The following is a 54762-nucleotide window of genomic DNA, read 5'->3' on the forward strand; positions in this document are numbered from 1 at the left end:
CCTCGTGGGCATCAAGTCCCGCGAGGTGTACGAGGCCCCCGGCGCGATCGCGCTGATCACCGCGCACCAGGAGCTGGAGAACGTCACCGTCGAGCGCGAGCTCGCCCGCTACAAGCGGCAGGTCGAGCAGCGCTGGGGCGAGCTGGTCTACGACGGCCTGTGGTTCTCCCCGCTCAAGCGGGCCCTGGACGGCTTCGTCGACGAGGCGAACCGGCACGTCACCGGCGACATCAGGATGACCCTGCACGGCGGCCGCGCCGTGGTCACCGGCCGCAGGTCGGACGCCTCGCTCTACGACTTCAACCTGGCCACCTACGACTCGGGCGACACCTTCGACCAGTCCAAGGCCCAGGGATTCATCGAGATCTTCGGCCTCTCGTCGAAGATCGCGGCACGCCGCGACCTGGCCTGAGCCCGACTCGTTACGCCAGTACCGAGTCGGCCTCCCCGTACCCTCCGCGACGGGGAGGCCGACGCACATCCACGCACACGTTCTTGAGGAGCAGCAGCTGTGAGCAGCAACAACGGTGGTGACGTCCGGCTCTGGGGCGGCCGGTTCGCCGACGGCCCCGCCGAGGCCCTCGCGAAGCTGTCCGCGTCGGTCCACTTCGACTGGCGCCTCGCGCCGTACGACATCGCCGGATCCCGTGCCCACGCCCGGGTGCTCGCCAAGGCGGGCCTGCTCACGGCGGACGAGCTCGACCGCATGATCGCGGGCCTGGACCGGCTCGAAGCCGATGTCGCCGACGGTTCCTTCACCGGGACCATCGCCGACGAAGACGTGCACACCGCCCTGGAGCGGGGCCTGCTGGAGCGGCTCGGCGCCGACCTCGGCGGCAAACTGCGCGCGGGCCGGTCCCGCAACGACCAGGTGGCCACCCTCTTCCGGATGTACCTGCGCGACCACGCCCGGATCGTCGGCGGCCTGATCGCCGACCTCCAGGACGCGCTCGTCGGCCTCGCCGAGACGCACCACGACGTGGCCATGCCGGGCCGGACCCACCTCCAGCACGCGCAGCCGGTGCTCTTCGCGCACCACGTACTGGCCCACGTGCAGTCGCTGTCCCGGGACGCGGAGCGGCTGCGGCAGTGGGACACCCGGACCGCGGTCTCCCCGTACGGCTCGGGCGCGCTGGCCGGCTCCTCGCTGGGGCTGGACCCGGAGGCGGTCGCCGCCGACCTGGGCTTCGAGCGGGGCTCGGTCGGCAACTCGATCGACGGCACGGCCTCGCGCGACTTCGTCGCCGAGTTCGCCTTCATCACCGCGATGATCGGGATCAACCTGTCCCGGATCGCGGAGGAGATCATCATCTGGAACACGAAGGAGTTCTCCTTCGTGACCTTGCACGACGCCTTCTCCACCGGCTCGTCGATCATGCCGCAGAAGAAGAACCCTGACATCGCGGAGCTGGCGCGCGGCAAGTCGGGCCGGCTCATCGGCAACCTGACGGGCCTGCTCGCCACGCTGAAGGCGCTGCCGCTGGCCTACAACCGCGACCTTCAGGAGGACAAGGAGCCGGTCTTCGACTCCTGCGACACCCTTGAGGTCCTGCTCCCGGCCTTCACCGGGATGATGGCCACCCTCACGGTCAACCGGGAGCGGATGGAGGAGCTGGCACCGGCCGGTTTCTCCCTCGCCACGGACATCGCGGAGTGGCTGGTCAAGCAGGGCGTGCCGTTCCGCGTCGCGCACGAGGTGGCCGGCGAGTGCGTCAAGGAGTGCGAGGCGCTCGGGATCGAGCTGGACGAGCTCACGGACGAGCAGTTCGCGAAGATCTCGGAGCACCTGACCCCGCAGGTGCGCACCGTGCTCAACGTGCCGGGCGCCCTCGCCTCCCGCAACGGCCGCGGCGGCACGGCCCCCTCGGCGGTCGCGAAGCAGCTCGCGGAGCTGAAGGCCGACCTGGTCATCCAGCACGCCTGGGCCACCCACAAGCAGTAGCCACCCACACGCAGTAGCCGCACGGCGCTGCCCCTTCGCCCCGCGGCCCTGCGGCCCGCACGCCCGCCACCCCTCCGGGGGCCCGGGCCCTGCACCCCCGCACGCCGTGGCATGCCCGCAGGGGCGGCCGGAGCCCGTCTCCGGCCGCCCCTGCGGCGTTCACCGCGCCCAGTGCGCCAGCGCGTCGAAGTCCGGCCGGGTCAGACCGATCCGCTCGTCGATCCGCATCAGGAGGGCGCGCGCGGGATGGCGCTGCTCCGCGTACTCCCGGTCCATCTCGGTGATGTCGTCGTCGATCCAGGCGAACTCGCGGGTGCCCGCGTACTCCAGGACGTACTGCGTCTTCCAGAAGGTCCCGCGCGGCGCGCGCCCGTGCATCTGCGGCCAGTCGATGAACGGCAGGCGCGGCAGGCCCAGGTGCGGGCCTATCCAGTCGTTCGCCTCGTCCTTCCACGTGGTGGCCCACACCAGCTCGTAGGCGTCCGCCAGCGCGAGCAGCTCCGCGCCGTGGTCGTGGTTCAGCCAGACCCGCAGCGGCCGCGGGCTCTCGGCCGGCGTCCAGCCGGTCGGACGCATCCGGTGGGTGGTGTAGCCCTCCGGGCGGCGCTCGGCCTGAGCCGCGTACGGGTTCAGCGGGCCGTCCACGTCGATCAGCAGCAGTGGCTTCGTGTGCTTCATGGGGTGAGGATTCCTTTCCGGCTGCCCCGGGGCAGCTCATTTTTGCCTCGTGTGAGACATTCGCGTCTCATTCGGGGTATGCTTGTCTCATGGCCATGGATCGTGACCAGGTGCTCCGCGACGCCGCAGCCCTGCTCTCCCGCAAATCGACCGCCACGATGGACGAGGTCGCCCGCGCCGCAGGCATCGGGCGCGCGACCCTCCACCGGCACTTCGCCGGGCGCGACGCCCTCGTACGGGCCCTCGAAGAACTCGGCATCCGCCAGTTCGAGGCGGCCTTCGACAACGCCCGCCTCGACGAGGGCACCGCGGTCGAGGCCCTGCGCCGCCTCGTCGCCGAGGCCGAGCGCGACGCCCAGCTGCTGGCCTTCCTCGTCACGGAGAACCAGCTCTTCGAGGGCGACCAGGTCAACGAGGGATGGGCCCGGCTCGACGCCCGCGTCAGCGCGCTCTTCCGGCGCGGCCAGGCGGAGGGCGACATCCGCATCGACCTGAGCCCCGCCTGGCTCACCGAGGCCCTCTACGGCCTCATCGGCACCTGCGCCTGGGCCGTCATGGACGGCCGGGTCGCCGCGAAGGACTTCCAGTACATGATCATCGAGCTGCTGCTCGGTGGCGCACGACGGAGCGTGGAGAAATGAGCCGCACGGAACAGCTGACCAAGGGGCAGGGGACGGAGGCGAGCGGGGCCAAGGGGAGCAAGGGGCGCTGGCTGGCGCTCTCCGTGCTCGTCCTGGCGGTCCTGCTGGTCGCGGTGGACGCCACCGTACTCGGCCTCGCCACGCCCTCCCTCAGCGAGGACCTCAAGCCGTCCGGCACCCAGCTGCTGTGGATCGGCGACATCTACTCGTTCGTCATCGCCGGCCTGCTCGTCTCCATGGGCTCCCTCGGCGACCGCATCGGCCGCAAGAAGCTGCTCCTGGCGGGCGCGACCGCCTTCGGCGCCGTCTCCGTCCTCAACGCCTACGCCACCAGCCCCGAGATGATGATCGTGGCCCGGGCCCTGCTCGGCGTGGCCGGCGCGACGCTGATGCCCTCGACCCTCGCGCTGATCCGGAACATCTTCCACGACCCCAAGGAGCGCAGCCTCGCCATCGGCATCTGGGGCGCCACCGCCTCGGCCGGCGCGGCGATAGGCCCGGTCGTCGGCGGAGCCCTGCTCCAGCACTTCTGGTGGGGCTCGGTCTTCCTCATCAACCTGCCCGTGATGGTCGCCCTGGTCCTCGTCGGCATCAAGCTGCTGCCCGAGTCCAAGAACCCGGTCGCCGGCCCCTGGGACCTGCTGAGCGTCGCCCTCTCCCTCGTCGGCGTCATCGGCGTGGTCTACGCCGTCAAGGAAATCGCCACCCACGGCGTGACCTGGGGCGTCGCGGTCTCCGCCGGTCTCGGCGCCGCGTGCCTGTACGCCTTCGTCCGCCGCCAGTTCAGCCTGCCGTCGCCCCTCCTCGACATGCGGCTCTTCAAGCACCGCGGCTTCTCCGGCGCGGTCCTGGCCGACCTGCTGACCGTCTTCGGCCTCTCAGGCCTCGTCTTCTTCCTCTCCCAGTTCCTCCAGCTCGTCCAGGGCCGCGACCCCCTGGAGGCGGGTCTGGCCGAACTGCCCGCCGCCATCGGCGCCGTGGTCACCGGCCTGGTCGCCGGCCGCTACGCCCGCCGGTACTCGGTGCGGTCGATCGTCACCGGCGGCCTCGCGGCCATCGGCCTCGCGCTCGGCGCGCTCACCCTGATCCACAAGGAGAGCGGCTACCCGCTGCTCGGCGCGGCCCTGCTGGTCGTCGGCCTCGGCGCCGGCTTCTCCTTCACCGTCACCGCCGACGTGATCCTCTCCAGCGTCCCCAAGGAGCAGGCGGGCTCGGCCTCGGCCGTCTCCGAGACCGCGTACGAACTCGGCGCCGCCCTCGGCATCGCCCTGCTCGGCTCCGTCGTCACCGGCGTCTACCAGGGCTTCACCGCCCCGGCCTCGGTCCCCGGGCCGGTCGCCGACGCCGCCCACGAATCGCTGGGCGGGGCCGTCGAAGCCGCCAAGGTGCTGGATCCGGCGACCGCGCAGACCATGGTGGGCGCCGCTCAGGACGCCTTCGTGGACGGCCTGCGCTTCGCCTCCGGCGTGGGCGCGGCCGTGCTGCTCGCCACCGCGGTGGCCGCCTGGTTCCTGCTCAGGGGCCAGCGGCTCCAGGACGGCGTCGAGCACTGACGTACCGCCAGCGGGTGCTGACGCGACCGGAGTTGACAGTCGATCACGGTCGCGGCAGCATCCCGGCGGTGGAGATCAACGAGCTGACCCCGGCGGAACGCCGCGTATGGGAGGCCTTCCCGCGCGGCGAGGGCGTCGACTTCCGGGAAGGCCCCGACGAGGACGCCTGCGACGGACGCGACTGGGGGCCCGAGCGCACGGTACGCGCCGAGGTGATCGCCGCCCTCCTGCTCAGCGACCCCGCCCCGTCGGGGCAGGTCCCCGGGATCAACGTGCGCGGCGTCCGGATCATCGGGAAGCTGGATCTCAAGTACGCGGTCATCGAGCATCCGATCCGGCTCCGCGCCTGCTGGTTCGAGCGCAAACCCCAGCTGTACGGGGCCCGGCTGCGGGCCCTGGTCCTGACCGACTCGGCGCTGCCCGGACTGACCGCGTCCACCCTCTGCGTCGACATCACCCTGCGGCTCAACTGCTGTCACGTCACGGGTCCGGTCCGGCTCACGGGGGCCCGGATAGCAGGCGGCCTCTTCCTCCAGGGAGCGGTCATCCGGCCGGGCACCCTCTCCGACGAGCAGGGCGAACCCCCGCTCCAGCTCAACCACGCCGAAATAGGCACCGACATCATCGCCGACGAGCTCACCGTCCACGGCCAGCTCCGGATCAACGGCGCCACCATCGCCGGCCTGATCAGCCTGGACCGGGCCAAGCTCATCAACCCCGGCGGGATCGCCCTCCACGCCGAGACCGTCTCCGTCGGAACCGACCTGCGCGGCCACCGGCTGGAAGCCGAAGGGATGGTGAACCTCACCGGCGCCCGCATCCCCGGCCAGCTGATCCTCACCCGCGCGCGCCTGGCCAACCGGGACGGAGTGGCCCTGCGGGCCAGCAGCTGCGCGATCGGCGAGTTCTGGCTCAGGCTGTGCCCGCCCATCGACGGCATCGTGAACCTGCGCCGGAGCCAGCTGGACATGCTCTACGCCGAACCCGGCGTCTGGCCGCCGGTGATCCGCACGGAAGGGCTCACCTACCGGGTCCTGCACCCCCACCTGCCCGCCGAGGAGCGGCTGCCCGCGCTGGAGCGCGAGGAGTCCGGGTACCTCCCGTACGCGTACGAGCGGCTCGCGGCCGCCTACCGCACGGTCGGGGACGAGGCGGGGGCGCGGACCGTACAGCTGGCCAAGCTGCGCCGGCACCGCCGGACCCTGCCCCGGCACGCCAGGGCCTGGGGGCTGCTCCAGGAGGTCACCGTCGGCTACGGGTTCCGGCCGCTGCGGGCGGCGGGCTGGCTGGCGGCGCTGCTGCTGACGGGCTCGATCGCGTACGGCCTGCACCCGCCGAGGGAGCTCAAGGCAGGGGAGGCGCCGGAGTTCAATCCGGTGTTCTACACGATCGACCTGATGCTGCCGATCGTCGGCTTCGGCCAGGAGGGCGCCTTCGCGCCGAACGGCTGGTACCAGTGGCTCTCGTACGTGCTGATCGTGACCGGCTGGGTCCTCGCCACGACGACCGCGGCGGGCGTCAGCCGGTCACTCCAGCGCCAGTAGGGGCTAGGCCGCCTTCGCCTTGGTGGCGTACATGTCCACGTACTCCTGGCCCGAGAGCCGCATGACCTCGGCCATCACCGAGTCCGTGACGGCGCGCAGCACGTAGCGGTCGCGGTCCATGCCCTCGTAGCGGGAGAACTCCATCGGCTCGCCGAAGCGGATGGTCACCCGGCCCGGGCGCGGCATGCCCTTGCCGCCCGGCTGGAGCTTGTCGGTGCCGATCACCGCGAAGGGGACCACGGGGGCGCCGGTCATCAGGGTCAGGCGGGCGATGCCGGTGCGGCCGCGGTAGAGGCGGCCGTCGGGGGAGCGGGTGCCCTCGGGGTAGATGCCGAAGATCTTGCCCTCTTCGAGGATGCGGCGGCCGGTCATCAGGGCGGCGACGCCGCCGTTGGCGCCGTCACGGTCGACCGGGATCATGCCCGACCCGGTGAAGAACCAGGCCATGGCGCGGCCCTTGACGCCCTTGCCCGTCACGTACTCGTCCTTGCCGATGAAGTGGACCGTACGGTCGCACACCAGCGGAAGGATCATGGAGTCGATGAAGGTGAGGTGGTTGCCCGCCAGGATCACCGGACCGGTGCCCGGGATGTTCTCGATGCCCTCCACACGGGTGCGGAACATCATGCGCATGACCGGTCCGACAGTGGCTTTGATGAGCGATGTACGGAACAACGTGAGCCCTCCGGCATCGAAACGCGATTTTCGCACCACACGGGGGTAGTGCAGGTGAGGACGATACTCGCGGGTCAGCTCCGAGTGCACATCGGGTTCACGAGGTGGATACGCAGTGTTGACGCGCGTTTGCGCCATGTTCCCCGCAGGCCCACCCCCGCGCCACCGGCCGCTGCCTACGATCGGCGTGCCGAACCGGGCCGCCGGGACCCGGAGATCCCGGGTGCCCCCAGGCCCTCTCAGACGACTGGAGTGGCACTCATGACGCAGGGTGGGGCAGCACGGCGCACGGTCCTGGGAGCGGCCGTCCTGGCAGCGGGCGGCGGCATGGCGGGACTCGCGGCGGGATCCGCCTCGGCGACGCCGTCATCAGCCGGGCAGGCAGGGCAGGCAGGGCAGGCCGGGCGGGCCGCGGAGGAGGCCTACGCGGCCGACGTACGGCACGGCGGCGGGTACCGGGACCTCCCCGTCCCGCTGGTCATCGGCCACCGCGGGGCCAGCGGCTACCGGCCCGAGCACACCCTCGGCTCGTACCAGCTCGCCCTCGACCTGGGCGCGGACGTCGTCGAGCAGGACCTGGTGCCCACCAAGGACGGGCACCTGGTGTGCCGCCACGAGAACGAGATCGGCGGCACCACCGACGTCGCCGACCACCCCGAGTTCGCCTCGCGGCGTACGACCAAGTCGGTCGACGGGGTCGCGATCACGGGCTGGTTCACCGAGGACTTCACCCTCGCCGAACTGAAGACCCTGCGGGCGAAGGAGCGCATCCCCGCCGTCCGCCAGCGCAACACCCTCTACGACGGCCGGTGGGACGTGCCCACGTTCGAAGAGGTGCTGCGCTGGGCCGACCGCGAGGGCAGGCGCCGGGGCAGGCGCGTCTGGCTGCACGTCGAGACCAAGCACCCCACGTACTTCCGCTCCCTGGGCCTCGGCCTCGAAGAGCCCCTCGCCGAACTGCTGCGCCGCTACGGCCGCGACGGGCGGGGCGCCCCGCTCTTCCTGCAGTCCTTCGAGCCGTCCAGCATCCAGCGGCTCTCCCGGCTGGTCTCCGCGCCGCGCGTGGTCCTGCTGTCCGCCGCCGGCACCCGGCCCTGGGACTTCGAACAGGCCAAGGACCCGCGTACCGTCTCGGACCTGGTCAAGCCCGAGGGCCTGAAGTGGATCGCCGGATTCGCCCAGGGCATCGGCCCCACCATGGACCTGATCCTCCCGCGTGACGCGTCCGGAAAGCTGTCCGCGCCGACCACGCTGGTCAGGGACGCCCACGCCCGCGGGCTCGTGCTGCACCCCTACACCGCGCGCAACGAGAACACCTTCCTGCCGGCCGAGTACCGCAAGGGCACCGACCCGAACGCGTACGGGGACGCCTTCGGCGCCTTCAAGGCGTACTTCGAGCAGGGCATCGACGGCATCTTCACCGACAACGCGGACACCGGGCTGCTCGCGGCGGAGGCCTTCCGCCCGGGCCGCGGCCGGTAGGCGGGCGGCGACGGCTTTCGGCCGACGCCGACGCCCCGCACCGTCAACAGATAAGCGGAATATCACGTACGGGTGGGCTGTGCCGGGTGGGGAAACCGCCGGGCCCGGCCCGCGCGTCCCGCCCGGCATGGACCTGCTGAAGGACTCCGACCTCCTGAACGAACTGGGCCCGCTGCTCTCCGCCGAGGCGGCGGCGGAGGCCCCGGGCGCGGGAGTGGAAGCCGCCGACCTGGAGCAAGCAGTCTGGGTCAGGCTGCTGGAACACGACCCCGCCCCGGCCGAACCGGCCCGCTGGCTGCGCCGCGCTGTCCGCGCCGAAGCCCGGCTCGCCCGGCGCCGCGCCCGCCGCGAGATCCCGTACGGCGGCCGTCCCGGCAGCGCGGGCGCGGGGCCCGAGGACGCGCTGCTGCACGGGGAGGAGAACCGGGCCCTCCGATCGGCCGTCGCCCGATTGCCCGGACGCTGTCCGGAGCTCATGGGGGCACTTCTTTCGCCCAGAGACCTCACCTACCGTGAAATCGCAGGAGAGTTGGGTATCTCACAAGGAAGTTTGGGACCCGTGCGTTCCCGTTGCCTGGGATGTCTGCGCAGAATGCTCGCGTCAGAGGTTGCGGCTCCTCGCCTTCGGGGAAGGGAGCGGTAGACCAATGGGCTACCAGGTGAGCGGGAGGCATGCGCACATGGGCATGAGCGTGACCATTTCGGCGGCAGCTGCCGAGGACACTGAGCAGATCCTCAAACTGCAGTACCTGGCGTTCCAGCGTGAGGCCGAGCTGTACGGCAACTACCGTATCCAGCCGCTCACCCAGACCCTGGACTCCCTCAAGGCGGAGCTGGAGTCGGACACGGTGCTCGTGGCCCGGCTCGGCGACGAAGTGGTCGGAACCGTGCGCGGCAGCGTCGACGAGGACGGCACCGGCAAGATCGCCAAGCTCTGCGTCCACCCGCGCCTGCAGGGCCACGGGCTCGGTGCCCGGCTGCTGCGCGCCGTCGAGGAGGCCCTCGCGGGCCACGCGGAGACCACGCGCTTCCGCCTGCACACCGGTCACAAGAGCGAGTCCAACCTGCGCCTGTACCGCAACGCCGGCTACGTACAGGTCGGCGGCCGCACGGCCTCCGACGGCGTGCGCCTGGTCATCCTGGAGAAGGAGGCCACCGACGCGGCCGACTTCGCGGTCAGCGCCTGAAGTCCCTGACCGCCCTCAGCGCTTGGCGCGCAGCCAGAGCATCCCGGTGATCGGCAGGATCACCGGGATGAACAGGTAGCCCATCCCGAAGTCCGACCACACGGTCGCGTCCGGGAAGGCCTCGGGCCGCACCAGCGTCCAGGTGCCCACGGCCAGTACGCCGGCCAGCTCGGCGGCGCAGCACAAGAGCGCCGCCCTGCGGGCCGTCTCCCCGCCGCGGACCAGCGAGTACGTGATGAAGGCGTAGACCAGGGCCGCCGCGCCGGACAGCGAGTACGCCAGCGGCGCCCGGCCGAACTCGGTGGAGATCTGGTAGGCCGAGCGCGACAGCGCGCCCACCACCATCACCCCGTACAGCCAGACCAGCAGCAGTCCCGGTCCGGAGACCAGCCGCTTGCGTGCGCCCGCGGGGGCGGTCGTCGTGTCAGGCACCGGGGGTCCCCCAGATGTCGTAGAGGCGTACTTCCAGGACCGCGAGGACGAGTGCGCCCGCGGCCACCGTCACCGAACCCCACTTGGTCCGCTCGCTCAGCGAGAGCAGCCCGGCGGCCGGGACCGCCGCGAAGGCGCCGACCAGGTAGGCCACGAAGATCACCGCGCCCTCGTCGGGCTCGCCGCCCCGGGCCAGCTCGACCACGCCGACCACCAGCTGGGCCAGGGCCAGCAGGGCCACCACGCCCATGCCGATGAAGTGCCAGTCCTTGGTGGGCTGGTCTCGCAGGGCGGCGAATCCGCACCAGGCGGCGAGGGCGAGTGCGGCCGCGCCGAGGGCGACCGTCAGGGCGTCGAGCATGCAGCGAGGGTATTACGGGCCGAAAGACCCGGTGCGCGCACCCCTGGGCGCGGGCTGTGCCGGAGGGCATGAACCTGCACGCCGAAGCGCTGCTGTTCGACGACGACGCAACCTCGTCTCCGCCATGGAGTCCGTCGACCGAGCCGCCGGGATGCGGACCGTGGCCTTGACCACAACGCACCCCGTCGGCGGGCTGGAGGCGGACCTGGTCGAACGGGACCTCTTGGCGGTGTCCGTGCAGGTCAGCGAGGACGGGCTCGGGGGGTCCGCGGAGTGCCCGAGCTGACCGGAGCGTCCGGTATGCGGCCACAATCCGTCCGCTATCCGGACAGCTTTGATCGGTGACGGGATACGTCTGCTTTACTGGGGCCCATGACCACGACGAGCAGCCGCACCCTTGCGACCGAGGCGACGATGACGCCCGGTGCTCGTTGTATGTGTCGAATGTGCGCCTTCTGAGGGTCCCTCTCCCTGCGTCTCGCGCCCCGAAGCGAGACCCGGCCGAGCCCGTCCACGCACCCCGGACCGCTCCTGCCCCGCGCACGCGTCGACGTCGTCCCTTTGTGACGGTTCGACCCGTATCGCGTCCCCAGATGTTTGCCCCGTGCCGGCACCCCGCTGCGCCGCGCACTCGACAGCGACGGAATTCCTGTGATCACCACATCGGGCCTCACGAAGGTCTACCAGTCCCGTGGCCGCGAGGTCACCGCCCTGGACGGCGTCGATCTGCACGTCCGCGAGGGCGAGGTCTACGGAGTCATCGGCCAGAGCGGCGCCGGCAAGTCCTCCCTGATCCGCTGCGTGAACCTGCTGGAGCGCCCCACCACCGGCACCGTGACCGTGGACGGCGTCGACCTCACCGCGCTCGCCGGCCGCGGCCGCCGCGCAGGCAAGGAGCTGCGCGAGGCGCGCAGCCGCATCGGCATGGTCTTCCAGCACTTCAACCTGCTGTCCTCGCGCACCGTCCAGGGCAACATCGAGCTGCCCCTGGAGATCCTCGGGGTCTCCGGCCGCGAGCGCTCCCGCAAGGCACTCGAACTGCTCGACCTCGTCGGCCTCTCCGACAAGGCCAAGGCCTACCCCGGCCAGCTCTCCGGCGGCCAGAAGCAGCGCGTCGGCATCGCCCGCGCCCTGGCCGGCGACCCCAAGGTGCTCCTCTCCGACGAGGCCACCAGCGCCCTGGACCCCGAGACCACCCGCTCGATCCTCCAGCTGCTGCGCGACCTCAACCAGCAGCTCGGCCTGACCGTCCTGCTGATCACCCACGAGATGGACGTCGTCAAGACCGTCTGCGACTCGGCCGCGCTCATGAAGCAGGGCCGGATCATCGAGTCCGGCACCGTCTCCGAACTCCTCGCCACCCCCGGCTCCGAGCTCGCCGGCGAGCTGTTCCCCGTCAGCGGCGCCGCCACCGGTCCCGACCGCACGGTCGTCGACGTCACCTTCCACGGTGAGGCCGCCACCCAGCCGGTCATCTCCCAGCTGTCGCGGACGTACAACATCGACATCTCGATCCTCGGCGCCGCGATGGACACCGTCGCCGGCCGCCAGATCGGCCGCATGCGCATCGAACTGCCCGGCCGCTACGAGGACAACGTCGTGCCCGTCGGCTTCCTGCGCGAACAGGGCCTCCAGGTGGACGTCGTCGAGGAAGAGGACGCCACCGGCGTGCTGGAGAACGAACTGGCCGCACTGGTCGAGGATGGTGCCAAGTGACCTGGTCCGAGATGCAGCCCCTGCTCACCCAGGGCACGTACGACACCCTCTACATGGTGTTGTGGTCCACCCTGGTGACCGTCGCCGGCGGACTGCCCATCGGCATCCTCCTCGTCCTCACCGACAAGGGCGGCCTCCTGCAGAACCGGCCGCTCAACAAGGTCCTCGGCGTGATCGTGAACATAGGCCGCTCGCTGCCGTTCATCATCCTGCTGATCGCCCTGATCCCGGTCACCACCGCCGTCGTCGGCACCTTCATCGGCCCCACCGCCATGATCGTCCCGCTGGCCATCGGCGCCATCCCCTTCTTCGCCCGCCTCGTCGAGACGGCCGTCCGCGAGGTGGACCACGGTCTCGTCGAGGCCGTGGAATCCATGGGCGGCGGAGTCCCCACCCTCGTCGGCAAGGTGCTCCTGCCGCAGGCCCTGCCCTCGCTGGTCGCCGCCGTCACCACCACGCTGATCACCCTGATCGGGTACTCGGCCATGGCCGGCGCGGTCGGCGGCGAAGGCCTGGGCTCCAAGGCCATCACCTACGGCTTCCAGCGGTTCGAGACCGGCTTCATGCTCGCCACCGTCGTGGTCCTGATCGCCATCGTCACGGTGATCCAGCTGATCGGCGACGGCGTGGTACGCCTGCTCGCCCGCCGCGGCCGGACAGCCTGAACCGGGCCCACGCCACCCCTGAACCCCCTTCCCGAAAGCCCGCACTTGTCGTGCTTGGGCCTCCATCCGGAAAAAGCAAGAAAGGCACTCTTCGTGCGTAAGAACATCAAGGTCACCGCCCTCACCGCCGCGTCCGCCGCGCTCGCCCTCGGCCTCACCGCCTGCGGCAGCTCCTCGGACCCGTCCTCCACCAAGGCCGACGGCGGCAAGGTCGACGAGAGCAAGCCGCTCGTCATCGCCGCCTCCCCGAGCCCGCACGCCGACATCCTGAACTTCGTGAAGGACAAGCTGGCGGCCAAGGAGGGCCTCAAGCTGGAGGTCAAGGAGTTCACGGACTACGTGCTCCCCAACACCGCCACCGAGCAGGGCCAGGTCGACGGCAACTACTTCCAGCACAAGCCGTACCTCGACGACTTCAACAAGAAGAACGGCACCCACATCGTGCCCGTCGTGAACGTGCACCTGGAGCCCCTCGGCCTCTACTCCAAGAAGGTCAAGGCCCTCACCGACATCAAGGCCGGCCAGACCGTCGCCGTCCCCAACGACACCACCAACGAGGGCCGCGCGCTCCAGCTGCTCGCCGCCAACAACCTGATCACCCTCAAGGAGGGTGTCGGCACCGCCGCCAAGCTGTCCGACATCACCGACAAGAAGGGCCTGGAGTTCAAGGAGCTGGAGGCCGCCACGGTCCCGCGCGCCCTGAACGACGTGGACGCCGCGGTCATCAACGGCAACTACGCCCTGGAGGCCAAGCTCTCGCCCGCCAAGGACGCGCTGGTCCTGGAGAAGGCGGAGGGCAACCCGTACGCCAACTTCCTCGCGGTGAAGGCCGGCAACGAGAAGGACCCGCGGATCGAGAAGCTCGCCAAGCTCCTGGGCTCCGACGAGGTCAAGAAGTTCATCGAGGACAAGTACCAGGGCTCGGTCGTCCCCGCCTTCGGCACCCCGAAGGCCTGATACCGAACCGCTGATCGGCCCCGTACGCCCCCCGGGCGTGCGGGGCCGAGCGCTGCCCGCTTCCGGGCAACCCGGCCGCCACATCACACCGCCGATGCTGCATGCTGTGCCTACGGCCCGCACAAAGGTCCAGCAACGGCATGGAGCTGCGCATGACTACCACCTTCCCGGACGTCACCATCAGCACGGACCGGCTGGTGCTGCGCCCCTTCGACGGGGAGGACGTCAACGCGCTCGCCGAGATGATGAACGACGAGCACGTCACCGCCTGGACCTCCGCGCCGCACCCCTACACCCGCGCCGACGCCCACGCCTGGGCCACCGCGCACTCCCACGCGGAGCGCACCGAGGGCAGAGGCATCGTTTTTGCCGTCGCCGAATTCCTCACCCAGCGCCTCGTCGGCATCGTGCACCTCAAGAACACCAACTGGCGTACCCGCAGCACCGAGGTGGGCTACGTGACCGCCCCCTGGGCCCGCGGCGAGGGCTACGCCAGCGAGTCCGTACTCGCCGTCGCCCAGTGGCTCTTCCACGACCAGCGCTTCGAACGCCTCGAACTGCGCACCGCCGCCGACAACACCGCCTCCCAGCAGGTCGCCCAGAAGATCGGCTGCATCAGCGAGGGCGTCCTGCGCAACGCGTGGATGGTGCGCACCCAGACGCCCGACGGCTCCTGGACGGAAACCCGTACCGACCTCATCGTCTGGAGCCTGCTCCCCGAGGACATCGAGGACATGGACGAGTCGGACGGCTACAACGGCCACGACGACTACGGATACGGACGCGGCGCCCAGGCGGGCGCCGGCGGCTACGCCGTGGGCGCCGACTGGAGCTGACCGGGCCGACCCGATGACCAGGTAGTCTCACCGTGCCTGGCGCCCCGCCCGCCGGCTCCCGCCGACGAAGCTCCGCCCGCCCCCACCCCAGGAGACTGACGACGATGGCCGACCGGGTCACGGTGATCGGCTGGGACGGCTCGCCCCTGACCGCGGCCGCCCGGTCCGCGCTCTCCGCCGCCACCCTCGTGGCCGGCGCCGCCCACCACCTCGCCCTGCCCGAGGTACCGCCCACCGCCGAACGCATCCGCCTGGGCAGCCTCTCACTCGCCGCCCGCCGCATCGCCGGCCACCGCGGCACCGCCGTCGTCTTCGCCGACGGGGACCCCGGCTTCTTCGGCGCCGTACGCACCCTGCGCGCCCCGGAGCACGGCCTGGAGGTGGAGGTCGTCCCCGCGGTGTCCTCCGTCGCCGCCGCCTTCGCCCGCGCCGGAATGCCCTGGGACGACGCCCAGGTCGTCGTCGCCCACCCCCGTACGCTGCGCCGCGCCGTCAACGTGTGCCGCGCCCACGGCAAGGTCGCCGTCCTCACCTCTCCCGGCGCCGGACCCGCCGAACTGGCCCTGCTGCTCGGCGGGGTCCACCGCACCTTCGTCATCTGCGAGGAGCTCGGCACCTCCAAGGAACAGGTGACCGTCCTGACCTCCGACCGGGTCCCCGACCACAACTGGCGCGACCCCAACGTCGTCATCGTCATCGGCGGACAGGCCGTCGCCGCCCCCGCCGCGCCCTCCGCCACCGCCACCGACCCGGCCTGGCTGCTCGGCCAGGGCGCCGCCCACACCGGCGGACGCGGCTGGGCCCGCGCCGGGGCCGGCGCGGGCGAGGGGGAGTCGGCGCTGCTGCGCGCCGCCCAGCTCGCCCGCCTCGGCCCGCGCACCGGCGACCTCGTCTGGGACATCGGCACCGGTTCCGGCGCCCTCGCCGTGGAGGCCGCCGCGTTCGGCGCCGCCGTCATCGCGGTCGACGCCGATCCGCGCGCCTGCGAACGCGCGGCGGCCGCCGCCCGCGAGCGGGGCGTACAGCTCCAGGTCGTCGCCGGCCGCGCCCCGCACGTACTGGAGGACCTCCCCGAACCCGACGTCGTCCGCATCGGCGGCGGGGGAGCCGCGGTCGCCCGGGCCGTCGCCGACCGCCGCCCCGAACGGATCGTCAGCCACGCCTCCACCCGCGACGAGGCGGAGGCGATCGGCCACGCGCTCACCGAGGGCGGCTACACCGTCGAGTGCGCGCTCCTCCAGTCGGTGGGCCTGGACACCCGTACGTGGAGCGAACAGGACCGTTCCGTCGTCTTCCTGCTGGCAGCCGAACGCCCCGCGAACCGCTGAGCGGTCCCCGGCACCACCCGCCGCGGGCGCCGGGGTAGGCTGGCCGATCGTCGTACCGCCCTGGCATCTCCGGGGGTGACGGCACCGCCGGACGCGCGACGTGGCGCAGTCCACAGCGCACCATGCCGGTTATGGCCGCCATGGTGGCTAACGGGCGCGACAATGCTTACGGGTTGTCGTGCGGGGCTTGCGCGCGACGGACACGTCGTACGTCAACCCCGCTCGGGCGCCGGGCGATCGAAGACGCACAACCGATGGGCGAGGGGTACGCATGACTGACACCGGCCAGGTACCGGGCGAGGGTCTCCCGGACAACGCGGGCATGGTGGATCAGCAGGGCATTCCCGCTCCGGTCCAGCACCCGGCCCCCGCCCCCGCGCCCGTCCAGGGCGGCTACGCCTTCCAGGACCTCGTGGACAACCCGGCCGAGGCGGAGGACGAGGAACTGCTGCTCATGCCGAGCGGCCAGGGCTCGTGGAGCGACCCGCAGGTCGTGCCGCCGGCGCCGGCCTTCCCGGTCGAGACCTCCTACGGCGACGCTCCCTACGCCGAGTACCCCGAGGCGCAGGCCGCTTACGCGGAGCCCGCCTACCCCGCGTTCCCCGATCCCGCCTACGGCGACGCCTCCTACAGCGCCGGTGCGCACGAGGCCGGGGGCCGCGATTCCGGCGCGCTCGACCTCGGCGGCCTCGTGGTCCCGCCGCCGGCGGCCGCCGCGGCGGCTCCGGCCGCGCCCGTGGTCCCGCCGGCCCCTGCCCGCCGGCCGCTGCACATGGGCCCGCCGGTGCCCGAGGCCACCGGCGGAGTCGTACGTTCCCTCGCCGACCGGGGTCCGGCGGCGGCTCCCGTGACGCCCGTCGTGCCCGTGGCGCAGATGGCCGCTCCGGCGGCGCCCGCGCCCGTCGCCGCTCCGGTGGCGCCGATCCCGGTCCAGGTGGCCGGGCCGCCGACGGTGGGCCCCGAGTACCTGGACGTCACGGGCCCCGAGGCCGCCGCCGTCCCGGCCGCGCCGCAGCCGGGGGAGATCCCGCCGCAGGCGGGAGCCCCGTGGACGGCGGAGCCGGTGGCCGTGGCGGAGCACGCCGCCGAGCCGGCCGCCGCCGAGCCCATCGCCCCCGAGCCCGTGGTGGCGCCCGAGGCCGGGGTGGCCCCCGAGGCACCGGTGGCCGCCGAGGCGCCCGCCGAAGCCCCCGCAGCCGCGGAGGCCGCCGAGCCGGAGCCGGCCGCGGCGCCGGAGCCCGAGCCGGTCGCCGTCGCCGTACCCGTCGTGGAACCGGCGCCGGAGCCCCTCGCCGAGGCGCCCGTCGCCGAGCCGGTCGCCGCCGGGCCCGTCGAGGTCCCGGTGGCGCCCGCTGCCGGGCCGGAGCCGGTCATGGCCGAGGCCGCGCCGGTGGAGGTCGCGGTGGCCGACGTACCCGCGGCGGACGCACCCGTGGTCGAGGCGCCGGCCGCCGGGCCCGAGGCCCCGTCCGCGCAGGCGCCGGCGCAGGCCCCCCAGGCCCCGGAAGCCCCGCAGGTCCCCGAAGCCCCCCGGCCCGCCGAGGCCGTCGAGGCCGTCGAGGCCGTCGAGCCGGTCGCCACCGAGGCCCCGATCGCCCCCGTCGCCGTGGAGCCCGTACCGGAGACGGCCCCGCAGCCCGTCGCCGTGGAGCCCGACGCCGCTGCCGAACCCGCGCCGGAGCCGCTCGCCGCGCCCGAGCCCGCGCCCGAGCCGGTCGTCGTACCGGCCGCCGATCCGGCGGCCGAGGCCGCCGCGGAGGCCGCGCCCGAGCAGTTCGTCGCCCTCGCACCCGTCGTGGAGCCCTCCGCGGGCGAGGCGGCCCCCGCCTACGCGGACGCCGAGCGCGAGGCCGTCCTGCGCGTCATGCGCGAGCGCCGCGACATCCGCAACGGCTTCCGCACCGACCCGATCCCGCACGAGGTGCTCCTGCGCGTCCTGGAGGCCGCGCACCACGCGCCCAGCGTGGGTCACTCCCAGCCCTGGGACTTCGTCGTCATCCGTTCGGCCGAGACCCGCCGGACCATGCACGAGCTCGCCCAGCGCCAGCGCGAGGCCTACGCCAAGTCGCTGCCCAAGGGCCGGGCGAAGCAGTTCAAGGAACTCAAGATCGAGGCCATCCTCGACACCCCGGTGAACATCGTCGTCACCGCCGACCCCACCCGCGGCGGCCGCCACACCCTCGGCCGGCACACCCAGCCGCAGATGGCCCCGTACTCCTCGGCCCTCGCCGTCGAGAACCTCTGGCTCGCCGCGCGCGCCGAGGGCCTCGGCGTCGGCTGGGTCAGCTTCTTCGACGAGCGCGAGATGGTCCGCGAACTCGGCCTGCCCGAGCACCTGGAGGTCGTCGCGTACCTGTGCGTCGGCTACGTGGACGAGTTCCCGGAGGAGCCCGAGCTGGCACAGGCCGGCTGGTCGCAGCGCCGGCCGCTGGCCTGGGTCGTGCACGAGGAGACGTACGGCCGCCGCGCGCTGCCCGGCGAGGAGCCGCACGACCTGCTCTCGGAGACGGTCGCCAGCATCCGCCCGCTCGATGCGAAGGCCCTCGGCGAGGCGTGGGAGCGCCAGAAGCGCATGACCAAGCCCGCCGGGGCCCTGGGCATGCTCGAAATCATCTCCGCACAGCTGTCCGGCCTCTCCCGGGTCTGCCCGCCGCCGATCCCGGAGCCGGCCGCGGTCGCGATCTTCGCGGGCGACCACGGGGTGCACGCCCAGGGCGTCACCCCGTGGCCCCAGGAGGTCACGACGCAGATGGTGGCCAACTTCCTGGGTGGCGGCGCGGTCTGCAACGCGTTCGCGAACCAGGTCGGCGCCGAGGTCTGCGTGATCGACGTCGGCGTGGCCGGGGACCTGCCCGCCACCCCCGGCCTGCTCCCGCGCAAGGTCCGCCCGGGCACCGCGGACCTCTCCACGGGCCCGGCGATGACCCGCGAGGAGGCCGTCGCGGCCATCGAGGTGGGCATCGAGACGGCCCGCGACCTCGTCGCGGCCGGCAACAAGGCACTGCTCACGGGCGAGATGGGCATCGCGAACACCACGGTGTCCGCGGCCCTGATCTCGGTCTTCACCGGGGTCGACCCGGCGGAGGTCACCGGCCGCGGCACGGGCATCAACGACGAGACCCACGCCCGCAAGGTCGAGGTCGTACGCCGCGCGCTGGAGCTCCACCAGCCGGACCCGGCGGACCCGGTCGGCGTCCTCGCGGCCATCGGCGGCCTGGAGCACGCGGCCATCGTCGGCCTGCTCCTCGGCGGAGCCTCGCTGCGCACCCCCGTCATCCTGGACGGCGTCAGCGCCGGAGCCGCCGCCCTGGTGGCCCGGGCCATCGCCCCCGAGTCCCTCTCGGCGTGCATCGCGGGCCACCGCAGCGCCGAGCCGGGGCACGTGGCGGCCCTGAACAAGCTGGGCCTGCGCCCGCTGGTCGACCTGGACCTGCGGCTCGGCGAGGGCACCGGCGCCCTGCTGGCCCTCCCGCTCGTCCAGAGCGCGGCCCGCGCGATGCACGAGGTCGCCACGTTCGACTCGGCCGGAGTCACCGAGAAGTAGCCGGTACCCCTCCCCGGAACCAGGGTCGGTCAGACCCCCGGTTCCGGGGACGGGCGGGGTGGGGGAAGGGCCCGCGCGGCGGCGGACGCGGTGGGTCGTATCGTGGACCCGGACAGCAAAACCGCACGTCACACTCCGAAAGCCGCTCCAGCGCAGCAGCGGCCCGCAGACACCGCCCGCCGCATCAGGAGCCGCACCGCAATGGCCGAACACTCCGCCTACCCCGTAGGACTCCGCCTCGCCGGCCGCCGCGTCGTCGTCATCGGCGGCGGCCAGGTCGCCCAGCGCCGGCTGCCCGCGCTGGTCGCGGCCGGCGCCGACGTCCTGCTCGTCTCGCCCTCGGCCACGCCCTCCGTGGACGCCATGGCCGAGACCGGCGAGATCCGCTGGGAGCGCCGCCGCTACCGGGACGGGGACCTGGACGGTGCCTGGTACGCGCTGATCGCGACCCGCGACCGGGTTGCCAACGACGCCGCCTCCGCCGAGGCCGAGGCCCGCCGCGTCTGGTGCGTGCGCGCCGACGACGCCGAGGCGGCCACCGCCTGGACCCCGGCCACCGGCCGCGTCGAGGGCGTCACCGTCGCCGTCCTGAGCGGCAACGACCCCCGCCGCTCCGCCGCCGTCCGCGACGCGGTCGTCGAGGGGCTGCGCGACGGCTCCCTCACCCGCAACCGCCCCCGCACCCCCGGCGTCGCCCTCGTCGGCGGCGGTCCCGGTGACCCCGACCTGATCACCGTCCGCGGGCGCCGCCTCCTCGCCGAGGCCGACGTGGTCATCGCCGACCGGCTCGGCCCCCGCGACCTCCTCGACGAACTCCCGCCGCACGTCGAGGTCATCGACGCCGCGAAGATCCCGTACGGCCGCTACATGGCCCAGGAGGCCATCAACAACGCCCTGATCGAGCACGCCAAGGCGGGCAAGGCGGTGGTCCGGCTCAAGGGCGGGGACCCGTACGTCTTCGGCCGCGGTATGGAGGAGCTCCAGGCCCTCGCCGAGGCGGGCATCCCCTGCACCGTCGTCCCCGGCATCTCCAGCTCCATCTCGGTGCCCGGAGCCGTCGGCATCCCGGTCACCCACCGCGGTGTGGCGCACGAGTTCACCGTGGTCAGCGGCCACGTCGGCCCCGATGACCCGCGCTCCCTGGTGGACTGGGCCTCCCTCGCCAAGCTCACCGGCACCCTGGTGGTCCTCATGGGCGTGGACAAGATCGGCCTCATCGCCGAGGCCCTGGTCCGCCACGGGCGCCCCGCCGACACCCCCGTCGCGGTCGTCCAGGAGGGCACCACGGCCACCCAGCGCCGCGTGGACGCCACCCTCGCCACCGTCGGCGAGACCGTACGGGCGGCGGAGATCCGTCCGCCCGCGGTCATCGTGATCGGCGAGGTCGTCAACGTCGCGGCCCCCGCCGGCCCCGCCGCCTGAAACACCCGCGGCCCGCACGGCCGTTGGCACCACACCCCGGACAAGGCAGTATCACCCTGTGGCTGATCTCATCACCGTCGAAGACCCCGACGACCCGCGCCTTCGCGACTACACGGGCCTGACCGACGTCGAACTCCGGCGCCGGCGGGAGCCCGCGGAGGGCCTGTTCATCGCCGAGGGCGAGAAGGTCATCAGACGCGCCAAGGACGCCGGGTACGAGATGCGTTCGATGCTGCTCTCGGCCAAGTGGGTCGACGTCATGCGCGACGTCATCGACGAGCTCCCGGCGCCGGTCTACGCCGTCACCCCGGAGCTCGCCGAACGCGTCACCGGCTACCACGTGCACCGCGGCGCCCTCGCCTCGATGCAGCGCAAGCCGCTGCCGGCGGCCGACGAGCTGCTCGCGGCGGAGGGGGCGGGCACGGGACACCGGATCGCCGTCTTCGAGGGCTTCGTCGACCACGCCAACCTGGGCGCCGCCTTCCGCAGCGCCGCGGCCCTCGGCATCAGCGCGATACTGCTCTCCCCGGACTGCGCGGACCCGCTCTACCGGCGCGCCATCAAGGTCTCGATGGGCTCGGTGTTCTCGGTTCCGTACGCGCGGCTGGAGCAGTGGCCGGCCGACCTGGAGAAGGTCCGCGAGGCGGGCTACCGGATCCTGGCGATGACGCCGAGCGAGAAGGCCACACCCCTGGACCAGGTCCCGCCGGAGCGCTTCGAACGGTCCGCGATCATGCTCGGATCCGAGGGGCACGGCCTGTCCACCTACGCGCTGCGGGCCGCCGACGAGTGGGTCCGGATCCCGATGGCGGAGGGGATCGACTCCCTGAACGTGGCCGCGGCCTCGGCGGTGGCCTTCTACGCCACCCGCCCGCCGCAGCCCCCCGCTTCGCCGGAGGCCTAGAACTTCTGGGCGGCGGCGATGCCCAGGGCCACGATCAGCGTCACCACGACGAACACGATCAGGCGCTGGCGCATCAGCCGCGGGTCCGGCCGCGAGGGGCGCCGGCCCGCTCCCGTCGTGCGCGGGGCCTGGCGGCCGCCCGTACGCCCGGCCGTCGGCCGGGAGGAGGGGCCGCCGGGGTTCCGCGAGGACGAAGGGCGCGGGGACGGGGGCCGGGAGGACGAGGGCCGCGCGTGCCCCCCGCTGTTCGGTCCCTGGCCCTGCCCGTGCCCCTGGTCCGGCCCCTGGGGCGCGGGGGTGCCGCCCGTACGGCGCTCCGTGCGCTGGTCCGCGTACGCGTCGGCGAGCCGCCCGGTCGGCCGCTCCGCCCCCCGCGCGCGCTGCGCCGGCGGGCGCCCGTCGGACAGCCCCTGCGCCTCGCGGGCCGCGATCTCCTTCAGGCGCATCGACAGCTGGAGCGTGGTGGGCCGGTCCTCGGGATCCTTGGCGAGGCAGGCCTGTACGAGGGGCGCCAGTGCGTCCGGAACCCCGATCAGATGCGGCTCCTCGTGCACCACGCGGTACAGCATGACCTCGGAACTGCCGTGCCCGAAGGGCGAGTCGGCGGTCGCCGCGTAGGCGAGGGTGGCGCCCAGCGCGAAGACGTCGGTCGCCGGGGTGACGGCGGCCCCGCGCACCTGCTCGGGCGCGAGGAAGCCGGGGGAGCCGACGGCCGTGCCCACGTGGGTGAGGGTGCTTGCGCCGGTGGCCCAGGCGATCCCGAAGTCGATGATCCGGGGACCCTTGGGCGACAGAAGAATGTTCGAGGGCTTGAGATCGCGGTGGACGACCCCCGCCTCGTGCACGGCGACCAGTCCCTCGGAGAGCGCGGCCCCGATCGCGGCGATCTGCGCGGCCGTCAGAGGACCCTCCTCGGCCACCTTGTCGTGCAGGGACGGGCCGGGCACGTACTGCGTGGCGAACCACGGGCGCTCCGCCTCCAGGTCCGCGGCCACCAGGCGCGCGGTGCACCCGCCGCGGATCCGCCGGGCCGCGGAGACCTCGCGCGCGAAGCGCGAGCGGAACTCCTGGTCCTCGGCCAGATCGGGCCGGATCACCTTCAGCGCGACCCGCTGGCCACGCCGGTCCGACCCCAGGTAGACCACGCCCATGCCGCCGGCACCGAGCCGTCGGTGCAGCCTGAATGAGCCGACGACACGCGGGTCCTCGCGCCGGAGCCGCATCATCGCCATGTCCACCCCGCTGACCGGTCGTCCTGTTGACGTGCCACAGCTTACGGACCATCCGCCACGAGCGCTCAGAGGCCGCGCCCTCGCCGCGAGATTCGATTGTCAGTGCGGGGCAACCCACTTGAGGGTTCCCCACCCGCACGGACCCCTGTCCGCAAGGCACTTGCCCGTACGGCCAAACGGCCCTCGGGCCAAGGGGATTGGCCATCCGGCGGGGGTCGTGCGCGGGGCGCGCGGCGGGCCGGGGCGCGTGCGCCGGGCGGGCGCCGCGAGGTGATCTTGCCCGTACCCCGTCGGCGGACACGCATGCGCGGGGAGTGACGGAAGTGAGCGAACTCACTACCCTCCGGTCATCCCCTCCGGGATGACCCCCACAGCGGGGGAGCGGTCTCCACCCAGGGGAGTACACGCGTCGCGGTCCGTCATCCTCCTGGAGGCCTGCCAAGGGGTACGAGGGCAGGACGCCAGGGGACTTCCCCGCGCCTAGTGTTGAGGACAAGCGGCGGGTGGAGCACTCGTCCCCCGAGGTCACAAGCCCGCCGCTGCCAACCGACAGGGAGAGGACCATGGCGGACGTCACGCGGCACGGACGCAAGGCATTCGCGTTCAACGGCCATGAGTCCGGCACGCGCCATCCACTGGTGGCCGCGGCCATGGTGCTCCCCCTGGCCGCCCTCCTGCTCTTCCTCTTCGGAGGATTCGACCAGGTGGCGGCACAGGCGTCGTCCGTGGGCGTGATGCTGGGGCGCTGAGCGGCGCCCCGGGTCCGGGAGAGCGGCCCGGACCGGGACATCGGCCTGTCGAACCCCGTGGGGACGGGGGCGCGACGGACGGCAGGTGAAGGGTGCTGCCCGTACGACTGGGGAGTCGGACGGGCAGCACCCTTTTTCATGCCCTCTCCCGCGGACGTCCGCCGCCTCACGCGGCCCCGCCGTTCCGTAATCTGCTTCCGAGAAGCCAGTGACGGGAGCCGTGGAGCCGCGATGAACCAGGAGCCACTGCCCGCCGCCCTCGCGGCGTACGCCGGCGCGGGGGAGCGGGGCACCCCGTACGAACTGCTCGCCGAGCGCGAGGACGGGACCGTCGTGCGCTGCGGCGAGATCGTCGCCAAGGCGCACGCCGGGGACAGCGACCGCGCGGGCCTGGCCGTACGGATGAGGATCGCCGCGGACCAGGCGCTGGCCGGGGTGCTGCTGGCCCCGCTGCGCCCCGAGGTCGGCTACCTCGCGGGCCGGCCGGTGTCCCTGTGGCCGTACGGGGCCCCCGTCGACCCGGAGCGGCCCGAGGACGCCCCCTGGGAGGCGGCGGGGCGGCTGCTGGCGGCCCTGCACCGGGTGCCCGTGCACCGGCTGCCCGGACCGGTCCCCCCGATGCGCGGTCCGGCCAAGCTGGCCCGCGCCCTGCGCCGCCTGTCCCGGGCGACGGCTCCCGACGCGGTCCGCGGCCGGGACGGTGCGCGCAGCGCCGACGGCGCCCGCGGCCCCGGCGGGATGCGGCCCGGGACCGCGCTCGTGCCCGGCCCCGCCGAGGGCCGGCCCGCCGGCGACCTCGTACGGGCCGCCGCGCGGACCCTGCCCGCCTGGGTCCGGGGGGAGGCCCCGGCACCCCGGGGCGGCACCCTGTGCCACGGGGACCTGCACCTGGGCCAGTTGGTGCGCGGGCCCGGCCCCGACGGGGGCTGGCGCCTCATCGACGTGGACGACCTGGGGGTCGGCATCCCGGCGTGGGATCTGGCCCGGCCGGCCGCCTGGTACGCCGCCGGGCTGCTGGACACCGGCGCCTGGGTCCGCTTCCTCGACTCCTACCGCGCCGCGGGCGGCCCCGCGGCGGGGCCGCCCGGCTCCGACCCCTGGCCGGAACTGGACCTCGCGGCCCGGGCCCTCACCGTGCAGACCGCGGCCCTCGCCCTGGCCAAATCGGCGGAAAGCCACCGCCGACTCGAAGACGTGGAACGGCTGATGGTGGAATCCTGTGCCCGAATTGCCTCCCTCCCGCCCGACTTGGAGCCGCAGCCTCCGTCGTAGGGTGAGCTTCACGCCACCGGGCATGCATCCGGTGTCGAAGCAGACGGCGAGGAGTTGATCCGGTCATGCAGTGTCCGAAGTGTCACGCGATGATGCACACCTACAACCGCAACGGTGTCCAGATCGAGCAGTGCAGCAACTGCCGCGGCATCTTCCTCGACTACGGCGAGCTGGAGGCGCTGACCCGCCTGGAGTCGCAGTACACCGGCGGCCAGTACGGCCAGGTCCCGCCGCCCGCCGCGCCCCCGGCCCCCTACCCGGCCGCGCACGCCCCCGCCCCCGCCTGGGGCGCCCCGCACCACGGCGGCCACGGCCACGGCCACCACGGCCACCACAAGGGCGGCTTCGGCCGGATGCTCTTCTCCTCCTGAGCCGCGAGCCGCGGCCGGTGCGGCTCACCCCGCGCCGGCCTCCCCGGCAACGCGGAAGCCCCGGCCGTGGATACGGCCGGGGCTTCCGGAGGTGGTGCGCGATACTGGGATTGAACCAGTGACCTCTTCCGTGTCAGGGAAGCGCTCTCCCGCTGAGCTAATCGCGCGGGACCGCGGTACGAAACCGCGGCTCTCACAAGGTGTTGCCGGTACTGCGTGCGCGATACTGGGATTGAACCAGTGACCTCTTCCGTGTCAGGGAAGCGCTCTCCCGCTGAGCTAATCGCGCGGGGATCCTTGCGGACCAGGTCCTTGCGGACCAGTGGACGATACTGGGATTGAACCAGTGACCTCTTCCGTGTCAGGGAAGCGCTCTCCCGCTGAGCTAATCGTCCTTGGAGGTGGAGACGGGATTTGAACCCGTGTAGACGGCTTTGCAGGCCGTTGCCTCGCCTCTCGGCCACTCCACCTGGAGCTGCGGGGGTTCTCGGGAAGATCCCCCACTTCGAGCGGACGACGAGACTCGAACTCGCGACATCCACCTTGGCAAGGTGGTGCTCTACCAACTGAGCTACGTCCGCAGGTCACCGTGTTCGCTCCGGGGTTTTCCCCCTTCGCTCCCTGGCGACGTGTTGAACTCTAGCGGATTCCCGGGCCAGCTCAAAAACGCGTTTCCGCAGCGTGCTGCCGCTCGATCACCACCGGTCACCCGGCGGTCACCTCTCCGGCGCCGCGGCGTCACCGGTCATAGACTCGCAGCCGTGCACGACCTGCTTCCCCTGGCCCGCTTCGGCGGCCTCCTCGCGACCGACCTCCGAGACGTCACCAGCGACCCCTCCGCCCTCGACTCGACGGGCTTCTGGGCGGTCGCCGCGGACTTCGAGGGCCGGCTGGTCTGCGCCCGCTTCGGCGACATACGCCCCGACCCCGTCCCGGCCCCCGTCCCGGGGGCCTGGCGAGGCCCCGCCGCCGACCGGTGGTCCTCCTCCCTCGACCGCGCGGCCTACACGGCCGGCGTACGCCGCATCCGCGAGTACATCGCCGCCGGCGAGGTCTACCAGGCCAACCTCTGCCGCGTGATGTCCGCGCCCCTGCCCGACCCGGACCGCGCCGACGTCGACGCCCTCACGGCGCTCCTCGCCCGCGGTAATCCCGCCCCGTACGCAGGAACGATTCGTCTCCCGGCCCACGGCGTGGAGATCGCCACCGCCTCGCCCGAGCTGTACCTGCGCCGGGCCGGCCGCCACGTGGAGTCCGGTCCCATCAAGGGCACCGGCCGCACCGCAGCCGACCTCCTGCCGAAGGACCACGCCGAGAACGTCATGATCGTGGACCTCGTACGCAACGACCTCGGCCGGGTCTGCGCCACCGGCTCCGTCACCGTCCCCGAGCTGTGCGCCGTGGAGGAGCACCCGGGCCTGGTCCACCTCGTCTCCACCGTCAGCGGCGAACTCGCCGCCGGCGCCGGCTGGCCCGAGCTGCTCGCCGCCACCTTCCCGCCCGGCTCCGTCACCGGCGCCCCCAAGTCCTCCGCGCTGCGGATCATCGAGGCCCTGGAGACCGCCCCCCGCGGCCCCTACTGCGGGGGCATCGGCTGGGTCGACGCCGACCGCGGCACCGCCGAGCTCGCCGTCGGCATCCGCACCTTCTGGATCGACCGGACGCGCCCGGGCGGCCCCAGCCTGCTCTTCGGCACCGGCGCCGGCATCACCTGGGGCTCCGACCCCGACCGCGAATGGGCCGAGACGGAGCTCAAGGCCGCCCGCCTGCTCCGGGTAGCGTCGGGAACCCATGAGGTGAGCGGCACCCCTGGGTGAGCGGAGGGATCGTACGGTGAGGATCTGGCTCGACGGCGCGCTGCGCAGCGCCGACAGCGCACAGGTGTCCGTCTTCGACCACGGGCTGACCGTGGGCGACGGAGTGTTCGAGACCGTGAAGGCGGAGCGCGGCACGGCCTTCGCGCTCACCCGGCACGTGGACCGGCTCACCCGCTCGGCCCGCGGCCTCGGGCTGGCCGACCCCGACCCCGAGGAGGTGCGCCGGGCCTGCGCGGCCGTCCTGGAGGCCAACCCGCTGCCGCTCGCCCGCATGCGCATCACCTACACCGGCGGCGTGTCCCCGCTCGGCTCCGACCGCGGCGACGCCGGCCCCACCCTCGTCGTGGCCCTCGCCGAGGAGGTCCGCCGGCCCGACACCACCGCGGTGATCACCGTGCCCTGGGTGCGCAACGAGCGCTCCGCCGTGGCCGGCCTGAAGACCACCTCGTACGCGGAGAACGTGGTCGCCCTCGCCGCCGCTCACCGGGCCGGGGCCTCCGAGGCGCTGTTCGCGAACACCGTCGGGCGCCTGTGCGAGGGCACAGGCTCCAACGTGTTCGTCGTCCTCGACGGGGAGCTGCACACACCGCCCCTCGCCTCCGGCTGCCTCGCCGGAATCACCCGGGCCCTCGTCGTGGAGTGGGCCGGGGCCAAGGAGACCGAGCTGCCCTTCGAGGCGCTGGAACAGGCCGAGGAGATCTTCCTGACCTCCACCCTGCGCGACGTGCAGGCCGTCCACCGGGTCGACGGGCGCGGCACGGCCCCGGCCGTGCCGGGCCCCGTCACCGCCGAGGCCATGCGGATCTTCGAGGCGCGCGCCGGCGCGGACATCGACCCCTGAGGCGGCCGATCCGCCCGCATATCGGCTGTCGCACGGGGCCGCCGGGCGGGTAGAACTCGGTTGATGACCACCACCCTGCGGCCGAGCGGGCCGCTTCAGCAGAGCACCGGGGGCGCGCGGTCGCGCCCGTACGAGATCCGGGTCAACAGCAGGCGCGTCGGCGAGCTGACCGTCGCCAGCGACACGCCCTTCGGGCCGACCGTGGGCGAGATACGCGACCTGGCCGTCGACGAGGGCGACCGGCGCCGCGGCCGCGCCACGGTCGGGGCGCTCGCCGCCGAGGAGGTGCTGCGCGGCTGGGGCTGCCGCCGGGTCCGGGTCTCCGTACCCGCGGCCTCGGCGGGCGGCCTGCGGATGGCGCAGGCGCTCGGGTACGCCGAGTACAGCCGGAACATGGCCAAGGACCTCCCGGCGGAGCCGCCCGAGCTCCGCGCGGGGGTCGTCGGCCGCCCCATGACGGAGGCCGAGTACGAGGTCTGGCTCGTGGGGGCGGTCGAGGGCTACGCGGCCGACTGGACCAGCCGCGGGATGTCGCAGGAGGCCGCCCGCGCGAAGTCGGTGGCCGATCACGAGCGCGCGCTGCCCCACGGGCTGGCCACCGAGGGCGCCACGCTGTCCGTCCTGGAGGCGGACGGCGTCCCCGTCGGCCACGTGTGGTCGGCGCCGAACGGCGAGGGCGCATACGTCTTCGACGTGGCCGTCGCGGAGGAGCACCGGGGCCGGGGGTACGGGCGCGACCTGATGCTCCTGGCCGAGCGCACGGCCGTCGCCGGGGGCCACCGCGTCCTCGGCCTCCAGGTCTTCGCGGGCAACACCCCGGCTCTGCGGCTGTACGAGTCCCTCGGCTACCGGACCACGAACGTCAACTACGCCAAGGACCTGCTCTAAGCCGTGTCGCCCAGGCCGTGTCTTTCGGATCATGGCGGGCCCGGGGCGCCCGGCACCGCGCCTGGCGGCGTTCTCGTCGGTCGCCGACACACCACGTCGACTTCCTCCTCGGCCTTGCGATGCACGGCACCAGACGCCCCGGGCTGATCCGCCCTGATCCGGAAGACACGACCTACGCCGACAGGAGGCGGTCCGCGATCTCCTCGATGCGGGCCCGCAGGCCCTCCTGGCTCTTGCCGCCGTCGAGGCGCTCGCCGTCGATGACGTACGTCGGGGTGCCGGTCACGCCGATGGCCTTGCCCTCGGCCTGGTCGGCGTCGACGATCAGGATGTGCCGGCCGTCGATCAGCGCGGTGTCGAACTCCTCCGCGTCGAGGCCCAGTTCACGGGCGACGTCCAGCAGGACGGGCTCGCCGCGCTCGCCGAGCTCCGCGGTGCGGGCCAGGACGGCCTCCACGTACGGCCAGGCCCGGCCCTGCTCCGCGGCCTCCTCGGCGGCCTGCGCCGCGGCGAAGGCGTGCTTGTGCTTCTCCAGCGGGAAGTGGCGCAGCCGGATGTCCAGCCGGTCGCCGTAGCGGGCCCGCAGGGCGCGTACGTCGTCCAGGGCGCGGTGGCAGTCCGGGCACTGGAGTTCGCACCAGACGTCGAGGATCACGGAATCGGTCATGGGCCCAGTGTCCCAGCCGCCGGGTGCCGTCACCGAAACGCACCCCCTGAGGAGGAGGCGCGACCCCGAGATCTCCCGGAGATCGGAGCCGGACCGCCTCGGGCCGTGGCCGCGGCGGCCGTGCCCGGTGCAGGATGGAAGGGACGGATCGCCCACCCCTGGAGGACCGCATGCTGGCCGAGACCATATGTTCCGCGGTGTCCGCGGCGGGCCTGGGCATCGCCGCGGTGGCCGCCTACCGCAAGCGCTTCCTGGCCGCCACGCGGATCGCGGCGTACGCGCTGGTGCCGGTCGCCCTGGTGCTGACGGGCGTCGTGGAGTGGGTGTCCGGGATGGTCTTCAAGCCGGCCGTCTGGGTGGGCTTCGGGCTGCTCGGGCTCTCCTGGGTGCTGTTCATGACCACGCGCGCCATCGAGCGGCGCCGGCTCGGCGCGGGGGAGGAGCCCGCCAAGGCGGCCAAGGCGCGCCCCGCCCGGGAAGCCGTGGCCCCGGCCGCGTCGGCCCCCTCGCTGGGGCAGGGCGCCCGGCCGCAGCCCGCGTCCCGTCAGGCGCCCGCCGCTCCCGCGGACGACTTCTCCGACATCGAGGCGATTCTGAAGAAGCACGGCATCTGAGGCGCGGCATCTGAAGCACGGCACCCCGGCCCCGCGCAGGGTATTGCCGCGAACCTGACGAGAAGGGGTGAACTCCCGCGTAAAGGCTGGCGTGTTGGGGGCCCATGGCGGGCGCCCTGCGCGATCATCGCCCCGACATGCTCGACACATCGCAGGGCGACCCGCCGGTTCCCGCGCCGGCCCCGGTCCCCGCCCCCGTCGCCGAGGAGCCGCGAGGCTGCCTCTTCGCGCTCTCCCAGCCACCCCTGATGATCTTCCTAGGGGTGATCGGCACCCTGTTGCTGCTGGCCGCCGTGCACGACCTCTTCCTGCTGTGAGCCCGGGTGCGCCTCGTGCCGCTCGCCGTGGAGCGCGTCCTGCTCCGGCGGTCCCGCGTCGGCTTCCTTGCGCCGGGCCCGGTACGCGGCGACGTGCAGCCGGTTCCCGCAGGTCCGGCTGTCGCAGTAGCGCCGGGAGCGGTTCCGCGAGAGGTCCACGAAGGCCCGCCGGCAGTCGGGGGCCTCGCAGCGGCGCAGCCGCTCCTGCTCCCCGGAGACCACGATGAAGGCCAGCGCCATGCCGCCGTCGGCGGCGAGGTGGTCACCCAGCGAGGCGCCCGGCGCGAAGTAGTGGACGTGCCAGTCGTAGCCGTCGTGGTCGGTCAGCTGCGGGGTGGTGCCCGCCGTCGCCACCAGCTCGTTGATCAGTCCGGCCGCGGTCCGGGGGTTGGGCGCTCCGAAGACCTGGGCGAACTTGCCGCGGACCGTCCGTACCCCGGCCAGGTCGCGGGCGCCGAGCTCGCCGATGTCGCTGATCTCGTACTCGCGTACGAATTCGCGCAGCGAGCCGACGTCGGCCAGTCCGTCGGGCTGCTCCGCCTCGGCCGCGGTGTTCACCAGCGCGACGACGACGTCGAGCGCGCGACGGGTGTCGTGGGGAATCTGCACGGGGGTCGCTCCCTGGGGGCCGGGCCTGCGGCGACGGACCAGTGCCGCCGCTGGGGGCCGACTCTAGCCGTGCCCGGGCGGAACCGGGAGGGACCCCTGTGGCGGCCGCGTCACAAGGGACGGAGTGGACCGCGCCACGCACACCGGCGCCGCCCTCGCGGACGGCTTCCGCGAGAACAGCGCCGGCACTGCCGTATGTGGTTTTCGTCCAGCCCGCACCGTCGCCCCGAGTCGGACGGTGCGGAGTGGCCCCCGGCGCGTGCCGGGAGGGGCTCCCTGAGGGTCTGGCTCAGCTTTCGGCCAGGATGTGGGAGAGCTCCTTGTCGAGGTCGAAGTGCCGGTGTTCGGTCCCGGGTGGAACCGCGGCGTCCGTCCGCTTGAGGAACGATTCGAGTGCGCGGGCGGGTGCTTCGAGCAGCGCTTCTCCCTCCGGTGAGCTCAGGGCGATGCAGACGACGCCCTGACCGTGGCTGCGGGACGGCCAGACGCGGACGTCTCCGGTTCCGGTGGGCCGGTGGAGGCCCTCAGCGAGGAGGTCTCGGGCGAAAACCCACTCGACCGTCTCCTCGGCGCCGGTGTGGAAGGTGGCGTGCACGGCGTAGGGATCGGCCGTGTCATACCGCAGGCCCGCCGGGACAGGCAGTGAAGACTCGCTCGACACAACGAGGCGCAGGTGCAGCTCGCAGCTGACCGTGGTGTTCATAAGCGCCAGGGCCTTTCGCTCAGTGTGCGCTCGGGGATTCGCACGTCGGCGAAATCGACATGCCACCTACGGTGCCGTTGTAAACCCCTCTGACCGTTTTGCGGACCTCTGGGTCCCTCGGACGGCGGATCCAAAGCGGCATTCACGTGTGCTTCCGGCTCCGGTAGATTCGGGCTCATGAATACGGGGAGTGACCGCGGGCCCCAGGGGTCCGCAGCCGAGTCCGGAGTCGAGTCCGCAGCCGATGACGCCACTCAGCAGACCACGGAAGAAGCGCCGCACGTGTCGAAGGCTCCCGCCTTCATCAAGTCGCGCCGCACTCTGCACCTGAGCTGGCAGGTCGGCGTCTTCGTCGTCGGCCTCGCCGTCATCGGCGCGGGCATCGCCATGCTCGTCCTGCCGGGCCCCGGCTGGGTCGCGATCTTCGCGGGCCTGGCGATCTGGGCCACCGAGTTCGCCTGGGCCCACCTGGTGCTCCGCTGGACCAAGCGCAAGGTGACCGAGGCCGCGCAGAAGGCGCTGGACCCCAGGGTCCGCCGCCGCAACATCATCCTGACCAGCGCCGGGCTCGTGATCGCCGGCGCGCTGGTCGGCTTCTACCTGTGGAAGTACGGGCTCACGCTGCCCTGGAACCTCAAGGACCAGTGACGGACCGCCGATGGTCGGGAACCACCGCTGACATGGGGTAATGTTTGCGGTGCGTCCGGGCGATTAGCTCAGTGGGAGAGCACTTCGTTCACACCGAAGGGGTCACTGGTTCGAACCCAGTATCGCCCACCCGGACCAAGGGCCCGGAGACTTTCACCGTCTCCGGGCCCTTGGCGTTTCCCGCCGTACTCCGCTCCGCTCCCCGGCTACCGGAGCCGGCCGAAGGCCGCCCGCAGCCGGCGCGCGTCCCGCAGCCGCTTCTCGTACGTCGCCCCCACCACCAGGAGCAGCAGCCCGGCCAGCGCCGGGGGCAGCCAGCGCGGCAGCGCGTCGGCGACCTGGACCACGTACGGGGCCAGCTCGTGCAGGGCCACCGCCGCGAGGGTGGCCCCGCCCAGCAGCAGCGGGGCCTGGAGCCGCCGGTGCGCGCCGAGCAGGGTCACGGCCAGCGCCGCCAGGCCCAGCAGCAGCGGCCGCAGCCAGTGCGCATCGCCCCAGGCCGCGAGCAGGCTCGGCAGCAGCGTCGCGCCCAGCCCCGGCCCGTACGCCGTCCAGGACGAGGCCCGCGCGTCCGCGCGGCGGCGCAGGAGGCCCACCACCAGCGCGGGCACCGTCACCGGCAGCGTGTACGCCTCGGGGACCTGCACCCCCGACGCCGACAGCCGGATCCACGTCGCCGTCACGAACAGGGCCCCGGCCGCCCAGCCGAGCCCGCGCCGCTCCGCCCGCACCGCAGCGCCCGCGCAGACCGACCCGGCCAGCGCACACACCAGCGCCGCCCGGGCCGGCTCCCACGGCCAGCTCGCGAGGAGCAGCGCCCCCGCGCCGACCGCGCCCGCCGCGACCTCCGCCGGGAGCCGCACCCGGCCCAGCCGCGGCCCGGCCGCCGCCACCGCCGCCGGGACCGCCAGCAGCGGCAGCGCCCACCAGGACGCCGCGAGCCCCCACAGCGCCCCCAGCGCCGCCGCCACGGCCGCCGCGTACCCGACGGCCAGCACCGCCGCGCCGGCCCGCACGAGCGGCGGAGCGGGCCGCCACGCCGCCCCCGCCGCGCAGCCCGCACCCACCAGCCCGAACACCGCGAAGGTGGCCGTACGGCCGTCCAGCGCCGCCACCGACAGGTTCAGCGCCCCGACCGCCGCGCACACCGCCGCCGCGTACCCCGGGCCCCGCCCCAGCCGCACCGCGCCCACCCCGGCCGCCGCCGTCACCGCCAGCTGGACCGCGAGCACCGCCGCCACCGGCAGACCGCACAGCAGCGGCGCCGCGAACAGCCCCGCCCAGCCGAGCACCACCGCGATCACCCCCGGCTCCGGGCGCGGCACCCCGCGCGCCAGCCATCCGGCGGCCCCCGCCGCCACCAGCAGGGTCACCGCGGCCGCCGCCCCCGGCCCGTACGCCTCCCGGGAGGGGGTCGTCGACGCCCACACCTCGCCCAGCACCACGATCCGGGACCCCAGCGAGCCCACCACCGGCAGCAGCGCCGACAGCGCCGCCAGGGCGGCCACCCCCGCACCGGCCCCGGTCAGGCCGCGCCCGACCGCGGCCGGGAGCCCGCTCGCCCGTCCGGCCACCGGCAGGGGCAGGGCGAGCAGCAGGAACGCCACCACCAGCCAGTCCCGCGGCAGCTCGGGCCGGAGCGCACCGCCCGCCGCGGCGATCCCCGCGAGGCCGCCCACGGCCGAGGCCGCCGTCGCGGAGGGCTCCCGCCAGGCCACGGCGACCCCGAGGGCCGCACCCGCCGCCAGCAGCAGCGCCGGACCGGCCGCCGCCCCCGCCGAACCGGCCCGGGCCATCTCCGACAGCCCGCTCAGCAGCGCCCCCGCCCCCAGGACGGCCGCGCTCACGGCAGCCGGACCCGACACCGCCGCGCGCGCCCGGACCCCGGGCACCAGCAGCACCAGGGCCGCGTCCAGCGACGCCGTCGCCAGCAGCGCCCAGCCGGTCCCCACCGGACCCGCCGCCGCGGCCACCGCCGCCAGCGGCAGCGGGAGCTGCGCCGTCAGCAGCGCCGCGGGCAGCGGGACCACGAGCCGGGGAAGCGCCCGGGCGTACCCCGCCCAGAGCGCCGCCAGCACGGCCGCCGCCCCCGCCGCGTACGCCGTGCCGTCGGTGTCCGGGGTCGCGACCGCGTACACCGCGTACGCGTCCAGCACCGTCAGCAGCAGCCCCACCGCCGCCACCGACTCGGCGGTCGACCGCAGACCGCGGCGCAGCAGCGGCGCGGGCGCGCCGAGCGCCGCCGCCGTCACCACGGCCAGCACCGCGCTGCGCCCGGCGATCCCCAAGGACCCCCAGCTGACCAGCGTGAACGCCAGTGCGGCCACCGCCAGCAGGACCGCGCCCAGCGTCAGCAGCACGTTCTGCGCACCGGGGGCCGAGGCCTCCTTCGGGCGGGCGGGGGAACCGGGGGCGTGTGCGGCCCAGCCGTTCGGCGCCGCCGGCGGTACCGGAAGCCGCAGCAGCCACTCCCGCCGCGCCAGCAAGTACGTACGCCGGGTGTCGAGTTGGGTCAGCTCCCGGTCGATGAGCGCCAGCTCGTGCCCGGGTGGCAGCGGTGTGCCCGGTGGTGGTGGAGTCGCCATGCTCCGGAGTGTGGCGCCCGTCACGCCGTCAGGACATGGGTGTGCGTACTCAGATCCCCGCTGAGTACACGGGAGTACGCACCCGCGCAGGCGCCCATGCGCACCCCTGCGCACGGAAGGGTGGATGTGCGCGAGCCCGCCCCGCGCCCGGCGCCGCCGGGCCAGACTGGGGCCATGGACCGCAGCCGCCTGGACCACCGCAGCCGCCTGGACCGCTGGAACCGCTACCGCTTCCGCAGCGTGTGGGACCTCGACGCCCCGCCCGCGCGGGTCTACTCCGTACTGGAGCGGACCGGCGACTACCCGCGCTGGTGGCCCCAGGTCCGCGAGGCCGAGCGGACCGGCGGGCACAGCGGCGCCCTGCTCATCCGCTCCCTGCTCCCGTACGAGATCCGAGTACGGGCCCGCCGGGGAGCGGGCGGGCGCGGGACACGGGCGCTGTACGAGCAGGAGGTCGAGGTGCGCAGCCCCCTGCTGCGGCGCCTCGCGGTGCCGGCGCGGCCCGCGTTCCGCCTCAACCACGCCCTGATGATGCGGGCCGGACGGCACGCCCTCGCTGCCCGGCTGGCCGCCCCGCCGGAAGCGGTTTGAACCAGACCCCGTGCCTCTTGTATTGTTCAACCCGTTCCCGGGCGATTAGCTCAGCGGGAGAGCACTTCGTTCACACCGAAGGGGTCACTGGTTCGATCCCAGTATCGCCCACCGGGTCAGGCCGGTCCGTCTCACGACGGACCGGCCTTCCGCATCTGCGGGGCCCGTTGCCGCCACCGGCCTACGCCGCCGCCGGCATCTCCGGCCGCAGCGGCCAGTGCGGATCCACCGCCTCCGGCGTCCCCTGCCGGGCGAACCACGCCTGCAGCCCGCGTGCCTGCGCCGCGTGCCACACCGCCTGGAGCGTGTGCAGCTCCGCCGGGGTCAGCCGCTCGAGCCGGGCCGCGAACCGGCGCCCCACCGCCCGTACGAGCTCCAGCGAGGCCAGCGCGTCCGCCGCCGCGTCATGCGCCGCCTCCAGCTCTATCCCGTAGTGCGCGCACAGGTCCGTCAGCGTCCGGCGCCCCTTGCGGTACCGGTCCAGGTGCTTGTCCAGGACCCGCGGATCCAGCACCGTCAGCGGCCGGTTGTCCAGGTACCGGGCCAGCGTCGACGCCCGGTGCCGGCGCAACTCCCGGTCCAGCAGCGTCAGGTCGAACGGCGCGTTCATCACCACCACCGGCCGGCCCGCCACCAGCTGCTCCCCGAGCGCACGGGCTATCTCCTCCACCACCGGCGCGGGCCACCGCCCGTTGCGCTGGAGGTGCTCATCGGTCAGACCGTGCACTTCCGTGGCGCCCGGGGGCACCGGAATACCGGGATTGACCAGCCAGCGGGTGGAGCGGACCCGGCCGCCCGCACACTCCTGCACGATGAGAGCGGCGGACACGATCCGGTCCTGCTCCACGTCCACCCCGGTCGTCTCCGTGTCGAATGCGGCCAGCGGCCCCTCATACCAGCGCGTCATGGCGAACTCCTCGTTCCCGATCGGCAGTCGGGGTGCACCCGGGCGCCGCCGCCTCGGAACGCGCCACCCCCGCCCGCATCGGTGATACCCGGCCTGTTTGCGCCGTACGCCGTTTGCGGACCTTCCGCTACGGAGACAACTTCCCTGGGGGACCGCACACATGACCGGTCGTCACCCCACCCACCACACCACCCTCATTCGGCAGAGCCCGGAAGGCATGGGGAGCCGGCCATGGCGCTCGCGCAGCCCGAACCGGGCGGGATGCTGCAGGGGCGGTCCGGTCCGCGCGACGTGGACCGGACCGGACCGCTGCGCGGCACGCTCGCCACCACCGCCTGCATGGAGACCCTCCAGGTGGGATACCTGCACGCCGTCGCCGCCGCGGCCGGCTGCTCGCTCTCCCAGCCCTTTCCGGACAACGGCATCGACTGGCAGGTCAACCACGGCGCGCCCGAGCACGTCGTCGACGACGAGGTCACCATCAAGGTGCAGCTGAAGGCGACCTACCAGGTACCGCCCAGACCGGCGGGGCCCACCTTCGCGTTCACGCTCGACAACGAGCACCTGGTCAAGCTGGCCCGCACACCGGTCGCCGTCCACAAGATCCTCGTCGTGATGCTCGTCCCGCGCGAGCGCGACCAGTGGCTCGCCGCCGGCCACGACCGGCTCGATCTGCGGCACTGCTGCTACTGGACCAACCTCGCCGGGCACCCCGTGACCGGCCGGCGCCGGACCACCGTGCGGATCCCGACCACGCGGATCTTCGACGACCGGGCGCTGTGCGAGATCATGACCCGGGTCGGGTCGGGAGGGACACCTTGATGCACTGGCACTCACCGAACCTGGAACCGCTGAGGTCCCCGTCGGAGTACGGGGACTTCTCCGACTCGGGGACGCCCGACCCCGCCCACGTCGACCCGGCCGTGCTGGGCGCCTTGCTGCACCGGCACGGCTGGCAGCGCCGGGGCGGGGCCGCGGGACGGTACGGGCGCTGGACGCCGCCCGCCCTCCACGGGCCGGGCGGCGCGGGTGCCAGCCTCCTCGTACCGGAGAGCCGGGCCTTCCCCGACTGCGCGGACCTGCTGGAGGAGGCGCTGACGGCGCTCTCGCGCAGCGCGCTGCCCTCCGCGCGGGAGGTGCTGTACGGACTGAGCGTGCCCAGCGACGAGATCCGCTGGGAGCGCCGGATCCCGGACGGCCCCGAGGGACCGTACGGACCCCAGGGCGCGGCGGCGTGGACGGTGCAGGAGCAGCTCCGCTCGGCCGCCCGGCAGCTCCTGCTGGCCGGGGCGCTCGCGGACCGGGCCAGGGCCGGGTACTACGGCGCCCGCCACCGCGGCCAGGCCGAACGCGCCCTGGACGGGGTCCTGGTGGGGCCGGCCCCGGGCGGGCGGGTGCTCACCGCGTACGTCCCGGTGGACGGCGGGCGGGGCACCGTGACCCGGCTGCACCACGCGCTGCACGCGGCGCGGGAGGCCGTGGACTACCGGCGGGCCACCGGCGGCATGGAAGCGTTCGACGCGGCGGTCGAGGCCGGGGTCAGCCGGGAGCTGGCCGACGCGCTGATCGCGCTGGTGCGCGGCTCGGAGGGGGCCCGGATCGCGCTGGCCTGGGCTCCGGCGGCGGGGGTTCCGGCGGGGTGCGCGGCCCGCCCCGAGCCGGTGGAGTTCTCGCCGGGGGACCTGCCGGTGCTCCGGGAGGCGGCGGCGCGGTACACCCGGGACGAACCGGCGGTGCCGGTGCGGGTGGCGGGGGCGGTGGTCCGGATGCGGCGTTCGGCACCGGGCGGCGGGGGCACGATCCGGCTGCGGGTGCTGGCGGGGGCCGAGGTGCCGTACGTACGGGCGGTGCTGGACGAGGAGGCCTACCGGGTGGCGGGGCACGCGCACCTGGTGGGCCTGCCGATCCGGTTGAGCGGGCGGCTGCAGCGCCGGGGCGGCTTCCGGCGCCTGACGGACGCCACCGGCGTGAGCCCGGTCCCGCTGGACGAGGTCGAGCGCGACCGCCTGATGAAGTCCCTGGACGAGGCGCTGGACCCCACGGACGTCCTCCCCTCGGACGACTAGGCGGTGTCGGGCGGGGGCGGGCCGGCCGCTCCCGCCGCCGCGACGGCGCGGACCAGAGTGTCGAGTCCGTCCTTGATGCGGTCCACGTCCCAGCCGCGCCCGGTGCGCTGGAAGTCGAACAGCCCGGGTGTGAACGCCATGAGGAGCAGGTCCGCGAGGTAGCAGGCGTCCGGGCCGGGGGCGAGCTCGGCGACCATGCCGGTGATCTGCTCGTGGTGCCGGCGGAACGGGGCGCTGTGGTAGCGCCCGGCCGGGGCGCTCGCCTCGGCCAGGAGCAGCAGCCCCCTGTTGGCCTCGACGAGGTCGGCCAGGCCGTGCAGGAAGCCGCGCAGCCGTTCGTGCGCCGAGGGGCGCTCTTCCTCGCAGCGCCGCGTGAACGCCGCCTGGAAGAGGTTCTCGTTGTCCTCGATCAGCGCGTAGACGAGTCCCGCCCGGTTGTGGAAGCGCCGGTAGACCGTACCGACCCCGACGCCCGCCTCCTTGGCCACCGCGTCCAGGGACAGATCGGCCGCGCCGTCCGCCGCGAGGAGGCTCCGGGCGGCGTCGAGGATGCGGAGGCGGTTGCGGGCGGCGTCGGCGCGCTCGGCGGGGGCGGGGGTCATGTGCAGCAGGGTAGCCGAGGTAGCGGAGAGTTCTCCGGTTACCTCTTGAGAAACGGAGGACTCTCCACTTAGGCTGGCGGGGCGTCAACCGGAGAATCCTCCGGTCCAGGCCCCGTACTCCGGCGTCCCGCGCCCCGCCCCTCAGGAGACCGCCATGACCGCCACGCCCGCCGACACCTCCGCCCCCCTGCTCGACGGCCGGTCGATCGGCATCGCGTACCACGCCATCGCCGCCGTACGGGACCGGCTCCTCGCCGCCTCGGGGCTGACCTTCCACCAGTCCGTGGCCCTGAAGGCCGTGGCCGACGGGCTCGACCGGGCCGGGGCCGCCGACCACGTGGGCGCGACGCTCCGGATCGGCGCCGCGCGGGTGGACGCCCTGCTCGGCGCACTCGCCGGTGCCGGGCTGGTGGAAGGCGAGCGCCCCTGCCTCACCGGGAAGGGGCGCGACATCCAGGAGCGCTACACCGGCGCCGTGGCCGGGCTGACGGAACGGCTGTACGCGGACATCCCGGCGGCCGAGCGCGAGATCGCCGCCCGCGCGCTCGCCCACGTCGCGGCCAGGGCGAACGCCGAACTCGCGGCCGGGTAGCCGCGCCGGCGAGCGGGCGGGGCACGGTGTCCGCCCCGGCGATCCCGTGAAGGAACAACCGTTTCGCGGCGGAGCCCCGTGGCTCGGTACGATTCAGGCGCGCGGCGTTCGCTCGCGCATCCCCTGAGTCAGGAGAGACCGGTGTCAGACGTCCGTGTGATCATCCAACGCGATTCCGAGCGGGACGAGCGCGTGGTGGCCACGGGCACTACGGCGGCCGAGCTCTTCGCCGGCGAGCGCACCATCGTCGCCGCGCGCGTCGCGGGTGAGCTGAAGGACCTCTCGTACGAGGTGAAGGACGGCGAGACCGTCGAGCCGGTGGAGATCTCCTCCGAGGACGGCCTGAACATCCTGCGCCACTCGACCGCGCACGTCATGGCGCAGGCCGTGCAGGAGCTCTTCCCCGAGGCCAAGCTGGGCATCGGCCCGCCGGTCCGCGACGGCTTCTACTACGACTTCGACGTGGCCCGGCCCTTCACCCCGGAGGACCTGAAGGCCGTCGAGAAGAAGATGCAGGAGATCCAGAAGCGCGGCCAGCGCTTCTCCCGCCGCGTCGTCACCGACGAGGCGGCCCGCGAGGAGCTCGCCGACGAGCCGTACAAGCTGGAGCTCATCGGCATCAAGGGTTCGGCCTCGACCGACGACGGGGCGAACGTCGAGGTGGGCGGCGGCGAGCTGACCATCTACGACAACCTCGACGCCAAGACCGGCGAGCTGTGCTGGAAGGACCTCTGCCGCGGTCCCCACCTGCCCACCACCCGCAACATCCCGGCGTTCAAGCTCATGCGCAACGCGGCCGCCTACTGGCGCGGCAGCGAGAAGAACCCGATGCTCCAGCGCATCTACGGCACCGCCTGGCCCTCGAAGGAAGAGCTGAAGGCCCACCTCGACTTCCTCGCCGAGGCCGAGAAGCGCGACCACCGCAAGCTGGGCAACGAGCTCGACCTCTTCTCCGTCCCGGACGAGATCGGCTCCGGCCTCGCCGTCTTCCACCCGCGCGGCGGCATCATCCGCCGGACCATGGAGGACTACTCGCGCCGCCGGCACGAGGAGGAGGGCTACGAGTTCGTCTACTCCCCGCACGCCACCAAGGGCGCCCTCTTCGAGAAGAGCGGCCACCTGGACTGGTACGCGGAGGGCATGTACCCCCCCATGCAGCTCGACGGTGGTACCGACTACTACCTCAAGCCGATGAACTGCCCGATGCACAACCTGATCTTCGACGCGCGCGGCCGCTCCTACCGTGAGCTCCCGCTGCGCCTGTTCGAGTTCGGCACCGTGTACCGGTACGAGAAGTCGGGCGTGGTCCACGGTCTGACCCGGGCCCGCGGCTTCACCCAGGACGACGCGCACATCTACTGCACCCGCGAGCAGATGGCCGAGGAGCTCGACCGCACACTCACCTTCGTGCTGAACCTGCTCCGCGACTACGGTCTGACCGACTTCTACCTGGAGCTGTCGACCAAGGACCCGGAGAAGTTCGTGGGCTCGGACGAGGTCTGGGAGGAGGCCACCGCCGTCCTCCAGCAGGTCGCCGAGAAGCAGGGCCTCCCGCTGACCCCCGACCCGGGCGGCGCGGCCTTCTACGGCCCGAAGATCTCCGTGCAGGCGCGCGACGCCATCGGCCGTACCTGGCAGATGTCGACCGTGCAGCTCGACTTCAACCTGCCGGAGCGGTTCAACCTGGAGTACACCGCCCCGGACGGCTCGCGCCAGCGCCCGGTCATGATCCACCGCGCGCTGTTCGGCTCGATCGAGCGGTTCTTCGCGGTGCTGCTGGAGCACTACGCGGGCGCCATGCCGCCGTGGCTGGCCCCGGTCCAGGCCGTCGGCATCCCGATCGGCGACGGGCACGTGGAGTACCTGCAGGAGTTCGCCGCCGAGGCGAAGAAGAAGGGCCTGCGGGTCGAGGTGGACGCCTCCTCCGACCGCATGCAGAAGAAGATCCGCAACCACCAGAAGCTCAAGGTCCCGTTCATGATCATCGTCGGTGACGAGGACATGGCCGCGGGCACCGTCTCCTTCCGCTACCGCGACGGTTCGCAGGAGAACGGCATCGCCAAGGACGAGGCGCTGGCCAAGCTGGCCAAGGTCGTCGAGGACCGCGTCCAGGTCTGACGGGTCTGACAGGACAGGTCTGACAGGACAGGTCTCTGACAGGTCTGACCCGCGCAGCGGTTCACCGAGGGGCCCCGGGAGAGCTTCCGCCTCCCGAGGGCCCCTCTTCCTCGCCCTCCCGGCGGAAGACCTGGATCAGCCAGGACGAGAAGGAACCGGTCACGGCGCCCAGCAGGCCCAGGCCGAAGGTCATCAGCCCGACGGCGATCAGCCGCCCCCGCGCCGTCACCGGGGCCACGTCCCCGTAGCCGACCGTCGTCAGCGTCTGGCACACGCACCAGACCGCGTCCCAGAACGTGTGGATCGGGGAGTGCGGGTCGGTGTGTTCGACGTGGTACATGCCGAGCGAGCCGGAGAAGCCGAGCAGCACCGACGAGAGACCGGCGTACGTGATCACGCGCGGGTAGAGGCTGCGGCGCGGGCGGTCGTGGTGCTTGGCCTCGATGGCGTCGTGGACCTTGACCATGCGCAGCGGCCGCAGCGTCGGGAGCAGGACGACCAGGGCGTCCAGCCAGTGCAGCCGGATGAAGCGCCGCGGCCGCAGGCCGCTGAGGACCAGCCGCACCAGGAAGTCCACGATGAAGCAGAACCAGGTCACCAGGACCACGACGCTGGCGACGTCCCGCCAGAGGCTGTGGGCGTCGTTGGCCAGGACGCGGACCGCGTACCCGGCGAGGAAGACCAGCGAGGCGTAGAACAGGGGCAGCTCGGTACGGCGCTCCCACACGGCGTCCCGGGTCTCGGCTTGTGCGCGCATGGGCCCAGCATCGCGGCCCCGGTGCCGGTCCCCGCCCCGGCGACACGCCCGCCGGGGGCAAGGTCATATGCTGCATCCCATGACGACTGAGCCGGAGCAGCAGATCGGTGTGGGCACGCAGGACGCGTTCCAGCGTCTGTGGACGCCCCACCGGATGGCCTACATCCAGGGGGAGAACAAGCCGACCGGTCCGGAGGCCGGGGACGGCTGTCCCTTCTGCGGGATTCCGGAGATGTCCGACCAGGACGGCCTGGTCGTGGCCCGGGGCAAGCACGTCTACGCCGTGCTGAACCTGTACCCGTACAACGGCGGGCACCTCATGGTGGTCCCGTACCGGCACGTCGCCGACTACACGGAGCTCGACCCCGCCGAGACGGCCGAGCTGGCCGATCTCACGAAGCGGGCGATGGTCGCGCTGCGCAAGGCGTCCGGGGCGCACGGGTTCAACATCGGCATGAACCAGGGTTCGGTCGCGGGGGCCGGTATCGCGGCGCACCTGCACCAGCACATCGTGCCCCGCTGGGGCGGGGACACGAACTTCATGCCGGTCGTCGGCCACACCAAGGTGCTGCCCCAACTCCTCGCGGACACCCGCCAGATGCTCGCCGACGCCTGGCCCGTCGGCTAGGAACGCGACCCGGGGGGCCCGGAGCCGGCACCGGCTCCGGGCCCCCCGGGTCTAGGCGTCGTACGCGTCCGCCTTGCGCGGGGCGGCGTCCTGGACGAGCCCGCTGACGATCATCGAGCGGTTGCTGAAGCGGTCGATGTCGGCGCCGTTCTCCTCCAGCACCCGCAGCGCGGCCGCGTGCACGGCCCGCAGGACCGGGGTGGCGGCGCGCAGGGCGTCGTCCGCCATGAAGCGGTGGCGCCAGGGCTGGCCCGCCCAGACGTGGCGCAGGCCGAAGGGCTCGGGCAGGACCAGCTTGCCGCCGAGGTAGTCGAGTATCGGCGGGAACCAGGTCAGCGGGGCGCGGACGGCGAGGCGGACCACTTCCTGGGCGTCCACCAGCGGCAGGGGCCGCTCGACGGTCTCCCAGAACCGGACCGACTTGGGCACCTCGACCTTCGGCGCCGCCGACTTGCTGGTGAACAGGCCGTGCACCGGCCCGAGGGCGTGGCCGGTCACCTCCACGCGCAGGGTCTTGTAGAGCACGGTGACCGTCACCAGCATGGTGATCACCAACTGGCCGTCCCAGAGCGGGTACTGGATGCCGAGGTAGTGCCGGTTGCCGCCGCTGAACTGCTGCTCGTTGCAGATCCGGGTGATCTCGTGCGGTTTGACGAGGAAGGTGTCCACGTCGGCGCCGGTCGGACGGGCCACCTCGCCCGCGCCCTCGCCGACCGGGGTGACGATCCAGTGCTGGATCGAGGCGGGCGGCAGACCGCCGGTGTGCAGCGGGCCGCGCTCCAGCTTGCGCAGTTCGGCGTCGACCGCGCGTATGACGTCCCAGCTGCGGAACGGGTGGATCTCCATGCCCTCGGTCTTGGGCACGAGCTCCTCGGCCATCTGCCAGCTGCCCCAGCGGGTGCCCATGCCGAGGATGCCCTTGGGGCCGGCGTAGAAGACGGAGTTGCTGCGGTCCTCGGCCGTGAGCTTGGCGAGCGAGTGCCGCAGGTCTTCACGGGCCTTCTCGTCGGGGTTGCCGGGCACCGCCTCCGGGATCTTCGCGCCGATGCCGCTGCCGGCCAGCAGCCCGTCCCAGCGCGAGCGCAGGTCGGCGGCGGTGGCCTCGCAGATCCGGCGGGCCAGGAGCCAGCCCACGGCCGGGGCGATGATCATGCCGCGCAGGTAGAGGCCGAGGAAGCCGGTGAACGGCAGCCGGAACATGAGCACGGCCGCTATGACGGCGACGCCCACGAGCAGGAGCGTGCCCAGCCACGAGCGCTTTCCGTCCCCCTTGGACAGCGTCTTGCGGAGCTGGAAGAGGCCCAGCCACAGCAGGAGGCCGGGCAGGAAGACCACGCCGGCCACCAGCATGATCAGGCGCAGCTTGCGGTCGCGCTCCTTGCGGATGCGCGAGGCGGCCAGGCAGTGCTCGACGACGGTCTGCGGGTCGAGGCCGAAGGACTGGATGAGCGGTTTGCGGCCGGCGCCGAGGGTACGGGCCTCGACGGCGCGGCAGAACGCCTCGCCCAGGTTGGGCTCGAAGAGCGAGATCTTCGGGGCCTTGACCGTGGACTTGTGGTACTCGTTGTCGGCCTTGAGTATGTCGGACAGCTTGGTGTCCTTGCCGCCGTCCCGGTACGCGGCCGACGCGAGGGCGTTGGTCGCCGCGGTCTGGCCACCACCCCCCTGGAGGGGGACCTGCGCCCCGGGCCTGAAGTCGAATCCGTCGTCCGCCACCGTTGCCCCCATCGCTGTGCGTTGTGCTCTTTTGCCGCGCAGATGAGCCTATCGGCGTATCTCTTCCCATGGTCATGGGACAGGGAAATGCCGCCCACCGCAAGCGGCTTGGGTGGGCGGCCGCCGGGGAAGGCCCCTGGCGCTGTGTCCGTCAGATTCCCTTCTCGGCCTGTTCCCGCACCTTGTCCGCGATCTGGGGCGGCATGGGCTCGTGGCGGGCGTAGGCGCGGGTGAACCGGCCCGTACCGTGCGACACCGAGCGCAGTTCGACGGCGTACCGGCCGATCTCGATCTCGGGGATCTCGGCGCGGACCTCCGTACGTCCGGCGCCCGCCTGTTCGGTTCCGACGACGCGGCCGCGGCGGCCGGCGAGGTCGCTCATGACCGGGCCGACGTACTCGTCGGGGACCAGGACGGAGAGCTCCGCCACCGGTTCCAGGAGGTGGATGCGGGCCTCGGCGGCGGCTTCGCGCAGGGCGAGCGCCCCGGCGGTCTGGAAGGCGGCGTCGGAGGAGTCCACCGAGTGCGCCTTGCCGTCGAGCAGGGTGATGCGCACGTCGACCAGCGGATAGCCGGCCGCGACCCCGCGGGCGGCCTGGGTGCGTACGCCCTTCTCGACGGAGGGGATGAACTGGCGGGGCACCGCGCCGCCGACCACCTTGTCGACGAACTCGATGCCGCTGCCCGGCGGGAGGGGCTCCACCTCGATCTCGCAGATGGCGAACTGGCCGTGCCCGCCGGACTGTTTGACGTGCCGGCCGCGGCCCGCCGCCTTGGCGCCGAAGGTCTCGCGCAGGCTCACCTTGTGCGGGACGGGGTCGACCTGGACCCCGTAGCGGGTGCGCAGCCGCTCCAGCGCCACGTCCTGGTGCGCCTCGCCGAGGCACCACAAGACGACCTGGTGGGTGTCCGGGTTCTGCTCCAGCCGCATCGTGGGGTCCTCGGCCACGAGCCGGGCCAGGCCCTGGGAGAGCTTGTCCTCGTCGGCCTTGCTGTGGGCCGCGATGGCGAGGGGGAGCAACGGGTCCGGCATCGGCCAGGGCTCCATGAGCAGGGGCCGCTCCTTGGCCGAGAGGGTGTCGCCGGTCTCGGCGCGGGTGAGTTTGGCCACGCACGCGAGGTCCCCGGCGATGACCTGGGTGAGGGTGCGCTGCTGTTTGCCGAAGGGGGAGGTGAGGGCGCCGATCCGCTCGTCGACATCGTGGTCCTCGTGGCCGCGGTCGGCCAGCCCGTGCCCGCTGACGTGCACCGTCTCCTCGGGCCGCAGGGTGCCGGAGAAGACGCGCACGAGGGAGACGCGCCCGACGTAGGGGTCGGAGGAGGTCTTGACGACCTCGGCGACCAGCGGCCCGTCCGGATCGCAGGTGACGTCCGGGCGCTCGGCGCCGTCGGGGGCGGTGACGGACACGGCGGCCCGCTCCAGCGGCGTGGGGAAGCCTCCGGTGATCAGCTCCAGGAGTTCGACGGTGCCCAGGCCCTGGCGGGCCCCGTCGGCGGCGGGGGCGGCCATCAGGACGGGGTGGAAGGTGCCGCGGGCGACGGCGCGCTCCAGATCGTCGACGAGGGTCTTGAAGTCGATGTCCTCGCCGCCGAGGTAGCGGTCCATGAGGCTCTCGTCCTCGCTCTGCGCGATGATGCCCTCGATCAGGCGGGAGCGGGCGCCGGAGATGAGGTCGAGCTCGGCGGGCTCGGGGTCGCGCTCCACGCGCTCCCCGGAGGTGTAGTCGTACACGCGCCGCGAGAGCAGGCCGAGGAGGCCGGCGACCGGGGTGTGCCCGTCGGGGCCGGGGGGCCCGTACAGGGGCAGGTAGAGCGGGACGACGGCGTCGGGGTCGTCGGCTCCGAAGATCTCCCCGCAGACCGTGGTCATCTGCGCGTAGTCGGCCCGGGCCGCCTCCAGATGGGTGACGACGATGGCGCGGGGCATGCCGACGGCCGCGCACTCGTCCCAGAGCATCCGGGTGGCACCGTCGATGCCGTCCGAGGAGGAGACGACGAAGAGGGCCGCGTCCGCGGCGCGCAGACCGGCCCTGAGCTCGCCGACGAAATCGGCGTATCCGGGGGTGTCCAGAATGTTGATCTTGATGCCGGCCCATTCGACGGGGACCAGGGACAGCTGCACGGACCGCTGCTGCCGGTGCTCGATCTCGTCGTAGTCGGAGACGGCCGTGCCGTCCTCGACCCGGCCGGCCCGGTTGACGGCGCCCGCCGTCAGGGCGAGGGCTTCGACGAGGGTGGTCTTGCCGGCTCCGCTGTGGCCGACCAGCACGACGTTGCGCAGCGACGACGGGCGGTCGGCCGCCGGTGCCCTGCCGGCGGCTCCGGCTTGGTGTGATGTGGCTCCCATGATGCTCGTGCCTCCCGGTGTGACGGTGAGGAGGTTGAATCGGGGTCCTTCGAGCTTTGCACCGGCGTCACACTGCGTCCATACGTAGTACTCGCCGCTGTCCGGAGCACGACACGGGGACGGCGGGGCGATTGCCCGGCCCGAACCGGTGGGTGCGCGGCGCCGGGGGCCCGGGGCGCTGGCTACGATGGGCCAGCCGGTGGCCGATGTGGCCGCGCGGCCCAGCGACCCTCCGGGAAGGCCATGCTGAACAAGTACGCGCGTGCATTCTTCACGCGTGTTCTCACGCCATTCGCCGCATTCCTCCTCCGGCGGGGGGTGAGCCCGGACGCGGTCACCCTGATCGGCACGGCCGGAGTGGTGGCGGGCGCGCTGGTCTTCTTCCCCCGGGGGGAGTTCTTCTGGGGCACCATCACCATCACCCTGTTCGTGTTCTCCGACCTGGTGGACGGGAACATGGCCCGCCAGGCGGGCGTCTCCAGCCGCTGGGGCGCCTTCCTCGACTCCACGCTCGACCGGGTGGCCGACGCGGCGATCTTCGGCGGCCTGGCCCTCTGGTACGCGGGCAACGGGAACGACAACGTGCTCTGCGCGGTGGCGATCTTCTGCCTGGCCAGCGGCCAGGTGGTCTCGTACACCAAGGCCCGCGGGGAGTCGATCGGGCTGCCGGTGGCCGTCAACGGACTCATCGAGCGCGCCGAGCGGCTGGTGATCTCGCTGGTCGCGGCCGGTCTGTCCGGGCTCCAGACCTTCGGGGTGCCCTCGTGGATCGGGGTGCTGCTGCCGATCGCGCTGTGGATCGTTGCGGTGGGCTCGCTGGTCACGCTGATCCAGCGGGTGGTCACCGTACGCCGTGAGGCGGCGGAGGCCGACGCCGCGGCCGCCGTGGCCGAGGGCGGCGCGGCCTGATGGCCGGCACGCTGCGGGACAAGCTGGTCGACGGGCTGTACGGGCTCGGCTGGGCCGGGGTGAAGAAGCTGCCGGAGCCCGCCGCGGTGGCGCTCGGGCGCCGGATCGCCGACTATGCCTGGAAGAGGCGCGGCAAGAGCGTGCTGCGGCTGGAGTCGAACCTGGCCCGCGTGGTGCCGGACGCCTCGCCGGAGCGGCTGCGCGCGCTGTCGCAGGCCGGGATGCGCTCGTACATGCGGTACTGGATGGAGTCCTTCCGGCTGCCGACGATGGAGACCAGCCGCTTCGGCCAGGACGTCCTGATGAAGGACGAGCACATCCTGCGCGAGGCCCTCGCCTCCGGCCGCGGGGTCGTCGTGGCCCTGCCGCACCTGGCCAACTGGGACCTCGCCGGGGCGTGGGCCGTCGGCCACCTCGGCGTCCCCTTCACCACGGTCGCCGAGCGGCTCAAGCCCGAGAGCCTCTTCGACCGCTTCGTGGCCTACCGCGAGAGCCTCGGCATGGAGGTCCTGCCGCACACCGGCGGCGCCGCCTTCGGCACCCTCGCCCGCCGGCTGCGCTCCGGCGGGCTGGTCTGCCTGGTGGCGGACCGCGACCTGTCCGCCTCCGGCGTGGAGGTGGACTTCTTCGGCTCCACGGCGCGCATGCCGGCCGGGCCGGCCCTGCTGGCGCAGCAGACGGGGGCGGTGCTGCTCCCGGCGACCCTGTACTACGGGGACACGCCCAGGATGTACGGCCGGATCCACCCCGAGGTGACGGTGCCGCAGGCCGGTACCCGCGCCGAGAAGACCACCGCCATGACCCAGGCGGTCGCGGACGCCTTCGCGTCGGGCATCTCCGAGCACCCGGAGGACTGGCACATGCTGCAGCGGCTGTGGCTGGACGACCTGGAGGAGCGCGCGCAGTGAAGATCGGCATCGTGTGCCCGTACTCCTGGGACGTACCGGGCGGCGTCCAGTTCCACATCCGCGACCTCGCCGAGCACCTGATCCGCCTCGGCCACGAGGTGTCGGTGCTGGCCCCGGCGGACGACGAGACGCCGCTGCCGCCGTACGTGGTCTCGGCGGGGCGGGCGGTGCCGGTGCCGTACAACGGGTCGGTGGCCCGGCTGAACTTCGGCTTCCTGTCGGCGGCGCGGGTGCGGCGCTGGCTGCACGACGGCGTCTTCGACGTGATCCACATCCACGAGCCGGCCTCGCCCTCGCTGGGACTGCTGTCCTGCTGGGCGGCCCAGGGACCGATCGTGGCCACCTTCCACACCTCGAACCCGCGCTCGCGGGCCATGATCGCCGCGTACCCGATCCTCCAGCCGGCGCTGGAGAAGATCAGCGCGCGGATCGCGGTGAGCGAGTACGCGCGCCGCACGCTCGTGGAGCACCTGGGCGGCGACGCGGTGGTGATCCCCAACGGGGTCGACGTGGACTTCTTCGCCTCGGCCGAGCCCAAGCCGGAGTGGGGCGGGCAGACCCTCGGGTTCATCGGCCGGATCGACGAGCCCCGCAAGGGGCTCCCCGTGCTGATGGCCGCCTTCCCCAAGATCGTGGAGGCCTGCCCGGACGTACGGCTGCTCGTCGCGGGCCGCGGCGACGAGGAGGAGGCCGTGGCCTCCCTGCCCGCGGACCTGCGCGAGCGGGTGGAGTTCCTCGGCATGGTCTCGGACGAGGACAAGGCGCGGCTGCTGCGCAGCGTCGACGTGTACGTGGCCCCGAACACCGGCGGCGAGAGCTTCGGCATCATCCTGGTCGAGGCCCTGTCGGCGGGGGCCGCGGTGCTGGCCTCCGACCTCGACGCGTTCGCCCAGGTCCTGGACCAGGGGGCGGCGGGGGAGCTGTTCGCCAACGAGGACGCGGACGCGCTGGCAGCCCGCGCGGTGGCCCTGCTGGGAGACCCGGAGCGCCGCGCGGAACTCGGCGCCCGCGGCTCCGCGCACGTGCGCCGCTTCGACTGGTCGACGGTCGGCGCGGACATCCTCGCGGTCTACGAGACCGTGACGGACGGCGCGGCGGCGGTGGCCACGGACGAGCGGGTGAGCCTGCGCACCCGCCTGGGCCTGACCCGCGACCCTTCCTGACCGGTACGGGGTACCCGGTACCGGGATCCCGGGCCCCGGCGCGGGATCCCGACCCGTGCGGATCCTGACCCGGGTGCCGGGGTCCTGACGACCGACCCGGAATCCGTCACGGCCCCGCGCACGGGGTAATGTCGCGGGCCGTGATCGAAACCCTTGTCTGGACCGTCCTCGCGCTCGGCGTCGTCGGGGTCTACCTCAGCTGGACCGCCGGACGGCTGGACCGGCTGCACTCGCGGATGGACGCCGCCCGCGCCGCCCTCGACGCGCAGCTCGTACGGCGCGCCTCGGTGGTGCTCGAAGTGGCCACCTCCGGAGTGCTCGACCCCGCCTCCTCGATCGTCCTGTACGAGGCCGCCCACGCCGCCCGCCAGGCCGACGAGGAGAACCGCGAGGTCGCCGAGAGCGAGCTCAGCCAGGCGCTGCGCGCGGTGTTCGCCGATGCCGACCAGGTGGACCTGCTCAAGTCCGCCCCCGGCGGCGAGGCGGCCGCCGAGGAGCTGGCCGCGGCCGTCCGCCGGGTGCCCATGGCGCGCCGGTTCCACAACGACGCCGTACGGGCCGCCCGCGCGCTGCGCCGGCACCGCAAGGTCCGCTGGTTCCGGCTGGCGGGCCACGCCCCGTTCCCGCTCGCCTTCGAAATGGACGATGAGCCTCCGGTGGATCTTGCCGACCGGCCGTAGCGGAACGCATCGGCCTCAGTTGTACCCAAAGGCCAAGTTGAAAGGGGCCACCGGCTCCTCATTGGCCCTTGCGGTGGACTGGTCCGGAAGGGTTTGCTCGGCGCAGTAGCACCGCGGTCCGTGGCTCACGCCCGGGGGCGGTACCACCGCAGCACCCGTCTTCCTTCGAGTGAGGTCAATCCGTGAGCACGCTTCCCTCCACCCCGCAGTCCGCTGAGTCCGCGATCGGCACCTCCCGCGTCAAGCGCGGCATGGCCGAGCAGCTCAAGGGCGGCGTGATCATGGACGTGGTCAACGCCGAGCAGGCGAAGATCGCCGAGGACGCCGGCGCCGTGGCCGTCATGGCCCTGGAGCGGGTCCCCGCCGACATCCGCAAGGACGGCGGCGTCGCGCGCATGTCGGACCCGAACATGATCGAAGAGATCATCGAGGCCGTCTCCATCCCCGTCATGGCCAAGTCGCGCATCGGCCACTTCGTCGAGGCCCAGGTCCTGCAGTCCCTCGGCGTCGACTACATCGACGAGTCCGAGGTCCTGACCCCGGCCGACGAGGTCAACCACTCCGACAAGTGGGCGTTCACCACCCCCTTCGTCTGCGGTGCCACCAACCTGGGCGAGGCCCTGCGCCGCATCGCCGAGGGCGCGGCCATGATCCGTTCGAAGGGCGAGGCCGGCACGGGAAACGTCGTCGAGGCCGTCCGCCACCTGCGCCAGATCAAGAACGAGATCGCCAAGCTGCGCGGCTTCGACAACAACGAGCTGTACGCCGCCGCCAAGGAGCTGCGCGCCCCCTACGAGCTGGTCAAGGAGGTCGCCGAGCTCGGCAAGCTCCCGGTCGTGCTGTTCTCCGCCGGTGGCGTCGCCACCCCGGCCGACGCCGCACTGATGCGCCAGCTCGGCGCCGAGGGCGTCTTCGTCGGCTCCGGCATCTTCAAGTCGGGCGACCCGGCCAAGCGCGCCGCCGCCATCGTGAAGGCCACCACCTTCTACGACGACCCGAAGATCATCGCGGACGCCTCCCGCAACCTGGGCGAGGCCATGGTCGGCATCAACTGCGACACCCTCCCCGAGGCCGAGCGCTACGCCAACCGCGGCTGGTAGTCGACATGACCAACCCGTTGATCGGTGTCCTGGCCCTCCAGGGCGACGTACGGGAGCACCTGATCGCCCTGGCCGCGGCGGACGCCGTGGCCAGGCCGGTCCGGCGCCCCGAGGAGCTCGCCGAGGTCGACGCCCTGGTGATCCCCGGCGGCGAGTCCACGACGATGTCGAAGCTCGCCGTCCTGTTCGGCATGCTGGAGCCGCTGCGCGAGCGCGTGAAGGCCGGTATGCCGGTCTACGGCACCTGCGCCGGCATGATCATGCTCGCCGACAAGCTGCTCGACGGCCGTGACGACCAGGAGACCCTGGGCGGCATCGACATGATCGTGCGCCGCAACGCCTTCGGCCGCCAGAACGAGTCATTCGAAGCGAAGATCGATTTCGCGGGCATAGAGGGCGGCCCCGTCGAGGGCGTCTTCATCCGCGCCCCGTGGGTCGAGTCGGTCGGCGCCGCCGCCGAGGTGCTCGCCACGTACGAGGGCCACACGGTCGCCGTGCGCCAGGGCAACGTCCTCGCCACCTCGTTCCACCCCGAGCTGACCGGAGACGACCGGGTCCACGCGTACTTCGTCGACATGGTGCGCGCTGGGCTGTAAACAGGTCCCGGTAGGATCTGAGGTGCACACTGTTGGTTACGCGAAGGAGACAGGCGGATGTCCGGCCACTCTAAATGGGCTACGACGAAGCACAAGAAGGCCGTGATCGATGCCAAGCGCGGCAAGCTCTTCGCGAAGCTGATCAAGAACATCGAGGTCGCGGCCCGTATGGGCGGTGCCGACATCGACGGCAACCCGACCCTCTTCGACGCCATCCAGAAGGCCAAGAAGAGCTCGGTCCCGAACAAGAACATCGACTCCGCGGTCAAGCGCGGCGGCGGCCTTGAGGCCGGCGGCGCCGACTACGAGACGATCATGTACGAAGGCTACGGCCCTAACGGTGTCGCGGTGCTCATCGAGTGCCTCACCGACAACCGCAACCGCGCCGCGTCCGACGTCCGCGTCGCCATGACCCGCAACGGCGGATCGATGGCCGACCCGGGCTCGGTCTCGTACCTGTTCAACCGCAAGGGCGTCGTCCTGCTGCCCAAGGGCGAGCTCTCCGAGGACGACGTCCTGGACGCGGTGCTCGAAGCCGGTGCCGAAGAGGTCAACGACAACGGCGACACCTTCGAGATCATCAGCGAGCCGACCGACATGGTCGCGGTCCGCACCGCGCTCCAGGAGGCGGGCATCGACTACGACTCGGCCGACTCCAGCTTCGTCCCGACCATGCAGGTCGAGCTCGACGAAGAGGGCGCGCGCAAGATCTTCAAGCTGATCGACGCGCTGGAGGACAGCGACGACGTGCAGAACGTCTTCGCCAACTTCGACGTCTCCGACGAGGTCATGGAGAAGGTCGACGCCTGATCGGGCATCAGCGGCGGGCCGGCGGGGACACACCCCGCCGGCCCGCCGCTTTGTCAGTGCCACCGGTTAGCCTGCACGCACTGGTGATGGACGGACCGTAGGGGGGTGGTGCAGTGCGCGTACTCGGCGTGGACCCGGGACTGACCCGGTGCGGTGTCGGCGTCGTCGAGGGGGTCGCCGGCCGCCCGCTGGCGATGCTCGCGGTGGGGGTCGTACGGACGCCCGCGGACGCGGAGTTGGGGCACCGGCTCGTCGCGATCGAGCAGGGCATCGAGGAGTGGCTGGACCGCCACCGGCCCGAAGTCGTCGCCGTGGAGCGGGTGTTCAGCCAGCACAACGTCAGCACGGTGATGGGGACCGCCCAGGCGAGCGCCGTCGCCATGCTGTGCGCGGCGCGCCGCGGGATACCGGTCGCCCTGCACACCCCCAGTGAGGTCAAGGCCGCCGTCACCGGCTCCGGCCGGGCCGACAAGGCGCAGGTCGGGGCCATGGTGACCCGGCTGCTGCGGCTGTCCGCCCCGCCCAAGCCGGCCGACGCCGCGGACGCCCTCGCCCTCGCCATCTGCCACATCTGGCGGGCCCCCGCCCAGAACCGCCTCCAGCAGGCGGTCGCCCAGCACGCCCTGCACGCCTCGAAAGGCCGCCCCTCATGATCGCCTTCGTCAGCGGCCCGGTCGCCGCGCTCGCCCCCACCCTGGCCGTGATCGAGGTCGGGGGAGTGGGCATGGCCGTGCAGTGCACGCCGAACACCCTCGCCGGCCTGCGCACGGGTGAGACGGCGCGGCTGGCCACCTCGCTGGTCGTACGGGAGGACTCGCTGACGCTGTACGGCTTCGCGGACGACGACGAGCGGCAGGTCTTCGAGCTGCTGCAGACGGCGAGCGGGGTCGGGCCGCGCCTCGCCCAGGCGATGCTCGGCGTGCACAGCCCGGACGCGCTGCGCCTGGCGGTCGAGTCGGGGGACGAGAAGGCCCTGACGGCCGTCCCCGGGATCGGGAAGAAGGGCGCGCAGAAGCTGCTGCTGGAGCTGAAGGGCAAGCTGGGGGCGCCGACCGCGGTGGTCGGGGCCCAGCGGGCCGTGGCGTCCGGACC

54 protein-coding genes, 7 tRNA genes and 1 pseudogene (2 of these 62 only partly in view) are annotated in these 54762 nt (G+C 73.0%); 43 read left to right on the plus strand and 19 right to left on the minus strand.

All coding sequences use genetic code 11. The features are described from left to right. Together CP980_RS26805 and argH are read left to right on the plus strand one after the other, a co-directional pair. A protein-coding gene (locus tag CP980_RS26805) for an argininosuccinate synthase (protein WP_150529246.1) crosses the window boundary here: on the plus strand, positions 1 to 412 show its 3' portion. It extends 782 nt beyond the left edge of the window; the window shows 412 of its 1194 coding nt (coding positions 783-1194); the start codon falls outside the window, past its left edge; it ends in the stop codon at positions 410 to 412. Positions 413 to 511: 99 nt separating this feature from the next. Beyond that, positions 512 to 1942 (plus strand): argininosuccinate lyase, encoded by a 1431-nt coding sequence (argH, locus tag CP980_RS26810; protein ID WP_123515309.1) that lies wholly within the window; start codon positions 512 to 514, stop codon positions 1940 to 1942. A gap of 159 nt (positions 1943 to 2101) precedes the next feature. On the opposite strand, the gene CP980_RS26815 is transcribed toward argH, so the two are convergent. Beyond that, positions 2102 to 2620, minus strand: a complete 519-nt coding sequence (locus CP980_RS26815; protein ID WP_150529247.1) for an HAD domain-containing protein — start codon at positions 2618 to 2620, stop codon at positions 2102 to 2104. A gap of 89 nt (positions 2621 to 2709) precedes the next feature. On the opposite strand from CP980_RS26815, the gene CP980_RS26820 reads away from it, so the two are divergent. From CP980_RS26820 to CP980_RS26830, 3 genes are all read left to right on the plus strand, one after another. Then, entirely contained in the window at positions 2710 to 3261 is a 552-nt protein-coding gene (locus CP980_RS26820; protein ID WP_099893701.1) for a TetR/AcrR family transcriptional regulator, read from the plus strand. Then, positions 3258 to 4814, plus strand: coding sequence for an MFS transporter (locus CP980_RS26825; protein WP_229907171.1), 1557 nt, complete (start codon positions 3258 to 3260; stop codon positions 4812 to 4814). Before CP980_RS26820 ends, CP980_RS26825 begins: the two co-directional genes overlap by 4 nt. A 68-nt stretch (positions 4815 to 4882) precedes the next feature. After that, positions 4883 to 6358, plus strand: coding sequence for a membrane-associated oxidoreductase (locus CP980_RS26830; RefSeq protein ID WP_150529248.1), 1476 nt, complete (start codon positions 4883 to 4885; stop codon positions 6356 to 6358). Positions 6359 to 6361: 3 nt separating this feature from the next. Here the strand turns inward: CP980_RS26830 and CP980_RS26835 are convergent, their stop codons facing one another. Then, positions 6362 to 6991, minus strand: a complete 630-nt coding sequence (locus tag CP980_RS26835) for a lysophospholipid acyltransferase family protein (RefSeq protein ID WP_132760373.1) — start codon at positions 6989 to 6991, stop codon at positions 6362 to 6364. A 303-nt stretch (positions 6992 to 7294) separates the two neighbouring features. Between CP980_RS26835 and CP980_RS26840 the strand changes: the two genes are divergently transcribed. The 3 genes from CP980_RS26840 (at position 7295) to CP980_RS26850 (ending at position 9702) form a co-directional block, all read left to right on the plus strand. Next, entirely contained in the window at positions 7295 to 8515 is a 1221-nt protein-coding gene (locus CP980_RS26840) for a glycerophosphodiester phosphodiesterase (RefSeq protein ID WP_189998920.1), read from the plus strand. Between the two features lie 127 nt (positions 8516 to 8642). Beyond that, complete coding sequence (locus tag CP980_RS26845; protein ID WP_132760372.1) at positions 8643 to 9158, plus strand: sigma-70 RNA polymerase sigma factor region 4 domain-containing protein; 516 nt, start codon at positions 8643 to 8645, stop codon at positions 9156 to 9158. Positions 9159 to 9195: 37 nt separating this feature from the next. Beyond that, positions 9196 to 9702 (plus strand): GNAT family N-acetyltransferase, encoded by a 507-nt coding sequence (locus CP980_RS26850; protein WP_099893706.1) that lies wholly within the window; start codon positions 9196 to 9198, stop codon positions 9700 to 9702. Positions 9703 to 9717: 15 nt separating this feature from the next. On the opposite strand, the gene CP980_RS26855 is transcribed toward CP980_RS26850, so the two are convergent. Both CP980_RS26855 and CP980_RS26860 read right to left on the minus strand, forming a co-directional pair. Continuing rightward, positions 9718 to 10134, minus strand: coding sequence for a hypothetical protein (locus CP980_RS26855; protein ID WP_132760371.1), 417 nt, complete (start codon positions 10132 to 10134; stop codon positions 9718 to 9720). Continuing rightward, on the minus strand, positions 10127 to 10495 hold the full coding sequence (locus CP980_RS26860; RefSeq protein ID WP_150529249.1) for a hypothetical protein: 369 nt from the start codon (positions 10493 to 10495) through the stop codon (positions 10127 to 10129). The genes CP980_RS26855 and CP980_RS26860 overlap by 8 nt, the downstream gene beginning before the upstream one ends. A gap of 160 nt (positions 10496 to 10655) precedes the next feature. Between CP980_RS26860 and CP980_RS26865 the strand changes: the two genes are divergently transcribed. From CP980_RS26865 to CP980_RS26905, 9 genes are all read left to right on the plus strand, one after another. Beyond that, positions 10656 to 10781, plus strand: coding sequence for a hypothetical protein (locus CP980_RS26865; protein WP_373312933.1), 126 nt, complete (start codon positions 10656 to 10658; stop codon positions 10779 to 10781). A gap of 365 nt (positions 10782 to 11146) precedes the next feature. After that, positions 11147 to 12211 carry a methionine ABC transporter ATP-binding protein gene (locus CP980_RS26870; protein WP_150529250.1) on the plus strand — a complete coding sequence of 355 codons (1065 nt, stop codon included), beginning with the start codon at positions 11147 to 11149 and terminating at the stop codon, positions 12209 to 12211. Continuing rightward, positions 12208 to 12876 (plus strand): methionine ABC transporter permease, encoded by a 669-nt coding sequence (locus CP980_RS26875; RefSeq protein ID WP_099893711.1) that lies wholly within the window; start codon positions 12208 to 12210, stop codon positions 12874 to 12876. Before CP980_RS26870 ends, CP980_RS26875 begins: the two co-directional genes overlap by 4 nt. Before the next feature lie 93 nt (positions 12877 to 12969). After that, positions 12970 to 13833: a MetQ/NlpA family ABC transporter substrate-binding protein gene (locus CP980_RS26880; protein WP_132760368.1), complete on the plus strand. Its 864-nt coding sequence runs from the start codon at positions 12970 to 12972 to the stop codon at positions 13831 to 13833. Between the two features lie 152 nt (positions 13834 to 13985). Beyond that, the gene (locus tag CP980_RS26885) at positions 13986 to 14669 is read left to right on the plus strand and encodes a GNAT family N-acetyltransferase (protein WP_132760367.1); all 684 of its coding nucleotides are present in this window, start codon (positions 13986 to 13988) and stop codon (positions 14667 to 14669) included. A gap of 104 nt (positions 14670 to 14773) precedes the next feature. After that, positions 14774 to 15997, plus strand: a complete 1224-nt coding sequence (gene cbiE / locus CP980_RS26890; protein ID WP_150529251.1) for a precorrin-6y C5,15-methyltransferase (decarboxylating) subunit CbiE — start codon at positions 14774 to 14776, stop codon at positions 15995 to 15997. Between the two features lie 271 nt (positions 15998 to 16268). After that, complete coding sequence (cobT, locus tag CP980_RS26895) at positions 16269 to 19541, plus strand: nicotinate-nucleotide--dimethylbenzimidazole phosphoribosyltransferase (RefSeq protein ID WP_150529252.1); 3273 nt, start codon at positions 16269 to 16271, stop codon at positions 19539 to 19541. A gap of 201 nt (positions 19542 to 19742) precedes the next feature. Continuing rightward, the gene (cobA, locus tag CP980_RS26900) at positions 19743 to 20963 is read left to right on the plus strand and encodes a uroporphyrinogen-III C-methyltransferase (RefSeq protein WP_132760364.1); all 1221 of its coding nucleotides are present in this window, start codon (positions 19743 to 19745) and stop codon (positions 20961 to 20963) included. A 58-nt stretch (positions 20964 to 21021) separates the two neighbouring features. After that, complete coding sequence (locus tag CP980_RS26905; RefSeq protein ID WP_099893716.1) at positions 21022 to 21867, plus strand: TrmH family RNA methyltransferase; 846 nt, start codon at positions 21022 to 21024, stop codon at positions 21865 to 21867. Here the strand turns inward: CP980_RS26905 and CP980_RS26910 are convergent. Beyond that, positions 21864 to 23099, minus strand: coding sequence for a serine/threonine-protein kinase (locus CP980_RS26910; RefSeq protein WP_132760362.1), 1236 nt, complete (start codon positions 23097 to 23099; stop codon positions 21864 to 21866). The genes CP980_RS26905 and CP980_RS26910 overlap by 4 nt on opposite strands. Before the next feature lie 563 nt (positions 23100 to 23662). On the opposite strand from CP980_RS26910, the gene CP980_RS26915 reads away from it, so the two are divergent. The 3 genes from CP980_RS26915 (at position 23663) to CP980_RS26925 (ending at position 25491) form a co-directional block, all read left to right on the plus strand. Beyond that, entirely contained in the window at positions 23663 to 23848 is a 186-nt protein-coding gene (locus CP980_RS26915; RefSeq protein ID WP_132760361.1) for a hypothetical protein, read from the plus strand. Between the two features lie 231 nt (positions 23849 to 24079). Next, entirely contained in the window at positions 24080 to 25120 is a 1041-nt protein-coding gene (locus tag CP980_RS26920; RefSeq protein ID WP_132760360.1) for a phosphotransferase family protein, read from the plus strand. A gap of 65 nt (positions 25121 to 25185) precedes the next feature. Then, positions 25186 to 25491 carry a TFIIB-type zinc ribbon-containing protein gene (locus tag CP980_RS26925; protein WP_030157333.1) on the plus strand — a complete coding sequence of 102 codons (306 nt, stop codon included), beginning with the start codon at positions 25186 to 25188 and terminating at the stop codon, positions 25489 to 25491. A gap of 92 nt (positions 25492 to 25583) precedes the next feature. Here CP980_RS26925 and CP980_RS26930 read toward each other — a convergent pair. From CP980_RS26930 to CP980_RS26950, 5 genes are all read right to left on the minus strand, one after another. Next, positions 25584 to 25658, minus strand: a tRNA-Val gene (locus CP980_RS26930). Positions 25659 to 25708: 50 nt separating this feature from the next. Next, positions 25709 to 25780 (minus strand) — tRNA-Val (locus tag CP980_RS26935). A gap of 34 nt (positions 25781 to 25814) precedes the next feature. Further along, positions 25815 to 25886: transfer RNA gene (locus tag CP980_RS26940), tRNA-Val, on the minus strand. A 1-nt stretch (position 25887) separates the two neighbouring features. Beyond that, positions 25888 to 25961 (minus strand) — tRNA-Cys (locus CP980_RS26945). Between the two features lie 38 nt (positions 25962 to 25999). Beyond that, positions 26000 to 26072, minus strand: a tRNA-Gly gene (locus CP980_RS26950). Positions 26073 to 26252: 180 nt separating this feature from the next. Between CP980_RS26950 and CP980_RS26955 the strand changes: the two genes are divergently transcribed. The 3 genes from CP980_RS26955 to CP980_RS26965 all read left to right on the plus strand — a co-directional run bounded on the left by CP980_RS26955 (position 26253) and on the right by CP980_RS26965 (position 29037). Then, positions 26253 to 27308 carry a chorismate-binding protein gene (locus tag CP980_RS26955; protein WP_165937433.1) on the plus strand — a complete coding sequence of 352 codons (1056 nt, stop codon included), beginning with the start codon at positions 26253 to 26255 and terminating at the stop codon, positions 27306 to 27308. 16 nt (positions 27309 to 27324) lie between these two features. Continuing rightward, positions 27325 to 28149, plus strand: coding sequence for an aminotransferase class IV (locus tag CP980_RS26960; RefSeq protein WP_150529253.1), 825 nt, complete (start codon positions 27325 to 27327; stop codon positions 28147 to 28149). Between the two features lie 63 nt (positions 28150 to 28212). After that, the gene (locus tag CP980_RS26965) at positions 28213 to 29037 is read left to right on the plus strand and encodes a GNAT family N-acetyltransferase (RefSeq protein ID WP_150529254.1); all 825 of its coding nucleotides are present in this window, start codon (positions 28213 to 28215) and stop codon (positions 29035 to 29037) included. Between the two features lie 172 nt (positions 29038 to 29209). Here the strand turns inward: CP980_RS26965 and CP980_RS26970 are convergent, their stop codons facing one another. Continuing rightward, positions 29210 to 29704, minus strand: coding sequence for a DsbA family protein (locus CP980_RS26970; protein ID WP_229907170.1), 495 nt, complete (start codon positions 29702 to 29704; stop codon positions 29210 to 29212). 170 nt (positions 29705 to 29874) lie between these two features. On the opposite strand from CP980_RS26970, the gene CP980_RS26975 reads away from it, so the two are divergent. Then, complete coding sequence (locus tag CP980_RS26975; protein WP_132760357.1) at positions 29875 to 30318, plus strand: hypothetical protein; 444 nt, start codon at positions 29875 to 29877, stop codon at positions 30316 to 30318. A gap of 137 nt (positions 30319 to 30455) precedes the next feature. Beyond that, a complete protein-coding gene (locus CP980_RS26980; protein ID WP_078860215.1) occupies positions 30456 to 30635 on the plus strand; it encodes a hypothetical protein in 180 nt (59 codons plus the stop codon). A 54-nt stretch (positions 30636 to 30689) separates the two neighbouring features. Here the strand turns inward: CP980_RS26980 and CP980_RS26985 are convergent. Together CP980_RS26985 and CP980_RS26990 are read right to left on the minus strand one after the other, a co-directional pair. Continuing rightward, positions 30690 to 31244 (minus strand): annotated as a pseudogene (locus tag CP980_RS26985) (CGNR zinc finger domain-containing protein); the annotation flags it as partial. A 289-nt stretch (positions 31245 to 31533) separates the two neighbouring features. Continuing rightward, a complete protein-coding gene (locus CP980_RS26990) occupies positions 31534 to 31947 on the minus strand; it encodes an SsgA family sporulation/cell division regulator (RefSeq protein ID WP_030011909.1) in 414 nt (137 codons plus the stop codon). Positions 31948 to 32124: 177 nt separating this feature from the next. Between CP980_RS26990 and CP980_RS26995 the strand changes: the two genes are divergently transcribed. Together CP980_RS26995 and CP980_RS27000 are read left to right on the plus strand one after the other, a co-directional pair. Then, entirely contained in the window at positions 32125 to 32595 is a 471-nt protein-coding gene (locus CP980_RS26995; protein WP_132760355.1) for a TIGR02611 family protein, read from the plus strand. Positions 32596 to 32652: 57 nt separating this feature from the next. Further along, positions 32653 to 32724, plus strand: a tRNA-Val gene (locus CP980_RS27000). A 77-nt stretch (positions 32725 to 32801) separates the two neighbouring features. On the opposite strand, the gene CP980_RS27005 is transcribed toward CP980_RS27000, so the two are convergent. Further along, on the minus strand, positions 32802 to 35180 hold the full coding sequence (locus CP980_RS27005) for an SCO7613 C-terminal domain-containing membrane protein (protein ID WP_150529255.1): 2379 nt from the start codon (positions 35178 to 35180) through the stop codon (positions 32802 to 32804). A 174-nt stretch (positions 35181 to 35354) separates the two neighbouring features. On the opposite strand from CP980_RS27005, the gene CP980_RS27010 reads away from it, so the two are divergent. Together CP980_RS27010 and CP980_RS27015 are read left to right on the plus strand one after the other, a co-directional pair. After that, on the plus strand, positions 35355 to 35771 hold the full coding sequence (locus CP980_RS27010) for an SRPBCC family protein (RefSeq protein ID WP_150529256.1): 417 nt from the start codon (positions 35355 to 35357) through the stop codon (positions 35769 to 35771). Positions 35772 to 35810: 39 nt separating this feature from the next. After that, positions 35811 to 35882 (plus strand) — tRNA-Val (locus tag CP980_RS27015). Positions 35883 to 35952: 70 nt separating this feature from the next. On the opposite strand, the gene CP980_RS27020 is transcribed toward CP980_RS27015, so the two are convergent. After that, entirely contained in the window at positions 35953 to 36678 is a 726-nt protein-coding gene (locus CP980_RS27020; RefSeq protein ID WP_132760352.1) for a 3'-5' exonuclease, read from the minus strand. 231 nt (positions 36679 to 36909) lie between these two features. Here CP980_RS27020 and CP980_RS27025 point away from each other — a divergent pair, with 231 nt between their 5' ends. Beyond that, a complete protein-coding gene (locus tag CP980_RS27025; RefSeq protein ID WP_150529257.1) occupies positions 36910 to 37500 on the plus strand; it encodes a DUF4365 domain-containing protein in 591 nt (196 codons plus the stop codon). Next, positions 37500 to 38744 carry a hypothetical protein gene (locus tag CP980_RS27030; protein ID WP_229907169.1) on the plus strand — a complete coding sequence of 415 codons (1245 nt, stop codon included), beginning with the start codon at positions 37500 to 37502 and terminating at the stop codon, positions 38742 to 38744. Before CP980_RS27025 ends, CP980_RS27030 begins: the two co-directional genes overlap by 1 nt. Here CP980_RS27030 and CP980_RS27035 read toward each other — a convergent pair. Continuing rightward, positions 38741 to 39346, minus strand: coding sequence for a TetR/AcrR family transcriptional regulator (locus tag CP980_RS27035; protein ID WP_132760351.1), 606 nt, complete (start codon positions 39344 to 39346; stop codon positions 38741 to 38743). The genes CP980_RS27030 and CP980_RS27035 overlap by 4 nt on opposite strands. Before the next feature lie 154 nt (positions 39347 to 39500). On the opposite strand from CP980_RS27035, the gene CP980_RS27040 reads away from it, so the two are divergent. Continuing rightward, positions 39501 to 39938 carry a hypothetical protein gene (locus CP980_RS27040; RefSeq protein WP_150529258.1) on the plus strand — a complete coding sequence of 146 codons (438 nt, stop codon included), beginning with the start codon at positions 39501 to 39503 and terminating at the stop codon, positions 39936 to 39938. Positions 39939 to 40079: 141 nt separating this feature from the next. Beyond that, positions 40080 to 42056: a threonine--tRNA ligase gene (gene thrS / locus CP980_RS27045; RefSeq protein WP_123515335.1), complete on the plus strand. Its 1977-nt coding sequence runs from the start codon at positions 40080 to 40082 to the stop codon at positions 42054 to 42056. A gap of 61 nt (positions 42057 to 42117) precedes the next feature. Here thrS and CP980_RS27050 read toward each other — a convergent pair whose 3' ends face one another. Then, positions 42118 to 42813 carry a potassium channel family protein gene (locus CP980_RS27050; protein WP_132760349.1) on the minus strand — a complete coding sequence of 232 codons (696 nt, stop codon included), beginning with the start codon at positions 42811 to 42813 and terminating at the stop codon, positions 42118 to 42120. Between the two features lie 67 nt (positions 42814 to 42880). Between CP980_RS27050 and CP980_RS27055 the strand changes: the two genes are divergently transcribed. After that, a complete protein-coding gene (locus CP980_RS27055; protein WP_099893731.1) occupies positions 42881 to 43441 on the plus strand; it encodes an HIT family protein in 561 nt (186 codons plus the stop codon). A gap of 51 nt (positions 43442 to 43492) precedes the next feature. On the opposite strand, the gene CP980_RS27060 is transcribed toward CP980_RS27055, so the two are convergent. Together CP980_RS27060 and CP980_RS27065 are read right to left on the minus strand one after the other, a co-directional pair. Then, a complete protein-coding gene (locus CP980_RS27060; RefSeq protein ID WP_132760348.1) occupies positions 43493 to 45157 on the minus strand; it encodes a hypothetical protein in 1665 nt (554 codons plus the stop codon). Between the two features lie 151 nt (positions 45158 to 45308). After that, positions 45309 to 47504, minus strand: coding sequence for an elongation factor G-like protein EF-G2 (locus tag CP980_RS27065; protein ID WP_150529259.1), 2196 nt, complete (start codon positions 47502 to 47504; stop codon positions 45309 to 45311). Positions 47505 to 47747: 243 nt separating this feature from the next. On the opposite strand from CP980_RS27065, the gene pgsA reads away from it, so the two are divergent. The 9 genes from pgsA to ruvA form a co-directional block, all read left to right on the plus strand. Further along, positions 47748 to 48413 carry a phosphatidylinositol phosphate synthase gene (gene pgsA / locus CP980_RS27070; RefSeq protein ID WP_008740487.1) on the plus strand — a complete coding sequence of 222 codons (666 nt, stop codon included), beginning with the start codon at positions 47748 to 47750 and terminating at the stop codon, positions 48411 to 48413. Continuing rightward, the gene (locus CP980_RS27075; RefSeq protein WP_150529260.1) at positions 48413 to 49321 is read left to right on the plus strand and encodes a phosphatidylinositol mannoside acyltransferase; all 909 of its coding nucleotides are present in this window, start codon (positions 48413 to 48415) and stop codon (positions 49319 to 49321) included. The genes pgsA and CP980_RS27075 overlap by 1 nt, the downstream gene beginning before the upstream one ends. After that, on the plus strand, positions 49318 to 50484 hold the full coding sequence (locus CP980_RS27080) for a glycosyltransferase family 4 protein (RefSeq protein ID WP_150529261.1): 1167 nt from the start codon (positions 49318 to 49320) through the stop codon (positions 50482 to 50484). Before CP980_RS27075 ends, CP980_RS27080 begins: the two co-directional genes overlap by 4 nt. A 140-nt stretch (positions 50485 to 50624) precedes the next feature. Beyond that, the gene (locus CP980_RS27085) at positions 50625 to 51164 is read left to right on the plus strand and encodes a LemA family protein (protein WP_099895875.1); all 540 of its coding nucleotides are present in this window, start codon (positions 50625 to 50627) and stop codon (positions 51162 to 51164) included. A 182-nt stretch (positions 51165 to 51346) separates the two neighbouring features. Beyond that, positions 51347 to 52264 (plus strand): pyridoxal 5'-phosphate synthase lyase subunit PdxS, encoded by a 918-nt coding sequence (pdxS, locus tag CP980_RS27090; RefSeq protein WP_030157377.1) that lies wholly within the window; start codon positions 51347 to 51349, stop codon positions 52262 to 52264. A gap of 5 nt (positions 52265 to 52269) precedes the next feature. Beyond that, complete coding sequence (gene pdxT / locus CP980_RS27095; protein ID WP_099893736.1) at positions 52270 to 52860, plus strand: pyridoxal 5'-phosphate synthase glutaminase subunit PdxT; 591 nt, start codon at positions 52270 to 52272, stop codon at positions 52858 to 52860. 57 nt (positions 52861 to 52917) lie between these two features. Continuing rightward, the gene (locus CP980_RS27100) at positions 52918 to 53670 is read left to right on the plus strand and encodes a YebC/PmpR family DNA-binding transcriptional regulator (protein WP_099893737.1); all 753 of its coding nucleotides are present in this window, start codon (positions 52918 to 52920) and stop codon (positions 53668 to 53670) included. A 113-nt stretch (positions 53671 to 53783) separates the two neighbouring features. Next, entirely contained in the window at positions 53784 to 54323 is a 540-nt protein-coding gene (ruvC, locus tag CP980_RS27105; RefSeq protein WP_132761136.1) for a crossover junction endodeoxyribonuclease RuvC, read from the plus strand. Continuing rightward, positions 54320 to 54762, plus strand: the 5' portion of a protein-coding gene (gene ruvA / locus CP980_RS27110; protein ID WP_150529262.1) for a Holliday junction branch migration protein RuvA. Its footprint extends 181 nt past the window's final position; only the first 443 of its 624 coding nucleotides appear in the window; its start codon is at positions 54320 to 54322; the stop codon falls past the right edge of the window. The genes ruvC and ruvA overlap by 4 nt, the downstream gene beginning before the upstream one ends.

The organism is Streptomyces vinaceus, from assembly GCF_008704935.1.
Lineage (GTDB): Bacteria > Actinomycetota > Actinomycetes > Streptomycetales > Streptomycetaceae > Streptomyces > Streptomyces vinaceus.

Excerpts from the sequence above, each read along its gene's own strand:
- CP980_RS26815 (WP_150529247.1), bottom strand. The coding sequence starts at position 2,620 with ATGAAGCACACGAAGCCACTGCTGCTGATCGACGTGGACGGCCCGCTG.
- CP980_RS26820 (WP_099893701.1), top strand. The coding sequence starts at position 2,710 with ATGGCCATGGATCGTGACCAGGTGCTCCGCGACGCCGCAGCCCTGCTC.
- CP980_RS26825 (WP_229907171.1), top strand. The coding sequence starts at position 3,258 with ATGAGCCGCACGGAACAGCTGACCAAGGGGCAGGGGACGGAGGCGAGC.
- CP980_RS26835 (WP_132760373.1), bottom strand. The coding sequence starts at position 6,991 with ATGCGCATGATGTTCCGCACCCGTGTGGAGGGCATCGAGAACATCCCG.
- CP980_RS26840 (WP_189998920.1), top strand. The coding sequence starts at position 7,295 with ATGACGCAGGGTGGGGCAGCACGGCGCACGGTCCTGGGAGCGGCCGTC.
- CP980_RS26845 (WP_132760372.1), top strand. The coding sequence starts at position 8,643 with ATGGACCTGCTGAAGGACTCCGACCTCCTGAACGAACTGGGCCCGCTG.
- CP980_RS26850 (WP_099893706.1), top strand. The coding sequence starts at position 9,196 with ATGGGCATGAGCGTGACCATTTCGGCGGCAGCTGCCGAGGACACTGAG.
- CP980_RS26860 (WP_150529249.1), bottom strand. The coding sequence starts at position 10,495 with ATGCTCGACGCCCTGACGGTCGCCCTCGGCGCGGCCGCACTCGCCCTC.
- CP980_RS26885 (WP_132760367.1), top strand. The coding sequence starts at position 13,986 with ATGACTACCACCTTCCCGGACGTCACCATCAGCACGGACCGGCTGGTG.
- cbiE (WP_150529251.1), top strand. The coding sequence starts at position 14,774 with ATGGCCGACCGGGTCACGGTGATCGGCTGGGACGGCTCGCCCCTGACC.
- cobT (WP_150529252.1), top strand. The coding sequence starts at position 16,269 with ATGACTGACACCGGCCAGGTACCGGGCGAGGGTCTCCCGGACAACGCG.
- cobA (WP_132760364.1), top strand. The coding sequence starts at position 19,743 with ATGGCCGAACACTCCGCCTACCCCGTAGGACTCCGCCTCGCCGGCCGC.
- CP980_RS26910 (WP_132760362.1), bottom strand. The coding sequence starts at position 23,099 with ATGGCGATGATGCGGCTCCGGCGCGAGGACCCGCGTGTCGTCGGCTCA.
- CP980_RS26915 (WP_132760361.1), top strand. The coding sequence starts at position 23,663 with ATGGCGGACGTCACGCGGCACGGACGCAAGGCATTCGCGTTCAACGGC.
- CP980_RS26920 (WP_132760360.1), top strand. The coding sequence starts at position 24,080 with ATGAACCAGGAGCCACTGCCCGCCGCCCTCGCGGCGTACGCCGGCGCG.
- CP980_RS26925 (WP_030157333.1), top strand. The coding sequence starts at position 25,186 with ATGCAGTGTCCGAAGTGTCACGCGATGATGCACACCTACAACCGCAAC.
- CP980_RS26965 (WP_150529254.1), top strand. The coding sequence starts at position 28,213 with ATGACCACCACCCTGCGGCCGAGCGGGCCGCTTCAGCAGAGCACCGGG.
- CP980_RS26970 (WP_229907170.1), bottom strand. The coding sequence starts at position 29,704 with ATGACCGATTCCGTGATCCTCGACGTCTGGTGCGAACTCCAGTGCCCG.
- CP980_RS26975 (WP_132760357.1), top strand. The coding sequence starts at position 29,875 with ATGCTGGCCGAGACCATATGTTCCGCGGTGTCCGCGGCGGGCCTGGGC.
- CP980_RS26980 (WP_078860215.1), top strand. The coding sequence starts at position 30,456 with ATGCTCGACACATCGCAGGGCGACCCGCCGGTTCCCGCGCCGGCCCCG.
- CP980_RS26990 (WP_030011909.1), bottom strand. The coding sequence starts at position 31,947 with ATGAACACCACGGTCAGCTGCGAGCTGCACCTGCGCCTCGTTGTGTCG.
- CP980_RS26995 (WP_132760355.1), top strand. The coding sequence starts at position 32,125 with ATGAATACGGGGAGTGACCGCGGGCCCCAGGGGTCCGCAGCCGAGTCC.
- CP980_RS27005 (WP_150529255.1), bottom strand. The coding sequence starts at position 35,180 with ATGGCGACTCCACCACCACCGGGCACACCGCTGCCACCCGGGCACGAG.
- CP980_RS27010 (WP_150529256.1), top strand. The coding sequence starts at position 35,355 with ATGGACCGCAGCCGCCTGGACCACCGCAGCCGCCTGGACCGCTGGAAC.
- CP980_RS27020 (WP_132760352.1), bottom strand. The coding sequence starts at position 36,678 with ATGACGCGCTGGTATGAGGGGCCGCTGGCCGCATTCGACACGGAGACG.
- CP980_RS27025 (WP_150529257.1), top strand. The coding sequence starts at position 36,910 with ATGGCGCTCGCGCAGCCCGAACCGGGCGGGATGCTGCAGGGGCGGTCC.
- CP980_RS27030 (WP_229907169.1), top strand. The coding sequence starts at position 37,500 with ATGCACTGGCACTCACCGAACCTGGAACCGCTGAGGTCCCCGTCGGAG.
- CP980_RS27035 (WP_132760351.1), bottom strand. The coding sequence starts at position 39,346 with ATGACCCCCGCCCCCGCCGAGCGCGCCGACGCCGCCCGCAACCGCCTC.
- CP980_RS27040 (WP_150529258.1), top strand. The coding sequence starts at position 39,501 with ATGACCGCCACGCCCGCCGACACCTCCGCCCCCCTGCTCGACGGCCGG.
- CP980_RS27050 (WP_132760349.1), bottom strand. The coding sequence starts at position 42,813 with ATGCGCGCACAAGCCGAGACCCGGGACGCCGTGTGGGAGCGCCGTACC.
- CP980_RS27055 (WP_099893731.1), top strand. The coding sequence starts at position 42,881 with ATGCTGCATCCCATGACGACTGAGCCGGAGCAGCAGATCGGTGTGGGC.
- CP980_RS27065 (WP_150529259.1), bottom strand. The coding sequence starts at position 47,504 with ATGGGAGCCACATCACACCAAGCCGGAGCCGCCGGCAGGGCACCGGCG.
- pgsA (WP_008740487.1), top strand. The coding sequence starts at position 47,748 with ATGCTGAACAAGTACGCGCGTGCATTCTTCACGCGTGTTCTCACGCCA.
- CP980_RS27075 (WP_150529260.1), top strand. The coding sequence starts at position 48,413 with ATGGCCGGCACGCTGCGGGACAAGCTGGTCGACGGGCTGTACGGGCTC.
- pdxT (WP_099893736.1), top strand. The coding sequence starts at position 52,270 with ATGACCAACCCGTTGATCGGTGTCCTGGCCCTCCAGGGCGACGTACGG.
- CP980_RS27100 (WP_099893737.1), top strand. The coding sequence starts at position 52,918 with ATGTCCGGCCACTCTAAATGGGCTACGACGAAGCACAAGAAGGCCGTG.